Origin of the sequence: Aurantimonas sp. NFXS3, assembly GCF_049132005.1 — a bacterium.
In the GTDB taxonomy this organism is placed as follows: domain Bacteria; phylum Pseudomonadota; class Alphaproteobacteria; order Rhizobiales; family Rhizobiaceae; genus Aurantimonas; species Aurantimonas coralicida.
Map to the genome: position 1 here is coordinate 1 of NZ_JAGDDZ010000008.1, position 55,593 is coordinate 55,593.

Here is a 55,593-nt window from a genome sequence, read left to right on the forward strand (position 1 = left end):
GCAGTCCACGGATCTCCTGCAACAGGCGCAGACGCTCGGCGGGGGAGCGGCCGCGCCCGACCGCAAAGTCGAGTTCGAGCGGCCGGTAGGCCGAGCCCATCGTTCCGTCCGGCAGATGGGGCGACGCATCACCCAGGCCGAGCAGGCGTTCGATATCCTCGCGTGCAGGATCGGCGATCTCGACCAGAGCATCCGAGATGGCGCGCAGCATCTCTGGCGGTTCATGGTCAGGCGGAAAGAGGCAGAGGCAGGGTGACGCCTCGGCCAGCATCTCGGGCAGACGCTGAAGCTCGAACGGATAGCCATGATCGAGCCGGCTCTCGGACGTTGCCGTCAAAACGGTGATCGGCAGGTATTGATCGGGCCATGCGGCGCGGATCGACGCCTTCACCGCTTGCCGTGCCGTGTCGAGCCACTTAGGTGAGAACACCCTGACGGTGATGAGGAGCGTCCGCTCGCCTCGCGAGCGTGTGGCGGCCGCCACGTTGCCGTCGATGGCATCGAACAACAGGCGCGCGGACGGGCTCAGCGCCGCGACGATCCGATCCCTGTGCGAACCCGAATCCGCGATGTCGTCCAGTTCGCCTTGCATGACGTATTGTTCCCTTCGCGCGCGCTCGCGCAGCTGTTCGAAGTCTGTTCGCAGATCTGTCGGCATCGGAGCCTTCCTCGCGTCTTCCGGCCGGTCCGGTCGGCACGGCGTGCCGACCGGTTGGTTGCATCGTCGGCGAAGGAGAGCGCCGATGGCAGCGCCCTCCCCTTTGCCGTACCAAGCCGTTGCCCGGCGCAGACCGATGGCCTGGCAAACTGGTGATGCCGGACGTTGGCGTCGTGGTTACGAGACCGATCCACTGCGCATGCGCAGCAGCGGCTCGAGATGATCGGCAAGGACAGCGGCCGTTGGATCATCGACCTGGCGAAGTCGACCGATCAGCGACGCGATCTCGCCGCGCGCCGCGCCGGCGCGGCTGCGGCGGATGGTGTAGGCCACCAGGGTGGACGCCGGCATGGCGCAGATCCGCGCCGAGACCGCAGCCGGATCGCGCCCCCGCCTCTCGCGCGAACCCTGCCGGTCACATTGGGCAAACGGCACCACGGTCACGTCCGGCCCCGTTTCCGGGAGCGGCCGCTGCTTCCAGACACCAGTGCCAGCCGACGGCGCTCATGCGGACCGATCAGGCGCTGCGGCAGACGGGGAGCGCAACCGACCGACCTGACGGACCTGGGTGACCTGGGTGACCTGACCGTGAGCTCCCTCGATGCCTGGCCATCGCTCTCGGTCCATTCGTCCGAGCCGCCTTGTGTCACATCCGGCGTGTCGAACACTCGGCCGACCAACCGCTGCATCTCGGCCGAGTAACCCGTTGCGATCGTCTGGTTGAACAGCTCGATCAGCGGCGTGATCGGAACATCGAAGAACGTGTCGATCTTGGCGCCGGACACGCAGCGGTCCTCGGCAAAACCGGCAGCCCCGCCAAGGTCGATGATCCCCCATGACGCCGTGGCGATCGAGACGTTGATCCGGCGAAGGGCGGCAGGCGCGGTGAGCGCGCAGGCAGCCATCGCGGTGCACAGGTCGAGGCGTGCCCGCGAGGAGTAGAGCGCACTGCCGCGCTTGACGTCGAGCAACGTTGCATGGCCGGTCGTCCGATCGATGACGATGAGATCGACCGCAAGGTTCCTGACGGTGCGGTCATCATCGCCAAGGACGACATCCCTGGCCGTGTCCTGGTCGCCGATGGAGAGTGCGGTTGCTGTGATGGGCAGGCGCGTTTCCTGCAGCACCTTCAGCCGCGGATCGGCTTCGAGGCCGATGGCGATGACGCCCGGCAGCGCCTGCCCCGTGCGGGTCGTGACCGAAAGCCCGAAGGCCTGCAGCGGCGTCCATGCACCGAAGCACGGATCTTCGGGGGTCGGGCTTGCAGCGGCGGCGGCCGCCTTGGCGACGATTTCGAGCGCGAGCTTTTGCACGCGCGCTTCCGGTGTCGACCCGGTGCGGGGTTCATCCTTGGCCTGCCGGGAGCGGCGGCCGTCTGGTTTGCTGGTTCCAAGTTTGCTGGTTCTGGGCATAGCGGTTCCTCCGCGTCCGCGATGACGATCGGCGGACGACGTATCTGGAATGATGAGATGAGCGAGAGCAGCGCCGACCGACACGCAACACGTGACGATCGCGCGTCGGCCACCCCGCATGGCGGGATGGTCAGCGTCGGCTGTCTAGGCGGAGGTGACGATGATGCCGAAGGGGCCAGCGTCGACCCTGCAGATCACGCGGATCCGCGCGAGCCTGGTCAGCAGACCGTCGTCGATCACGCAGCCGGGGGCATTGATCCCCTCGGGCGGGACCAGAAACAGCTGCTCGTCGCGCAGCGTCTTCAGCAGCCACCGCGTCGCGGTGATCTCGTTGGCAGAGAACACCGGGCCGAACGGCGTGGGGACGGTCGCGGTCGCTCGTGCGTCGGGGACGCGCTCATCAGGGACAGAACACGGTGCGGCCGCCGGCGGGCGTTCCAGCTCGCAGGGAGCGTTGGCCGGGATTGCCCTGCCCTGCGCGACGCTGGGCACCGCCGCGCCGGCAAATGCTGCCGGGACAACAGGCGGCTCATCGCACGGGTCGAAGCGATTGTGCTGGGCGGAGGCTATGCCGGCACGCAACGCGGCATGGCGCGCGACGTCAGGCCATGGCGCCAGGCTTGCCTGATGCTGACGGGGCGGACGGATGGACGTGATAGGGGTATTGCAAGACGCACGGGTGCGCGGCATCACAGTGTGAGCCATTCTGATCTCCTACTCGAGTCAGTGATGGTCAGGCTGCTGGGTGGAGTTCCCGCTCCCCCGGTAGCCGCACTGGCAAGCTACCTGCATTCCGACCGATGTTCCGACCGCGTGATTGCGGGCGTATCAGCGATATTGGCGCGGAATCGTGGATGACAAGTAAACGCCGGAAGTATTTTTGACCCACTCCGGCAAATGTCACGCAGTTGAATAAAACTCGATCGAAATATCGATCCAGGCGTATAGCGTCCAGTCGCGTAGTGATTGTCACCTCTGCCAGTTGTGGACGCCACTTAAGCGCCAGCCCAACAGCATGCCAGCCCGCACACAATGTGCTATCGCCCCATGAAGCCTCCGCCCGGCATGCGGGAATCTCTCTTGTGCTAAAACCACCACAAGTCACCTTCGCAACAGACTGCTCTTCCTTGAAAACGGACAAAGGCATCGCGTTCAACGGGAACCACGGAATTGCGAAACTTAGGTCAACAGCCCACGCGTATAAATGTTGTATTGTCGTCTATCGTTCTCGATACACCCCCACTAACCGTTGCCCAATTTATCCCGACGCAGGGCGCGGGCGAGCCGGCGGATCCGGATGGCGCGGTTGAGCTCGCCGCCGAAGATCAGCACCAGGGCGGCCAGGTACAAGAAGTACAGCGCCGCGATGATCCCGGCGAGGCCGGCATAGTAGCTGGCGTAATTGGCGAACTGGCCGATATAGACCGAGAAGGCCGCCACGAGCGCCGACCAGGCGCAGAGCGTGAACAGGATGCCCGGCCACATGTTGCTGAAGCGCGAGCGCCGCGCCGGCAGGAAGACATGGGCGACGAACAGAGCCGTCGTCAGGATCGCCGCGGTCGCGGGATAGCGCACCAAGCTGGGCGTCACTGAAGAGGGCTGGAAGCCCGGCATCAGCTGGTGCAGGAACGATCCGGCGCGCGGCGCCAGGACCAGGAGATAGCCGACGACGACGAGCACCAGCCCGGTCAGGACGACGGTCAGCACCTGCAGGAGATAGAGGACGATGGTCGAGCGGGTCTCGCGAATGTCATAGGCGCGGTTCAGGCCGACACGGACGCCGTCGACGCCGCCGATAGCAAACCAGATCGTCAGGAGAACGCCGACGCTGAGCACCCCGCCCCGCCGTATGGTGACGATGTTCATCACCTCCGACACCAGCGGCTCGGCCAGGGCCGGTGGAACGATAGCGATCAGGAAGGTGACAAGGCCGTCGGCCATTTCGCGATTGCCGATGAAGGCCGTGAGCGAACTGGCGAAGATCAGGAACGGAAAGATGGCGAGAACGGCGCGGAAGGCGATGTTGCCGGCCAGCCCCATGGCGTCGTCGTTCCACAGGCGCAGGATGGCTTCCCGCAGCACCGCCCAGACCGCCCGCCAGCCCGAGCCAAAGAGGAGATCCTCGGGATGCTCGCTCAGGACTCCGTTTGGCCGGCGCTTGTCGCGCGCGGTTTCGTTTTCGGCCTTTGCGTCCATTCAGCCGCTCTCGCACAGGCTTGCGTCCGCCGCAATCTCTCCTGCGGGGTCGGGCGGCACAACGCGGGACGCTGCCTCTGGCTCCGCGACCGCAGACCGGTCAAAGCCCGGTGGGCGGATCAGCGCGACCAGCGGGGCAGATGGCGCTTCCAGCGTTCGCCGGCGCGCAGGCCACCGGTCCGCTGGCGACGGCGGCCCGCCGGGCGTGCCTCGGTCGCGGCCGTCTCGATCTCGGCGAGGCTGGTTTCAGCCGTCTGCAGATCCGCCACCGGCGCCGGAGCGACCGGTGCTGCGTCGACGGCCGGGGTGCGGCTCCAGTCACGCTCGATTTGCGGTTGCGACTGGCTCTCGGCCTCGACTGCGACCGGACGCTGCTGTGTCTCGGCGACCACCTTGCGCGGCCGGCCGCGACGGCGCACCGGACGCTCGACCGGCTCCAGGTCGGCTTCCGGCTCGGCCATGACGGGTTCGCTCGGCCGGCTCTGGAGAATGCGCGGCTGGCGGGTCGGTGCCGCGTCGCTCTTGCCCGCTGACGGCTCGGCCTTTGCCGGCGCCTTGGTGGCGGCAGCGGCGGGTGCCTCGTCCTCGTCACGGGCAAGGTCGCTCTCGGCCGCGGCGATCAGATGCGAAACATCCGACCAGACGGACTTCTTCTTGCCCTCTGGCGAAAGCTTGCGCCGTTTCACGGCGACGGTGAACGGTTTCGACTGTGGTTTCATCGTGCTCATAGCTGTATGCATGGGGACCGGCCTCAGCCGGCGGTATATGCAAGGGATCAGGTGAATCACGGCCGCAACGACCGTCCGCCTTATAGATATGTGCTGACAGGCGACTTGCCAATAAGGTTTGCCAGAATAAGCGCGGGAAAACTGTTGCGGCGGAGACAATTGCGTAACTTTCCTTGCCGCCATCATGCGGTGTCTTGTCCTGAGCGCGCCAACAGACAGATCGGAATGCGTGATGGCAAGTGACGGCAAGTTTCCGCAATGAAACGCCAAATGGCAGGCGCCGCGAGATCGGCAGGACGCGCGGCGCGCCTGCCCTAGAATGGCAGGGATGGAACGGATCGCCGACGCAGGATCACCGGACATCGACGCAACGCATCGGCGCGCGCTCATCCGCGCCTGGCCGGCGGCGCTCGGCATCGCCATTCTGGCGGGCCTGTGGCTCAGTCCGCTGGTCGAGATGAGCCGGCGGGCCTTTTCCGCCCACATGATCCTGCATCTGGGCATCGTCACCCTGGCCGCGCCGATGATCGTCATCGGGCTGCGGCGGATCGGCATCGGCCTGCACGTCATCCGCCCGGGCATCGGCTCGGCGATCGCCGCCTCCGCCTTCGACATGTTCGTCATCTGGGGCTGGCACACGCCGGTGCTGCACGAGGCCGCGGCGCGGGACGGCGGCGTCTTCGTGGTGCAGCAGGTCAGCTTTCTCGCCGCAGGCCTCCTCGTCTGGGCGGTCAGCTTCGCCGGCCGTCATTCCGGCGACGCGGCCATCGGCGCCTTCGCCATGCTGGCGACCTTCATTCACATGACCATGCTGGGCGTCCTCCTCGCGCTGGCGCCGGTCCTCGTCTACGCACCCGATGTCTGCGTCGGCGCCTTCGGCTTCGAACGCCTCGACGACCAGCGTCTCGGCGGCATCCTGATGGCGGTGTTCGGCGGCCTTCCCTGCCTTGTCGGGGGCCTTGTGCTGGTGCAGCGGCTGCTCGGGTCCGACACCGCCGCGGCGGGCAGGACGGACGGTCCCGGCCTGCGCTGACCGCGACATGATGTCAGGGTGCCGTGCCGCACTGTTTACGGCGGTTTGATAGCCGGCGACCTTTTACGCCGCGGCCGTGGCCCTATCCTGCTGACCCTCGCTGCCTGCAACGCCTGCGGTCGCGGCCAGGGAACAGGATCGAGGAGCAGGGTTTGCATCGCAGTATTGCCGACTACGCCATGATCGGGGACTGCGAAAGCGCAGCCCTCGTCTCCAAAGACGGCTCGATCGACTGGCTCTGCCTGCCGCGCTTCGATTCCCGCGCCTGCTTCGCCTCGCTGATCGGCACGCCGGAGAACGGCCGCTGGCGCATCGCGCCGAGCGATCTAGAGTTCGCCTCCTCGCGGCGCTACCGCGACGGCACGCTGATCCTCGAGACAACGTTCAGGACGGCGACCGGCAGCGCCATGCTCATCGACTTCATGCCGCCCCGCGACGGCATCGCCAACGTCATGCGCATCGTTGTCGGCCTCGAAGGCAGCGTCGATCTCGATTTCGACCTCGTCATGCGTTTCGACTACGGCCGGACGGTGCCCTGGGTGACGCGCATCGACCGCGACACGATGACGGCCGTCGCGGGACCGGAGATGCTGGTGATGCGCGCGCCGGTCAATCTGCATGGCGAGGACATGCACACCAAGGGCCGCTTCACCGTCTCGGCGGGCGAGCGGCTGGCTTTCACCCTCCTGCACCAGCCGTCCAACCAGGAGCCGCTGGCGGGCACCGACCCCGAGGCGGCCCTCGCCGACACCGAAGCGTTCTGGACCGCCTTCTCCTCCCGCTGCCCCGAGGTCGGCAACTGGACCGAGGAGGTGCGCCGCTCGCTGATCACCCTGAAGGCGCTGACCTTCCGGCCGACCGGTGGCATCGTCGCGGCCGCGACGACGTCGCTGCCCGAGGAGATCGGCGGTAGCCGCAACTGGGACTACCGTTATTGCTGGCTTCGCGACGCCACGCTGACGCTGATGGCCTTCATGGATCTCGGCTATTACGAGGAAGCTGAAGCCTGGCGCGAATGGCTGATGCGGTCGGTCGCGGGCGATCCGGCGCAGATGCAGATCATGTACGGCGTCGCCGGCGAGCGGCATCTCCTGGAATGGGAGGTGCCGTGGCTCGAAGGCTTCCGCGAGTCGCAGCCGGTGCGGGTCGGCAATGCAGCCTCCGAACAGTTCCAGCTCGACATCTATGGCGAGGTCGCCGACCTCCTGGCCCAGGCGCGCACGGGCGGCCTCGCCCCACATCCGCGCTCGGCCGCCCTCGCCCATTCGGTCATGCCCTTCTTGGAAAAAGCCTGGCGCCGGCCTGACGACGGCATCTGGGAAATCCGCGGCGAACACCGGCATTTCGTCCACTCCAAGGTCATGGCCTGGGTGGCCTTCGACCGCGCGTCGAAGATGGCCGCCGACATCGAGGGCGGCGAGAACTACGCCAAGCACTGGCGGCGGGTGGCCGACGACATCCATGAGGACGTCTGCAGGAACGGCTATGACGCGGAGCTCGGCTCCTTCGTTCAGGCCTATGGCTCGACGGCGCTGGACGCCAGCCTGCTCCATATCCCGCTGACCGGCTTCCTGCCGGCCGACGATCCGCGGGTGAAGGGCACGGTCGCGGCGATCGAGCAGCGCCTTTTGCGCGACGGTCTGGTGATCCGCTACGACAATGGCGAGACCAGCGATGGCCTCGAGGGCGAGGAAGGCGCGTTCCTGGCCTGCTCGTTCTGGCTGGCCGACGTCTACGCCCTCCTCGGACGGTTCGACGACGCAGTGGCCCTCTACGAGCGTCTCTGTAGCCTGAAGAACGATGTCGGCCTGCTGGCGGAGGAATACGATCCGGTGGGCGACGAGATGCTCGGCAATTTTCCCCAGGCCTTCAGCCATGTCGGAGTGATCATCACGGCGCTGAATCTGGCAAGGGCCAAGGGTCCGGCCAAGGAACGCACCGACACGAATGGCCAGCCCGTCGCCTGACCGGCCCGCCGCGGGGTCGCTTGATTCCTGCGCGGATCAGGGCGGCGCGGGCGCTCGCCAAGGTATCGGCGACGGCCGTTCATCAACCATTGCGTGATCGGCCTGATCGTTCAGGAGCCATTCAGCTTCCCGGACGTTGAATGGAACAGGATGGAATCTGTCGCCCGGAGGTCGGTATGAAATTGTTCAAGTCGTTTGCGGTCAGGTCTATGGCCGTTGCTCTCGCGCTGGCGGTGGCGCCGGCGACCCTGCCGGCGGGGGCCCCGCTCGGCATCGCCCAGGCCCAGGCCGAGCCCTTTGTCGGCGCCGGCGTTCACCTCGTGGGCGGGCGCCATTACGGCCGTCGCCATTATCGCGGCGGACGGCACTATCGCGGCGGGCGCCGCCATTATCGCCGCCATCGCGGCATCGATTCCGGTGGCGCGGCCGTTCTCGGCGGCATCATCGGCCTCGGCATCGGCGCGGCCATTGCCAGCCAGCCCCGCTATTACGATGCGCCGCGGCCGCTTTACCGCGTGGCGCCGCGCGGCTACGCGCCGGCATATGGCACCGGCGAATGGTATCGCTACTGCGCCGACAAGTACCGGTCGTTCGACCCGCGCAGCGGCACCTACCAGCCCTATCACGGCCCGCGTCGCGTCTGCCGCTGATCGGCCGCAACGACCCGGCCATCCCCGCGCGTCCCGCGGGCAAGGCCTGCAACCGGAAGACCCGCCGCAATCCCTGCGGCGGGTCTTTTTGCGTCGGTGCCTACGTCAGGCGACGGCGGGCGGTCCGACCGGACGCGTCGCCGCGTCCAGCCACTCGCGGTCGGTGGCGTCGAGCCGCTCGCCGAGCGCCGCGCGCACCCGCCGGTGATAATCATCCAGCCAGGCGATCTCGTCGGCCGTCATCAGCTCCGGCGCAACCAGCCGCGTGTCGATCGGGGCGAGCGTCAGCGTCTCAAAGCCATGCATGGCGATGTCGCCGCCGGTGATCTCCGCCGCCGGTTCGGTCAGTATGAGGTTCTCGATGCGGATGCCGAAGGCGCCCTCGCGGTAATAGCCCGGCTCGTTCGACAGGATCATGCCGGCTTCGATCACCGCCATGCCGCGGCGCGAGATCGACTGCGGCCCCTCATGGACAGCGAGATAGGAGCCGATGCCGTGGCCGGTGCCATGGGCGAAGTCGCAGCCCGCCTTCCACAAAGCGATACGGGCCAGCGGATCGAGGTCGACGCCGCGCGTGCCCTTGGGAAACCGCGCCGTCGCAATGGCGATCATGCCCTTGAGCACCAGCGTGAACTTGCGGCGCATCTCGCTGGTCGGCTCGCCCACCGGCAGGGTGCGGGTGATGTCCGTGGTGCCGTCCTGGTACTGGGCGCCCGAATCCAAGAGGAACAGTTCGCCCTCGCGCAGCAGCCGGTCGGAATCGCGGTTCACCCGGTAATGGACGATCGCGCCGTTCGGGCCGGAGCCGGCGATGGTGTCGAAGGAGATGTCCTTCAGCGGAAAACCGTCCTCCTGCGCATGCTCGGCGCGTATAGCTTCCAGCTTTTCGGCGGCGGCGATCTCGGTGACCGTGCCGGGCTCCTGCCGGTCAAACCAGGCGAGGAAACGCGTTATCGCGACGCCGTCGCGCAGATGCGCGGCGCGCGCGCCGGCGATCTCGCCGCCATTCTTGATCGCCCGCGGCAGTCGCGCCGGGTCCGGCATTTCGGCCACCGTGCCGCCGGCGGCCTCGACGATGGTCGACAGGCGCGCCGCGGCAAGCTGCGGATCGAGACCGATGGTGCGCCCGGAGGCCTCGCACCGGACCGCCGGCTCGAAGGCCTCCGGCGTATCGATATCGGCCAGCGCCGCAAGGTGGTCCTGCACCGCGTCGTCCAGCTTGGCCGGATCGACGAAGAGCGTCGGGCGCCCCGTGGCCCGCAGGATGGCGAAGCCCAGCATCAGCGGCGTGTGCGCCACGTCCGAGCCGCGGATGTTGAAGGCCCAGGCGATCGACGACGGGTCGGTCAGGATCGTCGCATCGGCCTTCGCATCGGCAATCATACTTGCCAGCTCGGCGAGCTTGTCGCCCGCCGTCTTGCCGGCGAAGCTCTCCGGATGGATGACGGCGCGGCCGGCCGGCGGCGCCGGACGGTCGTTCCAGATCCGGTCGATCGGATTGGCGGCCAAAGCGACGAGTTCGCCGCCGACCGATTCCAGCGCCGTGCGCAGGCGTTTCGCCTCGCCCGCCGTGTGCAGCCAGGGATCGAAGCCGATGCGCTTGCCGGCGGCTTCCTTCTTCAGGAAATCGGCCAGCGAGGTTTCGGCCGAGGCGACCGGTTCGAAGGCATCGAGATCGACCTGCTGGCGCACCTGCAGCGTATAGCGGCCGTCGACGAGGATCGCCGCGCTGCCCGCGAGCACCACCGCGACGCCGGCCGAGCCGGAAAAGCCGGTCAGCCATTCCAGCCGCGCCGCCGAGGGCGGGATGTATTCGCCCTGATGCTCATCGGCGCGCGGCACGATGAAGCCGTCGACGCCGTCGGCGCGCAGGCCGTCCCGCAGGCGGGCGACCCGGGCCGCGCTCTGGGAGAAGTCGGCGATCTCGTCGAAGCTCTGAAACATCGGATGGCTCTTGAAAAAGGAGGAGGCCGCGCTGCGGCGCGCGGCGGATTGTCTGCGGGGCCGGAACATATGCATTTGGCAAGGAAGCGCAAAGGTTACCGGATTATGACGGGACCGCCGATGTTGCACTGCAAAAACGGGACGGACCTATGCAGTGCGGACTCTACCTGACGGTGACGCGGCAACGCATATTGGGGTCACCGGGAGGCCACGAGCCGAACAGGAGACTTTCCATGGCGACTTCCACCTATACCGACGTATCCCTGCGCAATTCCGCCCGCTCCAGGGGCTTCATGCGCAACATGCTCGACCGGGTGATCGAGGCCCGCGAGCGCGAGGCCCGTCGCTATGTCGACAACCACTTCACGATGATGGGCCGCGAGGAATTCGGCTCCAACGCACGCGAGTCGCTCTTCGAGGGCCGCGCGCCCGAGCGGGGCTGAATAGCCCGGCCGCTTCACCGCAGCCATTCCCGACCGAAACAGACGCCGGCCGCAGCCCCCTGCGCGCCGGCGTTTTCGTGTCCGGTCCGCTTGCTGTAGGCTCGGCCCTGTCCTCTTCGCCGCGTGAGGCCGCCATGTGCCTGCAGTGCCTGAAGCCCGATGTGGTGTTCGTCGTGCCGGACGCCGTCTGGCGCGACTACGACGCCCTGCGCGCACGCTGCGATCCGATGACCCTCCGGTTTCACCACGCATGCGAGCGCGAGGTGCGGGCGGCCGTCCGGCAACGCGATCTGAGAACCGCCCTGCACTGGCGCGCCGTCGATCGGCTTGCCCTGGAATACGGCCGGTCGCCGGTCAGCGCGCTGGAGGTCGGCGGAATACGGTTTCGCGAGACAGAGAAGCAATCCTTCCTGCGCTATCCCGACGATGCCGATTTGCGGCCGGTTCCGATCGGTGTCGCGCCAGCCGCCAGCCGCCTGACGCCTAGCGCAGATGCAGGGTGACCCATTCGCCGCGCACCAGCGTGGCGACATGGTAGAGCCCCTGGTTGCGGAAGGCGGCGAGAACCGCGTTGCGCTGGGTGGTCAGGATGCCCGACAGGACGATGTCGCCGCCATGGGCGAGATGCCGGTGGAACTCAGGCGCGAGCTTCATCAGCGGCCCGGCCAGGATGTTGGCGACGATCAGGTCGTAGGGCGCGCGCTCGCGGATCGCCTCGGCGCCGAAGCCGATGGCCGTGGCGCAATCGACGAAATTCGCCACGCCATTGGCCTCGACATTCGCCCGCGCCACGCGGACGGCCACCGGGTCGATGTCGGTTGCCAGCACCGGCACCCGCGCGAGCTTGGCCAGCCCGATGGCCAGGACCGCGCTGCCGGTGCCCAGGTCCAGCGCGTTGCGCGGCTTGCGGCGGGTCGCCAGCCGGGCGATCGTCTCCAGGCAGCCGGCCGTCGTGCCGTGATGTCCTGTGCCGAAAGCCTGTCCGGCCTCGATCTCGATCGCCAGGTCGTTGGTCTTCACCTTGTCGCGGTCGTGGGCGCCATGCACCAGGAAGCGTCCGGCGCGCACCGGCTTCAGCGCCGCCAGGACATCGGCCATCCAGTCCTTGTCGGGCAGGTCCTCGCGGCAGATCTCGCCGCCACCGGCCTCGGCGATGGCGCCGGCGAACAGGCGTTCGGCCTCCTCGCCATCGGGCGCGTCGACATAGGCCGAGACCTCGAAAATCGCCCTCGCCTCGTCGATCTCGGCCAGCGACACCGGCGTGCCGAGATCCTCGAAGGCGGTCTCGACGGCGGCGTAGCAGGCGTCGGCCGCGGCCTTGTCCGCGGTGACGTAGAAACGGATCTGCGGCATTCCTGCTAGCCCTCTTTCGGCTTCACGGCTTCGCTGGTCATGCGGGCCTTCTCGGCCCGCGCCTCGCGCTCGGTGGTCGTCGCCTTGACGATCTTTTCCTGGTCGCGCTGGGGCGGCTTGGGCCCGAAGGAGATGATCGTGTCCCCTTCGCCCGGCTCGCCGGAGCCCTCGTTCGACGCAAAGAGCAGATTGCCGGAGGGCCGGATCCACAGGATCACGTGGGTGCCTTCCGGGCGCGTCGCCGAAAAGCGCTCATAGTCGAACTCCTCGGTCAGCCGGGTCGCCTGGAAGTTCCAGCCGTCGACCACCAGATCGCGCAGTTCGGTAAAGGTCTTGGGCGGCTGGAACAGCGGCTGGCCGCCGATGGTGAAGTTCATCGAGCGCCGGTCGGAGCCCTCGATCTTGCCGATCTGGAAGACCTCGGAGCGGCCGATCTCAGGACCGAAATCGGTACAGACCAGCGCATTGTAGGCGTCGTTGTCGGTGGCGGCGACCATGTGGTCGAAGCGCGACAGGTTGAGATTGTGGTGGGCCGCCTCGGAGAGGATCTCGCCGTACCACACCTCGAGTTCGGCCAGCCGCGCCTCGGAAATGCGCGACCAGTTGGCGTCGGCGATGAGCACCGGCACGTCCTGGGCCTTCAGCCGGCGCGCAAAGGCGATGGTGAAGCGCGAGGCGCCGACGAACAGGATGCCTGGCCGGTCGGCCGACCGCAGGTCCAGCGCCCGGGCAAGCGGTCCCAGCGTGAAGCCGTGCAGGAGGATGGTCACCGCCACCAAAGCGAAGGTGTAGGCGATCATGCGGTCTGCATCGGCAACCCCAAGGCCGCTGAGGGTCGCGCCGAACAGGCCGGCGACCGCCACGGCGACGATGCCGCGCGGCGCGATCCAGCCGACCAGCAGGCGCTCCCGCCAGGTCAGGCCGGCGCCGAGCGTGCTGACGAACACGGCCACCGGCCGCACCACGAAGAGCACCGCCGCGAGGAAGCCGATGACGCGCCATTCGAGGCTCGCCAGCACCTCGCGCTGCAGCGAGGCGGTGAGGATGATGAACAGGCCCGAGACGAGCAGCAGCGTGATCGTCTCCTTGAACCGCCGCAGGTCACTCAGGCTGGCGATCCGCGTGTTCGCCATGGTGATGCCCATGACGGTCACAGTCAGCAGGCCGCCCTCCTCCAGCACCAGATTGGTCAGCGAATTCATGCCGACCACGGCCACCAGCAGGATCGGCGCCTTCAGATATTCGGGCGCCTCGCCGCGGGCGAAGACCCAGCTCAGGAAGCGCCCGACCAGGAAGCCGCCGGGAATGGCGATGATGATCGCCAGGATGACGTTGAGGATCAGATTCTCGGCCTCATGGCCGGCGTTCAGGACCAGATACGTCTCGAAGGCGATCACCGCGAAGAGCGCGCCGATCGGATCGTTGACGATCGCTTCCCAGCGCAGGATCGAGGCCGGCCGGTTCTTCAGCTTGGCGTGGCGCAGCAGCGGCGTGATCACCGTTGGGCCGGTGACCACCAGGATCGCGCCGAGGATGATCGCGGTCGGCCAGCTCAGATTGCCGATGTAATGGCCGGCGAGTGCCGTCATCACCCAGACCAGCGGCCCGCCGATGATGACCATGCGGCGCACGGCGGTCGAGGTCTCGCGGATGTCGCGGAAATTCAGCGTCATCCCGCCCTCAAACAGGATGATCGCGACGGCGGTCGAGACCAGCGGCGTATAGAGGTCGCCGAAATCCTCGCGCGGATTCATGAAGCCGGTGATCGGCCCAAACAACAGCCCGACGCCGAGCAGGAGGATGATGGCCGGCACCTGGACGCGCCACGCCAGCCACTGGGCCGCGATGCCGGCAACGCCAATGAGAGCGAGCTGAAGGGCAAGATCATGCATGAAGGAGATTCCCGGGGCCGGGCGACACGGCCAATGCGGCCTTCACGACCGCGCCCGTTCCGACCAATGTTCTGCGATGAGCCGAAACTAGTCCAGCGTGCCGGATCGGAAACCCCTGCACGCCGGTATTCGCACGGGTTGCGTCAGACGCCGACGAGGCGCTCCAGCTTGGCCAGCGCGGTATCGGGGTTCTCGCCATAGGCCAGCGTGCCAGCGAGTTCCCCGGTCTCGTCGATCAGGAAGGTCGTGGCGGTGTGGTCCATGTTGTAGTCGTCGCCCTCGCCGATCTTGGCGGAGTAGACGCCCCAGCCCTTCAGCATCGCGGCGATCTTCTCCGGCGAGCCGCTCAGCGCGGTGATGTCCGGGGAGACCGCCTCGACATAGTTCTTCATCACCTCGGGCGTGTCGCGCTCGGGATCGACGGTGACGAAGACCACCTGCAGATCACCGCCTTTTTCCGCAAGTTGCTTCTGGTAGCCGGCCAGCTCGTAGAGCGTCGTCGGGCAGACCTCGGGGCAATGGGTGAAGCCGAAGAACACCGCCGTCGGCTTTGCCCGCAGATCGGCCTGGGTGAAGGGCTGGCCGGTCTCGTCGATCAGCGAGAAGTCCGAGCCGTAGGGCTCGCCGCTGCGGCCGGGGCCGCCCTGGGCGTAGATCAGCGCCAGGGCCACCGCCGCGCCGGCAATCAGCGCCACGATCGTCCAGAGCGCGGCCCGGAACATCTTCACTCCACTCATATCGTCCAGCGGGCGCCGCATGCGGCCTCGCCCGTCCCCTGCTCGTGCATCGGTCGGTCTGTGTTGCAGTGCCGATAGCATGGCGGCACACCGCTGCGCGACAGGAACGGTGCTGATCGCCGTTCACGAAGGCGCCAATCGTCGCAGCGCCCGTGCCGACCCGCGTCGTTTCAGAAGCAGGCAGCCCAGCCGGCCTCCAGGAGATGCAGGAAGATCGCCTCGCCATGCTGCGCCCAGCCGGCAACGGCCCCGCCCGACAGAAGCGCCAGCGCGACGACCGCCAGCGCGATCAGCACCGCAGTCCGGCGGCCATGCGTGGCGGCGCCCTGCCGTGGTTCCTCGATCGTCGGGACATCCTGCGTCATCGGCCCGTCCTGCGCCTTCGCTCCGGCCATCATAGCGCCGAGCGGCCCGCCACGCACCTGGCGCCCGGCAACGCTCGACGAACCGGTGCCGCGTGCGCCGCTTAGGCTGTAGCGCCCGCCCCCTCAACGCGATCGGCGGCAAGGTAGTAGAGGAGCGCCGCGCCCGGCATGGCGATGCCGATGACGCAGATGCCGGTCCAGCCGAAGGTCTCCAGCACCGGGCTGGTCAGGGCCGAGCCCAGCGCGCCGCCGAGGAAGAAGGTCGTCATGTAGACGGCGTTCAGCCGGTTCCGGATGCTGGCATCGAGCTGGTAGATCTCGCGCTGGCCGAAGACGAGATTGGCCTGGACGCCAAGATCGATGAGGATGCCGGCCGCAACCAGCGCGACCAGCGAGGTCTCGCCGAACAGCGCCGCGACGAAGGCAATGACGACGGTCGCGATAGCCGCGATAGTGCCGATGCGGGTGTAGCCGCGATCGGCCAGCCGCCCGGCGACCGGCGCGGCGAAGACGCCGAGAACGCCGGCCAGCGCGAACAGCGCGACGCCGCTCGGCGAAAAGCCGTAGGGCTCGCGCAGCAGGATGATCGGCGCCGCCGTCCAGAACAGCGAGAACGCCCCGAACATCGCCGCATGGTAGAGGCCGCGCCGGCGCAGCACTTTCTGGTGCGCGAAGAGCTTGCCGAGGGAGGCGATCAGCGCGCCATAGCCGCGCGTGCCCTCCGGGCGCCGCTGCGGCAGCAGCACCAACCCAGCGACCATCAGCACCGCCACCAGCACACCCGACAGGCCGAAGACGCCGCGCCAGCCGACATAATCGGCCAGGAAGCTTGCCGCCGGCCGGGCGAGAAGGATGCCGGCCAGAAGCCCGCTCATGACATTGCCGACGACGGCGCCGCGCTCGTCCGGCGGGGCCAGATTGGCCGCGAGCGGCACCAGCATCTGCGCGGCGGTCGACGAGACGCCGACGAACAGCATCGCCGCGAACAGCGCCGACAGGCCAGGGGCCAGCGCCAGGCCGGCCAGCGCCACGAGATTGGCCGCCATGGTGACAAGGATCAGCCGGCGGTTCTCGACGACGTCGCCAAGCGGCACGAGCAGCACGAGGCCGATGGCGTAGCCGATCTGCGCCACGGTGACGATGGCGCTTTCGGCGGCCACCGACAGGCCGGTATCGGCGCCGATCAGCGCGACGAGGGGCTGGGCATAATAGAGATTGGCCGCCAGCGCGCCGCAGGCAAAGGCGAAAAAGACGGTCAGCACCGGGCCGAGGCCGGCCGGCCGCGCGTCTCTCTCCACCATATCCTCGGGCGCGCCTGCAATGGCGGAAGCCTGTGTCATCGTCTGATCCTGTCGGTGGGGGCCGCGGCGGGGTCGGCGGCATGACGGAGACCGCCGGCGTTTCGCAGTTGCGAGATAGGGCGGCCCCGGGCGGCGATCAGCCCCGTTTGACGGTGCGTTCGGCAAAGACGTCTGCTGCGGCTTGCAAGTGCTCCGCCGGCCCTTATGGTTCCCGCGATTGCGAAGACGACGAACAGGATGACGCGCATGCGCTTTACCGGGACCGACGCCTATGTGGCCGGCAAGGACCTCACCATCGCGGTCAACGCGGCGATCACACTGGAGCGGCCGCTGCTGGTGAAGGGCGAGCCCGGCACCGGCAAGACCGAACTCGCCTTCCAGATCGCCGAGGCGCTGGGGCTGCGGTTGATCCAGTGGACGGTGAAGTCGACGACGCGCGCGGCGCAGGGCCTTTACGAATACGACGCCGTCTCACGGCTGCGCGACAGCCAGCTCGGCGACGAGAAGGTCAACGACATCCGCAATTACATCCGCCGCGGCAAGCTCTGGGAGGCCTTCGCTTCGGAAGAGCGCGTGGTGCTTCTGATCGACGAGATCGACAAGGCCGACATCGAGTTTCCCAACGATTTGTTGCAGGAACTCGACCGGATGGAGTTCGACGTCTACGAGACCGACGAGACGATCCGCGCGAAGCACCGGCCGATCGTCATCATCACCTCCAACAACGAGAAGGAACTGCCGGACGCCTTCCTGCGCCGCTGCTTCTTCCACTACATCCAGTTCCCCGACCCGGAGACGCTGGCGCGGATCGTCGACGTCCACCATCCCCATATCAAGCAGGATCTGGTGCGCGCGGCGCTGACCCAGTTCTACGAGATCCGCGAACAGCCCGGCATCAAGAAGAAGCCGTCGACCTCCGAGGCGCTCGACTGGATCCGGCTCTTGGTCGCCGAGGACATCGAGGCCAAGGATCTGCGCGAAAGCCCGACCAAGGCCCTGCCCAAGCTCGCCGGCGCGCTCCTGAAGAACGAGCAGGACGTCCACCTCTTCGAGCGGCTGGCGTTCCTTGCGCGGAGGCAGGGGTGACGGACGGCGGCGCCCGTCGAACGGAACGGACAGGAGCCAGCATGAACGACGCGGTGCGGATTCGCCCGATCGGGCCGGGCGACGAGGCCGAATGGCGCCGGCTGTGGACCGACTATCTGACCTTCTACGAGGCGAGCGTGTCGGAGGAGGTCTATGCCACGACCTTCGCGCGGCTTTCGTCCGGCGACGACAACGAGTTCCGCGGCCTGATCGCGGAAGCAGGCGGCAAGCCCGTCGGCCTCGTGCATTTCCTGTTCCACCGCCATTGCTGGCGGGTCGAGGATGTCTGCTATCTGCAGGACCTCTATGCCGACCCGGAGGTGCGCGGCACCGGTGTCGGGCGCAGGCTGATCGAGGCGGTCTATGCGGCGGCAGACGCGGCGGGCTCACCGACCGTCTACTGGATGACGCAGGACTTCAACACCACTGCGCGCAAGCTCTACGACCGCATTGCGGCGGTGACGCCCTTCATCAAGTACCAGCGAAAGCTCCCGTAATGACCACCCTGCCGATCTACCAGGTCGATGCCTTCACCGACCGGCTGTTCGCCGGCAATCCGGCGGCCGTCGTGCCGCTCGAAGCCTGGCTGCCGGACGCCGACATGCTGGCGATCGCGGCCGAGAACAATCTGGCCGAGACGGCCTTCTTCCTGCCGGCCGGCCCGGCGCGCTGGGAATTGCGCTGGTTCACCCCGGCGATCGAGGTGCCGCTCTGCGGCCACGCGACTTTGGCCACCGCCTTTGTCCTCACCGAATGCCTCGGCGAGAGCGCGGCGACGCTGACCTTCGTGACGCGGGAGTCCGGCGAGCTCACCGTCACCCGCGGCGAGGACGGCTGGTTCGTCATGCGCTTCCCGCGCCGGCACGAGGCCGGCACCGTGGATGCCGCCGAGATCGAGCAGCTGGCCGAGGCTCTGGGCGCGCAGCCCAAGGCCGTGATCTCCTATGCGGTGCCGAACGACACGTCCTGGCTGGCGGTGATGGACAGCGCCGCCGAGGTGGAGGCGCTCGCTCCCGACATCCGGGCAATCGCCGCTTTGCCGCCACGCAACGTCATCGCCACGGCACAGGGCGCGCCGGGCTCCGGCCTCGACTTCGTTTCGCGCATGTTCGCGCCCAAGGCCGGCATCGACGAGGACCCGGTCACCGGTTCGGCCCATTGCTCGCTGGTGCCCTATTGGGCCGGCGAGCTTGGCGGAAGCGCGTTCACCGCGCGGCAGGTGTCGGAGCGCGGCGGCGATCTGCGCTGCCGGCTGGAGGGCGAAACCGTCGTCGTGGCCGGCCAGGCGGTGCTCTATCTGACCGGCGAGATCGCCGTTCCCGGCTGATTGGGCATCAAGCGGTCAGGCCGAAGCGCCCTATTCCGCCGCCTCGACGGTCTGGGCGGCGTCGATGGCTTCCATCACCAGTTCCGGCCGCCGGGCCAGCACGTTGAGCAGCACCCGGGCCGGGCCAGTCGGATAGCGCCGCCCCTGCTCCCAATTGCGCAACGTCGCGATCGGCACGCCGATCTTCAGCGCGAAATCCGCCTGGGTCAGCTTCAGCTTGCGCCGCAGCCGGGCAACGTCCGGCACCTCGATCTTGTAGCGATGGACGGTGACCTGCGAATCGTCGCCTTGAAACCATTTCAGCGCCTGCTCCAGCGATTCGAGCATATGGGCGTCGGCTTCTTCCTGAGTCTTTCTTGCCTTCATCACGCGCTCACAATCCGAATAGTCGCTTGATTGCATTGATCCGGTCTATCACTGCGAACACCTGCTCCAGAGGCTGCCGCTGCCGAACCGACTGGGGCCGCAGCTCGAGAAGCACCAGCTTTGAAAAATCGCCGCTGATCGCATAGATCAGATCGAACTCGCCGAAACTCCACTGCCAAAGCGCCGCGTTTTCCACATGGGGGCGCCCGATCGCCGGGTCGTTCCCCAGAATATCCAGCGCGCGTTCCTTAGCCGCGCCGCCGAACTGGTAAAGCGCGCAGTCGAGTTCGAAACGCCGCGTCTCGGCGATCTGGATTTCCAGGCTCGAAGCCAATTGCCCCTCATATATACGCCGCTGGCGTAGCGCGATCAACTGCGGCAATGATAGGTTGCGGTTGGCGTCCAGACAATGACTTCCCGCCCCCGCTGCCCTATTCTCGCAGCCATGTTCCTGACCTTCTTCCTCAAGCTCAAGGCCGCCGGCGTGCCGGTCACGCTGCGCGAGCATCTCGCCCTGCTCGACGCCATGCGGGCCGATCTCGTCACCTACGATGTCGAGGGCTTCTACTATCTGGCCCGTGCGACGCTGGTGAAGGACGAGCGCTTCATCGACCGCTTCGACCGGGTCTTCGGCGACGTCTTCAAAGGCGTCGAGGCGGTGTCCGGCGAGGCCGGCGACGGCGTCGGCGCGCGCGAACTGCCGGAGGAATGGCTGCGGCGGCTGGCCGAGAAGCACCTCACCGACGAGGAGAAGAAGCTGGTCGAATCCCTTGGCGGCTTTGACAAACTCATGGAGACGCTCAAACAACGGCTGGAGGAGCAGAAGGAGCGCCACCAGGGCGGCTCGAAATGGATCGGCACCGGCGGCACCTCCCCCTTCGGCGCCTATGGCTACAATCCGGAAGGCGTGCGCATCGGCCAGAAGGAAAGCCGCCACCGGCGGGCCGTGAAGGTCTGGGACCGGCGCGAGTTCCGCGATCTCGACGACAGCATCGAGCTGGGCACCCGCAACATCAAGGTGGCGCTGAAGCGGCTGCGCCGCTGGGTGCGCGACGGCGCCGAGCAGGAATTCGACCTCACCGGCACGATCCGCGCCACGGCCGAGCACGGCTATCTCGACGTCAAGACCCGGCCCGAGCGGCGTAACGCGGTCAAGGTGCTGCTCTTCCTCGATATCGGCGGCTCGATGGACGATCATGTGCGCGAGGTCGAGGAGCTGTTCTCCGCCGCCCGGTCGGAGCTCAAGCACCTCGAATTCTTCTATTTCCACAACTGCCCCTATGAGCGGCTGTGGCAGAGCAATCACCGCCGCCATGCCGAGACGATCCCGACCATGGACGTCCTCAACCGCTTCGGGCCGGACTACCGCGCCGTCTTCGTGGGCGACGCCTCGATGAGCCCCTACGAGATCGGCATGCCCGGCGGCTCGGTGGAACACTGGAACGCCGAGCCCGGCGCCGTCTGGCTCGACCGCTTCACCCGGCAATGGCCGAAATCGGTCTGGCTCAACCCGGTCCCGCGCCAGCACTGGGACTGGACCCAGTCCATCGCCATGATCCGCGAGGCCATGGAGGACCGCATGTTCCCGATGACCCTGAAGGGCATCGAGGCGGCCACGAAGACGCTGTCGCGCTGAATCCGTGGCGGAATGCCCGGTTTGCGGCCGTTCTGCATGCATAATTTTCAGGCAGCCATAGCGCTGCGATCCGGCATTCCCCATATTGGGCGGGACGCAACCAGACGGGAACCGACATGGCCAACCGCCTTCGCCTCGGCTCGCTTTTCGCGAGCCTTCTCTTTGTCTTCTCCTTCGTCGCGGTCGACTATGCCGACGCGCGGCGTGGCGGCAGCTTCGGCAGCCGGGGCTTTCGCACCTATCAGAGCGCACCGGCGACCAGGACGGCCCCGAGCGCCGCGCCCGTGCAGCGTTCGATGACGCCCGGCCAGGCGACGCAGCCCGGCGGCAGCGCGGCGCAGAGCGCCGCCGGCGCCCGGCGTCCGGGCCTCTTCGGCGGCATCGGCGGCGGCCTTCTCGGCGGCCTGATGCTGGGCGGCCTGTTCGGCATGCTGATGGGCACCGGCTTCGGCGGCATGGGCGGCTTCCTCGCCCTTCTGGTCCAGGGCCTGCTCATCGGTCTTGGCGCGATGCTGCTGATCCGCTTCTTCCGCAGCCGCAATCCGAGCCCGGTCCGTGCCAACGGTTCCAGCCCCACCGAGCGCCGCGCCTATGAGGAACCGGTGCAGCCGGCCGGCAATGGCAGCTTCCGCATTCCCTCGATCGGCTCGGGCGCAGGTCTCGGCGGCGGCGCCGCGGCGGGCGCGGCGACTGCGGCGGCCGAACCGTCCGACGAGATCGGCATCACCGACGCCGACCTCGACACCTTCGAGCAGAAGCTGCACGAGGTTCAGGCGGCGTTCTCGCGCGAGGATTACGCTGCGCTGCGGACGATCACCACGCCGGAGATCATGTCCTATCTCGCCGAGGAACTGTCGGAGAACGCCACGTCCGGCCGCAAGAACGACGTTCTCGACATCAAGCTCGAGCAGGGCGACATCGCCGAGGCATGGCGCGAGGGCCACACCGAGTATGCCAGCCTCGCCATGCGCTATTCGTCGATCGACGTGATGCGCGACCGGACCACCGGCGAGGTCGTCGAGGGCGATCCCGACACCCCGACCGAGACGACGGAATTGTGGACCTTCGTGCGCGACAAGGGCGGCGAGTGGAAACTCTCCGCCATCCAGGAAACCTGATCTCTCACGGGCCGGCTCTGCCGGCCCGTTTTCTTGTGAGGCTCAGAAACCGGCGGCGCGGGCGAAGGCGACCATCGCCGTGCCGATCGCCACGGTGACGATCAGCGGCAGCCGCAGCGCCAGGACGATGCAGACCAGGATGGCGATGCGCTCGGGCCAGCCACCGGAGACCAGCGCCGGAGTGACGATGGTCGTCAGCACTGCCGCCGGCACGGCATTCAGCGCCGCATCGAGACGCGGCGGAATGCTGCCGATGCGGGCGAGCAGCAGATGCCCGCCGGCGCGCGTCAGATAGGTCAGGCCGCCGGCCAGCAGGATGATCCACCAGATCTCATCCATGACGGTCATCCCCTTGCGCGGGTGCGGCCGCCGGCTTCGGCGGCATGAGGGCGGCGACCGCGATACCGGCCAGGCCACCCAGTGTCACATGCCAGGGCGGCCCGAGGGTCAGATAGACCACGATGGACGCCGCCGCGCTGGTCAGGGCCACCGGATAGAAGCCGCTGCGGGCGCGAAACGTCATCAGCAGCGTCAGGAAATAGACTGGCAGGATGAAATCCAGCCCGTAACGCGCCGGATCGTCGATCAGTGACCCGAACACCGCACCGAGCGCCGACGAGGCGAGCCAGCCGACATAGAGCACGCAGCCATAGGCGAAGTAGAAGGTCTTGGTCAGCGGCTGGACGCTCGCCCGCGCCTCGGCCGCGCCGAACACCGGATCGACCAGGAAGAAGAAGGCCATCGCCTTCTGCAGGCCGGAGAAGCGATGCAGGTGCCGCCCGACCGAGGCCGAATAGAGCACGTGCCGGAAGTTCAGCGCCACCACGGCCAAAAGCACCGACCAGACCGGCGCGCCCAGCCCGATGAGCTGCAGCGCCGCGAGCTGCGAGGCCCCGGCATAGACCGTCGCCGAAAAGCCCATGGTCTGGGCAAAGCTCAGCCCTTCCGCCGTCGCGATCGTGCCGTAGACCATGCCGAAGGGCACGACGGCGAGAAGCACGGGCAGAAGCTCGCGCAACGCCGCGCGGATCTCCGATCGGGTGGTCTCGGTCACTGGACACTCGGGGTTTGTGGATGGGCGCGCGCCGATTACTCAGCCCGGCTTATGCTTCTTCGATGCGCCGCACACAAGCCGTGCCCGGATGAACGGCGCGTTGCGCCGCCCTCGGCTCAGAGCGACGGGTCGAGAATCTGCGCCTCGAACTCGGCCAGCGCGATGGTCCAGCGGTCGAAGGCGTCGTTCAGCTGCGTACGGGTGACCCCGCCGCGCAGCGACAGGTTCAGCTCGACCACCGGGTACTGGTCCTCGGTCTGATACGCCTTGTGAAACGGATGCGTGCGGTTCCAGGCGTTCAGCGCGTCGAGCGCCACGTCGGGCCGGTCCCATATGGCGTAGAAATTGGCGACCTCGCAGTCCGTCCCGTCGGTGCAGTCGAGGAAGAACAGCTGGTAGGCGACGCCGTTGATGATGCCGGTGATCACCGGATCGCCCGTCTCGGTCGTCACGAGCTCGGCCTCGCCATAGCCTTGCGCCATGTCGAGGACGGTGTCGGTGTCGTCGGCGCGCAGGATGTCGGCGGTCATTTCGGCCGCCTCGGTGCCCGATTTCGCCGCCAGCGACCGCGACAGCAGGCCCGGCTCCTCGTCGACGGCCGGCGGCGTCGAAACGGCGGTGGCCGAGACGGCTCCCGCGGAGATGGTGATCAGGGCGACGGCAAGACCGGTGCGCAAGAGGCGCGGCGGGCAGAGGAGCATAAGGATTCCTTGTTCGGACGCCGCCAATCTCTGCCTTGTATCAAGGACCTGCAAGCCGCGATCGGCTCCGCCCTGCGGTTCTGGCGGCGACCGTGGCGGGGATACATCGTGCCCGCCCGGCGGCCCCGACGTCAGGTGCTCCGCGCAGAAGCAGACGGTGACGGTCCGCCGACGCCGGCCCGGCCATCACGCCGGCGCCCGAGCCCGAACCGGAGATTGTCGCGGCGAATCGCCGTCAGGCGTCGCGGCCGATCCGCACGAACCAGGCATCCTCGTCGATCACCTCGACGCCGAGCTCGGCGGCCTTCTTCAGCTTCGAGCCGGCGCCCGGCCCGGCAACGACGATATCTGTCTTCTTCGACACCGAGCCGGCGACCTTCGCCCCCAGCCCCTCGGCCATCGCCTTGGCCTCGTCCCGCGTCATCTTCTCCAGCGAACCGGTGAAGACGATGGTCTGGCCCGAGACGGGGGACGTTGCCGCCGGCTGTTCGGCCGGCTGCACGTCGAGCTCGGCGACGAGGTCCTCGACCAGCTTCAGATTGTGGTCCTCGGAGAAGAACCGCGCCGTCGCGGTGATAACGGCGCCGCCGATGTCGTCGAGCGCGTCCATCTCGCCGCTCGCTTCCTCGTCGCCGGCCGCCACCTTCAGGGCGGCCTCGTGGAAGGCCTCGAAGGTGCCGTAGGCCCGCGCCAGCGTCTTTGCCGTCGTCTCGCCGACATGGCGAATGCCGAGGGAGAAGATCAGCCGGTCGAGCGGGATGGTCCGCCGCGCTTCGATCGCCGCGAAGAGGTTCTTCGCCGAGACCTCGCCGAACCCCTCCTTGTCCTTCAGCTTCTTCAGCCCCTCCTGATTGCGGCCGTGCATGCGGAAGATGTCGGCCGGCGTGCGGACCTGGAAATCGGGATCGTCGTAGAACAGGTCGATCTGCTTGTCGCCGAGCCCCTCGATATCGAAGGCCTTGCGCGAGACGAAGAGCTTCAGATGCTCGCGGCGCTGGAAGGGGCAGGCGAACTCGCCGGTGCAGCGGCGCACGACGCTCTGGGCGCCCGAGGCGGTTTCCTCGCGCACCACGTCGGTCTTCAGCTCGCAGGGACAGGTCGTGGGAAAGGCGAAGGGCTCGGCATCCTGCGGGCGCTTGTCCGCGACGATGCCGAGCACCTGCGGGATGACGTCGCCGGCCCGCTGGATCTGCACCGTGTCGCCGACGCGCACATCCAGCCGCTCGATCTCCTCGGCATTGTGCAGCGTCGCGTTGGCGACCATGACGCCGCCGACATTGACCGGGTCGAGCTTGGCCACCGGGGTCAGGGCACCCGTGCGGCCGACCTGGATCTCGATTGCCCGCAGCACCGTCGTCGCCTGCTCGGCCGGGAACTTGTGGGCGATCGCCCAGCGCGGCGAGCGCGAGACGAAGCCAAGGCGCTTCTGCAGCGCCAGGTCGTCGACCTTGTAGACGACGCCGTCGATGTCGTAGCCGAGCCCGGCCCGGTTCTCCTCGATCGCGTGGTAGTGCGCGATCAGCCCCTCGATGGTCTCGAAGCGCTTCATCCGCGCGTTCACCGGAAAGCCGAAGTCTTCGATCGCCGCGACGACCTCGGTCTGGGTCTCGCCCGGCACCTCGCTCGCCTCGCCCCAGGCATAGGCGAAGAACTGCAGCTTGCGGGCGCGGGTGATCCCAGCATCGAGCTGGCGCAGCGAGCCGGCGGCAGCATTGCGCGGATTGGCGTAGACCGGCTTGCCCTCCTCGGCCTGGCGGGCATTGAGGTCGGTGAAGGCGGCGTGGCTCATATAGACCTCGCCGCGTACCTCGAAGACCTCCGGCGCCCTGCCCTTCAGCCGGTTCGGGATGTCGTCGATGGTCCGGGCGTTGCGGGTCACATCCTCGCCGGTGGCGCCGTCGCCGCGGGTGGCGGCCGAGACCAGTTCGCCCTTCTCGTAGCGCAGCGACAGCGACAGGCCGTCGATCTTCGGCTCGGCGGTAATGGCCAGTGGCGCGTCGTCGTCGAGCTTCAGGAAGCGGCGCACGCGTTTGGCGAAGTCGGCGACGTCCTCGTCGGAAAACGCATTGTCGAGCGACAGCATCGGCACGGCATGGCGGATCTTTCCGAATTTCTCCGAGACCTCGGTCCCCACCCGCGCGGACGGGGAATCCTCGCGGATCAGCTCGGGAAAGCGCGCCTCGATGGCGGCGTTGCGCCGGCGCAGCGCGTCGTATTCGGCGTCGGTGACGGTCGGCGCGTCCTCGCGGTAATACGCCCGGTCATGTTCGGCGATCTCGCCGGCCAGCCGTTCCAGTTCGGCCGCCGCCTCGTCCCTGTCCAGCGTCTCGACCGCCTTGTCGCTCATCGCCCGTCCGAATCCCTGCTGTTTGTCCGGCCCGTCATAGCCATTCGGGCTGCGGCAGGTCGAGGCCGAGAATGCGGTCCGCGATCCGCCCGCGCAGCCATGGGGTCCACGCCGCCAGCGGCATCAGATAGCGCATCGCCAGGAGCGCGGCCGGCGGCGGCGCCGCGATGAAGTCGGTGCCCCTGCGAGTCGCATCCATGACGGAGCGCACGGAGGGCAGCCGGCGCATCTCGTATTCGGTTTCGCGCGCCTCGCTGGCCAAGAAGGCCAGGGTCGCCGCGTCCCAGATGCCGAGATTCATGCCGCGCCCGCCGACCGGCGAATGGACATGGGCGGCATCGCCGGCGAGGAACACCCGGCCCTTGGCCATGCGCTCGGCATGGCGGAAGCTGACACGGAAGCGCGAGGCCCAGGTCACGGATTCGATGCCGGGCACATTGCCGATCAGCGCTTCGGTCGACGGCGCGATGCCGACATAGCGGCCGCGCCGGGCGCCCAGCGGCAGCATGGCGACGGCGCCGCCGGGATCGGCCGATCCGCTGCGCAGGTCGATGCGCCCGACAGCGGGATCGACCGGCTTGTCGAAGACCACGTCGGCCAGCGCGAACTCCGCCGGATAGCCCGCGCCGCTCCACGGAATGCCGACATCCTCGCGCACCGCCGAATGGGCGCCGTCGGCGCCGACGACGATGTCCGCCGGGACAATCTCACCGGTAGAGAGGGTGACACGCGGCGCGTGGGTGTCGGCGACCGTGTGGAAGGCGACGCCCCATTCAACATCGACGTCATGGGCGGCCAGCCATGCGATCATCAGCCGCTCGGTGCGCCCCTGCGGCAGGGTCAGGATGAAGGGATGCGCCGTATGCGCCGGCGCCGTGGTCATCTCGAACAGCCGCTTGCCATTGTCGGCGACGGCCATGCGCGAGATCCGGTTGCCCTCGGCCAAGAGGCGTTCGGTGATGCCCGAGGCCGCGAGGATGTCGAGCGTGCGCGGCAAGACGCCGAGCGCCCGCGACTGGTCCTCCGGCGTCGGCCCCTCGCCGGCATCGACAATGCGCGGGGAAAAGCCCCGGCGGCGAAACTCGACCGCGGCGGCCAGTCCGACCGGCCCGGCGCCTGCGATCAGGACGCGGCGGGCCGTCACGCTCACGCCCCCGCGCCGATGAGCCGGGCGGCGGCGGCGCGGGCCTCGTCGGTCACGGTCTCGCCGGCCAGCATGCGGGCGATCTCCTCGCGCCTTCCGTCCTCGCCGATCGGCGCGACGCGGGTGGCCACGCGGTCCTCGCCGGAGGCGGCGCTGCCCTTGGAAATCAGGAGATGGGTCGTGGCGCGCGCGGCAACCTGCGGGGCATGGGTGACGGCGAGCACCTGCACGTTGCGCCCCAGCCGGCCGAGACGGCGGCCGATGGCGTCGGCCACGGCGCCGCCAACGCCGGTGTCGATCTCGTCGAAGACCAGTGTCGGCGCCGAGCCGCGATCGGCCAGCGCCACCTTGAGCGCCAGGAGGAAGCGCGACAGCTCGCCGCCCGAGGCGACCTTCATCATCGAGCCGGCGCGAGTGCCGGGGTTGGTCTGGACGTAGAATTCGATCTGGTCGATGCCGGCGGCGGACGGGCTTTCGGGGTCGCTCGTCTGTTCGACGAGGAAGGTCGCGCGGTCGAGCTTCAGATCCGGCAGTTCGGCCATCACCGCGCCTTCCAGGAGCCGCGCGGTGGTACGGCGCTTCTCCGACAGTTCGGCGGCGGCGCGGTCGAAACGCTGACGCTTTTCGGCCAGTTCGGCCTCCAGCTTGCCCATCCGCTCCTCGCCGGCATCGAGATCCGCCAGGTCGCCGATCATCCGGGCGGTCAGTTCCGGCAGATCGTCGACCGGCACCGAATATTTGCGGCCAGCCGCGCGCAGCGCGAACAGCCGTTCCTCGGTCTCTTCCAAAGCCCGCGGATCGAACTCCAGCGAGCGCAGCGCCGTCTGCAGCGCCATCTGCGCGTCGGACAGCGCGTCGAGCGCCGTGTCCAGCCGGTCGATCGGCTCGTCCAGAAGGCCGGGCAGCTCGTCGCGCTTGCGGTCGAGCCGCTTCAGGAGGCCGGCGAGCTGCGGGATCGGCGAGGACGAACCGGACAGCTCCTCATGGGCGTCGTTGACGTCGGTGGCGATCTTCTCGGACCGCATCATCACCTGCCGGCGCTCGGCCAGTTCCTCCTCCTCGCCGGCGATCGGTGCCAGGTCGGAGAGTTCGTCGACCGAAGAGCGCAGATAGTCCGCCTCGCGGGCCGCCGCCTCGACGCGGGCGCGATGGGTGCGCAGCTCGTGCTCGGTGGCGCGCCAGTCGGCATGGGCGCGGGCGACGAAGGCCGCCTCCTGCTGCAGCCCGCCATACTGGTCGAGCAGCGTGCGGTGGGCCTGCGGGTCGATCAGCGCGCGGTCGTCGTGCTGGCCGTGGATCTCGACCAGCGCCTGGCCGACGCTGCGCATCAGGGAGACGCTGGCGGGACGATCGTTGATGAAGCCGCGGGTGCGGCCGTCGGCGGTCTGGATGCGGCGCAGGATCAGGTCGCCTTCGCTGAGATCCTGCTCGTCGAAACCGTTGTCGAGGAGGATCGCCCGCACGCCGGCGCCGGACGGCAGGTCGAAGGCCGCCGTCACCTCGCCCTGCTTGGCGCCATGGCGCACCAGGCCGCCATCGCCGCGCCCGCCGAGGGCGAGCGACAGCGAGTCGAGCAGGATCGACTTGCCCGCGCCGGTCTCGCCCGTGAGCACGGAGAGACCCTCGTCGAGGGCAACGTCGAGCCGTTCGATGAGAACGATGTCGCGGATCGAAAGATGAACGAGCATGACCGGGATCGTCGGTACTGAACCGCCACCGAAATGGCAATGGCTCGTCAAGATAGTGCGGATCGGAGCCAAGCGCACCGGCAATCGGCGAAAACCGCCGGAGCCGTCACCGCGTCCGTGCGCGCGGCCTGCCGCGCCTACCCGGCGGCCTGATGACGCAGGCCCCGCAGCCCGACGTGACGCATGCCCGCCTCAAGCGTCGTCAGGAATGCGGACCGGGGACGGACCCCGGCCCGGTCTGTCTCAGGCGCCGGTGATCTTGCGCGCCGCCACGCCGAACCACGACGTCGCACTGCCTTCACGCGGCGACAGGCCGTTGGTCTGCAGGAGCTGGTAGGAATCGCGGTACCACTGCGAATCCGGGAAGTTCTGGCCGAGCACCGATGCCGCCGCCTGCGCCTCGCGGGTCAGCCCCATGGCGTAATAGGCTTCGGTCAGGCGGGCCAGCGCCTCTTCCACGTGCCGGCTGTCGGAATAGACGTCGACGACGTTCTTGAAGCGGTTGATCGCCGCGACGTATTCGCGCCGCTCCAGGTAGTACCGGCCGACCTGCATCTCCTTGCCGGCGAGCTGGTCGCGGGCAATGCGCAGCTTGGCGCGCGCGTCATCGGCATATTCGGAATCGGGGTATTTCTCGAACACCTCGCGCATGGCCGCAGCCGCGCGGGCCGCTTCCTTCTGGTCGCGGGTGACGTCCGGGATCTGGCGGTAATAGGCCAGGCCCATGATGTACTGGGCGTAGGCCGCCTCCTCGCTGCCGGGATACAGCGACAGGTAACGCTTGGAGGAGTTGATCGCCGTGTCGTAGTCGCCGCTGCGATAGCTGGCGAAGGCGCTCATCACCAGCGCCTTGCGGGCCCATTCCGAATAGGGATGCTGGCGGTCGATGGCCTCGAACTTCTTGGACGCCTCGCTGAGACGGCCGCCTTCTAGATTGGCGAGCCCCTGATTGTACAGGACGTCCGGCGGATCGGTCTGGGCGGCGAGCGCAAGCGCCTCGACGTCGCTGGTGTCCGAACTCATGCAGCCCGACAGGCCGGCGGATGCGAGACCCAGCGCCAGAGCGCCGGTGAGTTTCGCCACCCGCAGTCGGCGCAAGGCCGGATGGTCGTGCGGATTGCTCATTCGTGCTGATCCCCCTGCTTTCAAAAGCCCGGCTGTCTTACGCCGCGCCTTCGTCGTCAGCAACGCTCAAGCCGGTTCAACCCGTCTTTTTTGTGACGCAGCGTCCCGATCAAGCGCACGTCATCGTGTGCGACACCGGTTTTGTCGACCGGACGCGGCGGTTGCGCAATGTCGATGTCAGAGAGTCTGCGGACCGTAGGCGGGCGCCGCGACGGCGACCAGCGGCGCATGACGGACCGGATCGACCCGGCGCGACGGTGCCTCGACGATCTCGTAGGCCCGGCGGTCGGCAAGAAGCGCCTGCAGCGCGAGACCGTTGAGCTTGTGGCCGCCGCGATAGGAGCGGTAGCAGCCGAGCACGCGGGCACCGGCCAGCGCTTGGTCACCCACCGCGTCCAGCGCCTTGTGGCGGACGAATTCGTCGTCGTAGCGCAGGCCGTCCGGATTGATCACCCGGCCGTCGTCGCCGATGACCACGGAATTGTCGAGCGAGGAGCCCAGCGCAGAGCCGGCGGCCCACAGGCGCTCGACATCCTTCATGAAGCCGAAGGTGCGGGCGCGGGACAGATCGCGGGCGAAGCGCTCGGCGGTGAGATCCGCCTTGTAGACCTGCCGGCCGATGGCCGGGGTGGCGAAGTCGATCTCGATCTCGAAGCGGGTGCCGTTGTGCGGCAGATATTCGGCGCGGGCGCCGTTCATCTCGACCGAGACGGGCTTCAGGACGCGCACATAGCGGGCCCGGGCCGACTGGCCGACGACGTCGGCCTCGCGGATGCCCTTGATGAAGGCGGCGGCACAGCCGTCCATGATCGGCGTCTCATGCGCATCGAGCTGCACGACGACATTGTCGACGCCCATGGCGTAGAGCGCGGCCATCAGATGTTCGATCGTCGCGACATGGGCGCCGCGCGGATCGCCAACGACGGTCGCCAGATCCATCGGCGCGGCATTGCCGGTCACGGCCTTGATCTCGTGCAGGTAGCCCTGCTTGTCGCACAGGTGGAAGACGATGCCGGTGTTGACCTCGGCCGGAAGCAGGGTGAGCTGGACCGGGAGACCGCTATGGACGCCAATGCCCTCGAAATAGACCCTGGATCCAATTGTCTGCTGGAACATTCGCACTATCGGCAACCTTTCCCGCCAGCATCGGCGCGGTGCTCCGCGTCTCAGATACCGGCATCCCCGCTCGGGAGCTTCGTCGTCAGTGCTGGCCCGCCCCCTCTCCCCCTTCGGAGGAATCGGGCCATCCCGCACTCTGCAATTCGTGACAAATTCCCTAGAACGAACAGGCCCTTCGACAAAATCACGGTTCGTTACCCGTTGTTACCGCCGGAACGGGGCCGAAAACACGAATGCCAGTGATTTCATACGCTTGTCGTGAAAAAGGCCCGCCGAACGTGCCGGCGGGCCTTGTGTCAAACCTGCAACGTTGACGGTCAGTTCGCCTGACGACGCAGGAAGGCAGGGATTTCGAGCTGGTCTTCCTCGCTGACGGCGCGCGGCTGCGGGGCCGGACGGGCCGCCGATTCCGCGGCCTGACGGCGCGGGGCGTAGGGGTTCGGCTCGACCACGGCACGACGCGGCTGCTCGGCCGGCGCATGACGTGCCTCGTGCGGTGCGGCTTCGTCCTCCTCGCGGCGCGACAGGCCAGTCGTCAGGCGACGCAGCAGGCCCATCGGGCCCCGCTCGTCATGGGCGTCGGCCGCCGCACGGCTCTCGATCTCGGCCCGCACGTTCGGCGGGAAGTCCTCGACCTGGGGCATGCGCGGCGCCGCTGCACGCGGAGCCGGCTCGGCGGCCGGGCTGACCTGGGCGATCTCGGCCTCGAGGGCGGCGGTGAAGTCGTCCTCCATCTCGGCCTGGGGCGCCGGGGCTTCGGCATGGACCGAAGCTTCCTGGACGGGTGCTGCGGCCGGGGCCGGCTGCTGGGCCGCCGGACGCACGGCCGCGGCCTGCGTTTCGGGCAGCGCACGCGGTGCCGGGGCCGCCGTCGGACGGATCTGGTAGGCGGCGGTGTGCTCGGCCGCTTCCATCTCGGCCTTGTCGATGCCGGTGGCCACGACCGACACGCGGATGACGCCTTCCAGGTTCTCATCAAAGGTCGCGCCGAGAATGATGTTGGCGTCGTGGTCGACTTCCTCGCGGATGCGGGTCGCCGCCTCGTCCACCTCAAACAGGGTCAGGTCACGCCCGCCAGTGATCGAGATCAAAAGGCCGCGGGCGCCCTTCATCGAGGTCTCGTCGAGCAGCGGGTTGGCGATCGCGGCCTCGGCGGCGGCCATGGCGCGGCCCTCGCCCGACGCTTCGCCGGTGCCCATCATCGCCTTGCCCATCTCGCGCATCACCGAACGCACGTCGGCGAAGTCGAGGTTGATCAGCCCTTCCTTGACCATCAGGTCAGTGATGCAGGCAACGCCCGAATACAGAACCTGGTCGGCCATGCCGAAGGCGTCGGCGAAGGTGGTCTTGTCGTTGGCGATCCGGAACAGATTCTGGTTCGGAATGACGATCAGCGTGTCGACGTTCTTCTGCAGTTCCTCGATGCCCTGGTCGGCAATGCGCAGACGGCGCTGGCCCTCGAAGTGGAACGGCTTGGTGACCACGCCGACCGTGAGGATGCCCTTTTCGCGCGCCGCACGGGCAACGACGGGAGCCGCACCGGTGCCGGTGCCGCCGCCCATGCCGGCGGTGACGAAGCACATGTGCGAGCCCAAGAGGTGATCGCAGATCTCGTCGATGGATTCCTCGGCGGCGGCGCTGCCGACTTCCGGCTGCGAGCCGGCGCCCAGACCCTCGGTGACGGCGACGCCCATCTGGATGATGCGTTCGGCGCGCGAGGAGCGCAGGGCCTGCGCGTCGGTGTTCGCGATGACGAACTCGACGCCTTCCAGCCCGGCATTGATCATGTTGTTGACCGCGTTGCAGCCACCGCCGCCGACGCCGAAGACGGTGATGCGGGGCTTCAGCTCGGTGATGTCGGGCTTCTTCAGGGTAACGCTCATGGTTCGATCCTCTTTCACGCAGTTCTGGCCGGTTCGCCGCGCGGCCGTTCGTTGGTGACTCTTCAGCGGCGCGCGGCGCGCACCGATCTCGTTGTTCGCCCGGCCGTCCGCGCGGCCGGGGGCGTTGTCAAAGGCTGCGTCTCAGCCAGGATCCGATCCGGCCGGCGCGGGTGTTCTCGTTGAAGGCGACCGTCGCGATCGACGGCGCCGAGACGTTCTCGCGGTGGGCGACCTGCGGGTAGATCAGCAGGCCGACGGCCGTCGCGAAGGCCGGGCCCTTGCTCGACGGATTCAGTCCCGACACGCCCATCGGCCGGCCGAGCCGGACATTGCGCTGCAGGATGGCGCGGGCCGTGTCGCCGAGACCGGCCAGCTGGCTGGCTCCGCCGGTCAGGACGATGCGCTTGCCAATGACGTGGCCGAGACCGGACGAAGCCAGCCGGTCACGGACCAGTTCCAGCGTCTCCTCGACGCGCGGCCGGATGATCCGCGCGACCAGCGAGCGGGCCACGGTGACCGGCGCGTCGTGACCGTCCTCGCCGAGGGCGGCGACCTGCACGGTCTCGCCATCCTGCATCAGCTCGGTCAGCGTGCAGCCATGCATGACCTTCAGCCGTTCGGCGTCGGCCAACGGGATGGACAGGCCGCGGGCCAGATCCATGGTGATGTGCCGGCCGCCCATGGCGACTTGGTCGGCATAAACGAAGCGACCGTTCTGGAAGATCGCGATGGTGGTCGCACCGCCGCCCATGTCGATGCAGGCCGAGCCCATGGCGGCCTCGTCCTCGACGAGGGTCGACAGCGCGCTGGCATAAGGCGTGGCGACAAAGGCCTCGACCATCAGCTGGGCGCGGTTGACCACCGCCTCGAGATTGCGCAGCGGCGTTTCCTCGGCCGACAGCACATGCATCGAGGCGCCGAGCCGCGAGCCGGTCATGCCGACTGGATTGTCGAGGCCGCCTTCGCCGTCCAGCGCCAAATCATAGGCCATGGAATGCAGCGCCACGCGGCGCTCGTCGAGCGGCACGCGGGCGGCCATGCCGAGGACGCGCTCGACGTCCATTTTGTCGATCTCGCCGGACGTCGCGATCTCGGCCGAGCCGCTGTGGCTCTTCAGCCGCCCGGCGGTGACCGAGACGATCAGGGATTCGATGGTCAGGCCGGCCATCCGCTCGGCGGCATCGACGCACAAGCGGATCGACTGCTCGGCCGCGTCGAGGTCGACGACCACGCCGGACTTGATGCCGTGCGAACGCTGGTGACCGACGCCGATGACCTCGATCGTGTGGGTGCGGCCGGGCAACATCTCACTGGCCAGGCGCGGCTTCAGGCGCGCGATCAGGCAGGAGATCTTTTCCGAGCCAACGTCGAGCACCGAGATGATCCGGGCGCGGCGCTTCGGCAATGCCTTGATGCGGGGCAATTCGTCCCCACCGCGATTGAACAGACTCATACCGGCTTGTCCTTCCGGCTACGCTTGATGAGCTTCTCGCGCTCTTCGAGGGCCGCGTTCCGGCGCACCAGGGCGTCGGGGGTGAGCTTGACGACCATGCGATCGGACAGCCGCACGTCGACGGAGACGATGTCCCGCGACAGAAGTCCGTTCTCCCGATCCATTCTCGCTACCTCGGCCAATGCTTCTACCGGCTGGTCTTCGGGCAACAGGACGGACAGGCCGTTCTCCAGTCGCAGATCCCACCGGCGGTCTCCGACGCGAACATACGCCTTGACCCTTGCGCGAAGCTCGGGAAGCACTTCCATTTCATCGATCAAGGCGGCGGCATGGGTTGCCGCGCCGGCGCCGACGACGATGGGCAGCGCGGCGAAACGGCCGGGCACGAAGGGGACGATTTCCTGTCCCTCGCGATTGACCACGACGAATTCCCGGCCCTTCTGCCAGACCGCATAGGGGCGGTGCTCGGAGATGCCGATCTTGACGCGGCCGGGGAAGATCTTGGCGACCGAGGCGCGGTCGATCCAGGGCATCGCCTCCAGCGTCTCGCGGGCCGCGGATGGGTCGAGCGAGATCAGGCTCTGGGAGCCGGTCTGCCACAGCGCCTGCAGAACGTCGATTTCCGAGGTCTCGGCATTGCCGACGACGTCGATGTCCTCGATCGCGAAGCCCAGCGGCTGGGCGACGGAATCGACCACGGTCACCGTGTGGCCGCCTTGGGCGACGCCGTAGACGACCGATGCGCCGACGACGACGGCCGCCAGGCTGCCGAAGCGTGGCAGCGGCAGCTGCGCCACCTCGCCGGCCAGCGCAGAGATCCGGCGACCGAAGCGCGCGGTGCGCAGCATCAGCCGGCCGACGGCACCCGGCCGGGGGTCGTCGTGGTGATCATGATAGGCCCCGTAGGGGCGCTGGGCGGTCATCGGCGACATGAGGCATCCTCCACCATCCAGCTGAGAAGTTCGGGGAAGCTGTGACCGGACGCGGCGGCGATGTCGGGTACCAGCGAGGTCTCGGTCATGCCGGGCTGGGTGTTGACCTCCAGCCAGACCACCTCGCCGCCTGGACCGAAGCGGTCGTCATAGCGAAAGTCCGAGCGCGACACGCCGCGGCAGCCGAGCGCCGCATGGGCGGCCAGCGACCAGCCCTGGATCTTGCGCGCGACATCCTTGGGCAGGTCGGCCGGGACGATATGGCTCGAACCACCGGGCACATATTTGGAATCGTAGTCGTAGAAGGCGTGGCCCTCGGTGACGATCTCGCAGACCTCCAGCGCCACGTCGCCCATCACCGCGCAGGTGAGCTCGCGACCGGCGATGAAGCGCTCGATCATCACGATGTCGCCATAGGGCCAGTCGTCGCCATAAAGCTGCTGCGGCGGATGCGGCTGGTCCTCGCGGACGATTAGCACGCCGAAGCTCGAGCCCTCGGCCACCGGCTTGATGACGTAGGGCGTCGGCAGGACATGGCTTTCGGCCGCATCGAGGCGGTGGCGGAGCTTGGCTTCGGCCACCGGCACCCCGGCCGCCTTGGCGACGATCTTGGCCCGTTCCTTGTGCATGGCCAGCGCCGAGGCCAGCACGCCGGAATGGGTGTAGGGAATTTCCAGATATTCGAGAATGCCCTGGATGGTGCCGTCCTCGCCGAAGGGCCCATGCAGCGCATTGAAGGCGACGTCCGGGCGCAGGTGGGCCAGGGTCTCCGCAACGTTCCGGTCGACATCCACTGTCGTGACGGTGTAGCCGGCGGTCTCGAGCGCAGCCGCGCAGGCCTTGCCGGAGGCAAGGCTCACAGGCCGCTCCGACGAAAACCCTCCCATCAAGACTGCTACATGCTTGCCCATAGAACCCGATCCATCCTCAAAACGAGGGTATCGGCCATTCATCGCAGCCAGATGGTTAAGCGCGGGTTAAGGCACTCGCGCTAAATCAAGAAAATCGTAACGTTGCCACAATGGGGGTGGCAGATATCGGGTCTGGGGTTCTTTTCAATTTGCGTTCGCAGACAGCCGGTCCGTTAACGAATTGTCGATCATCTCCATGGTCGTGACCGTCAGGAGACATGCGATGTCGAACGATCTGCATGATGCCGTCGAGGAAGTCGTGATCCGCGCCAAGCAGGAGCGGACGGTGCTGACGCTGGCCGATGCCGCAAGGCAGATCGCCATCGCCAGAGGCGCCACCGACCGTCGCGGGGACAGCGATCTGATGCTGGCCCTGATGAAGGAATCGGCCCGCCGGGGCGTGGCCATGCGCTTCAACTGAGGCGCTGCGAAAGATCAAGCGCGCGGTGAACGCCCGCGCGGCGCGTTAAGATGGCGCGCCGACCTCAGTTGCCGAGAAATGGCTCCACCGCGGCGCCGTCGCGGAACCGGCCGAGCCGTTTGATCTCCCATTCGAGCCGGATACCTGATGTTTCCAGCACCCGGGCGCGCACCGTCTCCCCGAGGCACTCCAGGTCGTAGGCGGTTGCCGACGCGTCGTTGATCATGAAATTGCAGTGCAACTCGGACATGTGCGCACCGCCGACGCGAAGCCCGCGGCAGCCGGCCTTGTCGACTTCCTTCCAGGCCGAACTGCCGGCCGGGTTCTTGAAGGTCGAGCCGCCGGTCTTCTCGCGGATCGGCTGCACCGTCTCGCGGTGATGCTGGACCTCGTCCATCTTCGCGCGGATCTCGGCCTCCCCGGCCGGATAGCCCTCGAAGACCGCCGAGGTGAAGATCAACTCGCGCGACGCCGCCGAATGGCGATAGGCGTAGCCCATCTCTTCATTGGTCAGGACATGCACGGCGCCCCTGCGATCCAGCGCCCGCACCTCGACGACCCGTTCGCAGGTCTCGACGCCGTTGGCCCCGGCATTCATGCGCAGGGCGCCGCCGATGGCGCCGGGAATGCCGTGGTAGAAATGAAAGCCGCCAAGCCCCGCCTCGAGCGCCGCCGCGGCCAGCCGCTTGTCGGGCAGCGCGGTGCCGGCGCGCAGGGTGCGCTCGCCGATGTGCTCGACCTGGCCGAAGCCCTTGGCGGACAGCCGGATCACCACGCCCGGCACGCCGCCGTCGCGCACCAGGAGGTTCGAGCCGATCCCGACGACCAGCACCGGGATCTCCTCGGGCAGCGCCGCCAGGAAGGTCGCCAGATCCGCCTCGTCGGCCGGCTGGAACAACAATTCGGCCGGACCGCCGGCGCGGAACCAGGTGATCTTGTCCATGCCGGCATCCGGCGTCAGCCGTCCCCTGACACCCTCCAGCCTCTCGCCGAGAGAGGCCAGCAGATTCGTACCCGCCATCAGGCCGAGGCCCGGCCGTTGCCGGCGGTCAGCGCTTCCAGATCCTTCGGCAGCGCATAGGCCCATTGCGAGATCGAGCCGGCGCCGAGGCAGACCACCATGTCGCCGGGCTCGGCCAGATTATGGATCAGCGGGGCGAGTTCTTCCGGCCCGTCGATGAGGCGCGCGTCGCGATGGCCGCCGAGCTTCAGCCGTTCGACCAGGATCTCGGAGCTGACGAAGTCGATCGGCTCCTCGCCGGCCGCATAGACCGGCGCGATGATCACCGTGTCGGCGTCGTTGAAGCAGGCGGCGAAGTCGGCGAACAACGCCTGCAGACGGCTGTAGCGGTGCGGCTGGACCACCGCGATGACCCGGCCGCTGGCCGACGAGCGCGCCGCCGACAGCGCGGCCCGGATCTCCACCGGATGGTGGCCGTAGTCGTCGTAGATCGCGACCTCGCCGACGACGCCGGTCAGGGTGAAGCGCCGCTTGACGCCGCCGAAGCCAGCGAGGCCCTTGCGAATGGAGTCGCCCGAGATGTTCAGGCGGTGCGCCACGGCAATCGCGGCGGTCGCGTTGGAGACGTTGTGGCGGCCCGGCATCGGCAGGACGAGGCCGTCGATGCGCTCGGTCGTGCCCTTCACCCGGTCGCGGATCGAGATGTCGAAATGCGACTTGCCGGCGGTAAAGCTGACATTCTCGAAGCGCACGTCGGCCTGCAGGTTCTCGCCATAGGTGATGATGCGGCGATCCTCGATGCGCGAGACCAGCGCCTGCACTTCCGGATGGTCGAGGCACATCACGCCGAAGCCGTAGAAGGGCACGTTCTCGACGAAGGCGCAGAACGCCTCGCGCACCTTGTCGAAGGTGCCGTAATGGTCGAGATGCTCGGGATCGATATTGGTCACGACGGCGATATCGGCAGGCAACTTCAGGAATGTGCCGTCGGATTCGTCGGCCTCGACCACCATCCACTCGCCCTCGCCCATGCGGGCGTTGGTGCCATAGGCGTTGATGATGCCGCCATTGACCACGGTCGGGTCGAGATCGCCGGCATCCAGGAGGGTCGCGACCATCGAGGTGGTCGTCGTCTTGCCATGGGTGCCGCCGATGGCGATGGCATGGCGGAAGCGCATCAGTTCGGCCAGCATCTCGGCGCGGCGCACGATCGGCAGCAGTCGCTCGCGGGCGGCGGCGAGCTCCGGATTGCTGCGCTTGATCGCCGTGGAGACGACCACGACTTCGGCCTGGCCGAGATTCTCGGCGGAATGGCCGACGAAGATCTTCACGCCCAGTTCGCGCAGGCGCTGGACATTGGCGTTCTCGCCCTGGTCGGAGCCCTGGACGTTATAGCCGAGATTGACCAGCACCTCGGCGATGCCGCTCATCCCGATGCCGCCGATCCCGATGAAATGGACCGGTCCGATGTTCGGCGGCATCTTCATGACCGCATCCCCCTGATTTCATGTGTGTTCAGCTTGGTTTCACGGCCTGCGGCATAGACTCAACGAGGTCGGCAAGCAACTCCGCCGCGTCCGGTATCCCCGCCGCACGCGCCGCCGCGGCCATCGCCGCGGCCTTTGCCGGTTCGTCGGCGATGCCGGCGATCAGCCCGGCGAGGCGTTCTGGCGTCAGCTGCGCCTGCGGCTCGACCAGCGCCCCGCCCTCGGCCTCCAGCCGCGCCGCATTGGCGGCCTGGTCGTGGTCGAGCGCATAGGGATAGGGCACGAGGATTGCCGGCCGGCCGACCACCGCGATCTCCGACACCGTCGAGGCGCCGGAGCGGCTGATCACCAGATGCGCCGCGCCGATCCGCTCGGCCATGTCGGAGAAGAACGGCGCGACCGTCGCGGGAATGCCCTCGGCTTCGTAGAAGCGGCGCACGGTCTCCTCGTCCTCGGCCCGCGCCTGCTGGGTGACGACCAGCCGCCGGCGCAGCGCCTCGGGCAGATGCGCGATCGCCTCGGGCATGACCTGCGAGAAGAACTGGGCGCCTTGGCTGCCGCCGAAGACGACGAGGTTGAACGGCGCGTCGGCCGCGGCCGGCCTGTAGGCCTGGCGCGCCGCGAGGATCACCGCCGGGCGCACCGGATTGCCGGTGACGGTGATCTTGCTGACGATGGCCGGATCGGCCTTGCCCTGCGGGATGCCGGCGGCGATGCGGTCGACCCGCGGCGCCAGGAACTTGTTCGCCCGGCCCATCACGGCGTTCTGCTCGTGGATCATGGTGGGGCGTCCGGCGCGCTGCGCCGCCATCAGCGGCGGCACGGTCGGATAGCCACCGAAGCCGACGACCACCGCCGGGCGGATTTCGCGGATCAGCGCGCCGGCCTCGCGGAAGCCACGCCACAGGGTCCACAGCGCCGAGAACACCTTGACCGGGTTCTTCGAGGCGAAGGTCGCCGAGCGGACGCGGTGGATTTCCTTGACCGGAAACCGGTCGGCGAAGCGGCCGGCGCGGTCGTCGGTGACGAGATGGACGTCGTGGCCGCGCGCGACGAGTTCGTGCGCCAGCGCCTCGGCCGGAAACAGATGGCCGCCCGTGCCGCCGGCGGAAAGCAGGATCGTGGTCATGGTCAGGCGATATCCATGCGGGCCGCCGGACGCAAGCGTGCGCCGCGACGGGCTGTCATGCTCCGACGGCCTCTCAGGGCACGGCGGCGTTTGTATGGCCGAAGCTGTGTCAGGCGGGGCTGTGCATCTGCCAGGTCCGCTCCAGAAGCCGGTCGGTATGCGAGCGGTTCTCGGGGCGCCGGCGGGTCAGCGCCAGGATGAAGCCGGCGGAGACCGCCACGGCCAGCATCGACGAGCCACCGTAGGAGATGAAGGGCAGCGTCATGCCCTTGGCCGGCATCAGCTGCAGGTTCACCGCCATGTTGATGATCGACTGCAGGCCGAACAGCAGGACGAGCCCGGCGATCGCCAGCCGGTTGAAGACGTCGCGCTGGACCAGCGCCACCTGCAGGCCGCGGATCACGATGAAGGCGAAGATCGCCGCCAGCAGCGCGCAGGTGACGATGCCGAATTCCTCGGCCAGCACGGAGAAGGCAAAGTCGGTGTGGCTGTCGGGCAGCATCCGCTTGACGGTGCCCTCGCCCGGTCCCTGCCCAAGCCAGCCGCCGCGCATGATCGCCTCGCGGGCGGTGTCGGTCTGGAAGGTGTCGCCCTCGCCGGTGAGGAAGCGATCGATGCGGCTCGCGACATGCGGGAAGGCGAGATAGGCCAGGAGCGCGCCGCCGGCGCCGATGCCGCCGAGAACGGCGATCCACAGCCAGGACAGGCCGGCCATGAAGAACAGCCCGCCCCAGGCGCCGGCGACCAGGATGGTCTGGCCGAGATCGGGCTGGGCGACGAGCAGCGCCACCGCCACCAGCAGCAGGATCAGCGCGAAGAGATTGCCGGGGATCTCGGCGCGGCGCTGGTTCTCGGCGAACAGCCAGGCGCAGATCACCACGAAGGCCGGCTTCATGAATTCCGACGGCTGCAGGTTGAGCGGGCCGAGGTCGATCCAGCGGCGGGCGCCCTTGATCTCGGTGCCGAAGAACAGCGCCATCACCATCAGCGCCATGGAGACGGCGAGCATGATAAGCGCGGTGCGGCGCACGCCCCGCGGGCTGAGTAGCGAACAGGCGAACATCACCAGCGCCGAGGGGATCAGGAAGACCGCGTGCCGCTTGACGAAGTGGAAGGGCTCGAGCCCGATGCGCTCGGCGACGGGCGGGCTGGCCGCGAAGGACAGGACCAGGCCGCCGACCAGCAGCGTCAGGAACGCCGCCAGGAACCAGCGATCGACGCCCCACCACCAGTCACTGATCACACCACGCTTGATCCGGCTCGTCATCGTCATCCCTTCCGGATCATCGCCATGTCCGGCAGCTTGCGTACCGCGTCGCGGAAGGCGTCGCCCCGAACCTCGAAATTGCGGAACTGGTCGAAGCTGGCACAGGCCGGCGACAGGAGGACGACCGCCTCCGCCCCCTCGCCCTGCGCTGCCGCGTCCGCCGCAGCATCGGCCGCCGCGCGTTCCACCGCGACCTCCAGCGTACCGGAAATTTCGTAAGGAATTCGTTTACCAAGCGTGGCGGCAAAGGACGGCGCCGCCTCGCCGATCAGATAGGCCTTGGCGATCCGCGGGAAGAACGGCGACAGCGAACCGATGCCGCCCTCTTTGGGCAGGCCGCCGGCGATCCAGTGGATTCGCGGAAAGGCCGCCAGAGCCGGCGCCGCGGCCTCGGCATTGGTCGCCTTGGAATCGTTGACGAACAGCACGGGGCCGGCCCGGCCGACCTCTTCCATGCGGTGCGCCAGCCCGGGGAAGCTCTCGAGGCCTGCGGCGATCTCCTCATCGGACAGGCCCAGCGCGGTGAAGACGGCGACCGCCGCAGCGGCGTTCTGGCCGTTGTGGCGACCGCGCAACGACCCGATTTCGGACAGGTCGAAGCTCGCCTCGGGGCGGCCCTCCATGCGCCGGTGCAGCACCCGGCCGTCGAAGCCGACCCCGGCATCGAGCCCGTCGGTCTGCGAGATCCGCACGACGGTGTGGCCTTCCGATTCCAGTTCATCGGCGATCTGGCGGCAATGGGGGTCGTCGACGCCGACAATGGCAAGCTGCGAGCCCGCCACCAGCCGTGCCTTGACCGCCGCGTAGCTGCTCATCGAGCCGTGGCGGTCGAGATGGTCCGGGGTCAGGTTGAGCAGCAGCCCGATCGACGGCTCGATCGTCGGCGCGAGGTCGATCTGATAGGACGAGCACTCAACGACGTAGTGGCGCTCGGGCGCCGGCGGCGCGAGGGTCATAACCGCGACGCCGATATTGCCGCCGAGCTGCACGTCGCGCCCGGCATGAGCGAGGCAATGGGCGATCAGCGCCGTCGTCGTCGACTTGCCGTTAGTGCCGGTGATGGCGACGAAGGGCGCCGTCGGCGCCAGCGACCGGCGCTCGCGGCAGAACAGCTCGATGTCGCCGATCACCTCGACGTCGGCCGCATAGGCCAGAGCGACAGTCCAGTGCGGCCGCGGATGGGTCAGCGGCACGCCCGGCGACAGCACCAGCGCGGCAAAGTGCGACCAATCCACCGAGGCCAGATCGACGGTCGGGATGCCCTCGGCGATCGCCGCCTCGACGCTGGCCGGGTTGTCGTCCCATGCCGCAACCTCGGCGCCGCCCTCCTGCAAGGCGCGTGCGGTCGCCCGGCCCGAGCCCCCCAGCCCGAACAGCGCCACCGACTTGCCAGAGAATGCGCGCGCCGCGATCATCACTTACCTCAGCTTCAGGGTCGACAGGCCGACGAAGGCTAGCATGAAGGCGATGATCCAGAAGCGGATCACGACCTGGCTCTCGGTCCAGCCGAGCTTTTCGAAATGGTGGTGGATGGGCGCCATCAGGAAGACCCGCCGCCCGGTCAGCTTGAACCAACCGACCTGGATGATCACCGACAGCGCCTCGATGACGAACAGGCCGCCGATGATGGCGAGGACGATCTCGTGCTTGGTGGCGACGGCAACCGTGCCGGTCATGCCGCCCAGCGCCAGCGAGCCGGTGTCGCCCATGAAGATGGCAGCCGGCGGAGCATTAAACCACAGGAAGCCGAGTCCCGCGCCGATCACCGCGCCGCAGATCGGCGCCAGCTCGCCGGTGCCGGCGACATAGTGGATCTGCAGGTAGTTGGCGAAGTTCACATTGCCGGCGACATAGGCGATCAGGCCGAAGGCGCCGGCGGCGATCATGATCGGCACGATCGCCAGGCCGTCGAGACCGTCGGTCAGGTTCACGGCATTGGCCGCGCCGACGACGACGAAGGCGGCGAAGCCGACATAGAACCAGCCGAGATTGAGGAGGATTTCCTTGACGAAAGGAAACGCCAGCGAGGTCGCGAAATCGCCCGTGCCGGCATAGATGATCAGCACCGCCGCGACGCCGGCGATCAGGAACTCCAGCGCCAACCGCATCTTACCGGAAAAGCCCTTGTCGCTCTGCTTGGTTACCTTGAGATAGTCGTCGTAGAAGCCGATCGAGCCGAAGCCGAGCGTCACCAGCAGCACCGTCCAGACATAGAGATTTCGCAGGTCCGCCCACAGCAGCGTCGCCGTCAAGAAGCCGGTCAGCATCATCAGGCCGCCCATGGTCGGCGTGCCGGCCTTCTTGAAATGTGTCTGCGGTCCGTCGGCGCGGATCGGCTGGCCGCGGCCTTGGCGCACGCGCAGATTGGCGATCACGACGGGGCCGAACAGAAAGACGACGAGGAAGCCGGTAATCATCGCCGCCCCGGTGCGGAAGGTGATGTACCGGAAGACGTTGAACAGCGGAAAATCGGCACCGAACTGGCCGAGATAGGCAATCATTAAGCGGCTCCCGCTGGGTCTGTATCGTCCGCCGGCGGTTCGGCCGGGGACATGGCGTCGCGGGAGGAGGTCTCCGGCGCGTCGGTGGCTGCCGCCTTGGGCGGATAGAGGGCGAGGAGCCTGTCGACCAGCGGCGAGAAGCCGATGCTCTTGGACGCCTTGACCATGACGACGTCGCCGGTGCGCATGGTCTTCAGGAGGCTGTCCAGCAATTCGCCGGCATTCTCGTGCCATTCGCGGCGCACGCGCGATCCCAGCACGTCGTCGAGCGCCTTCATCTCGTCGCCGGCCAGGAAGACAAGGTCGACGCCGGCCGCCTCGATGGGTTCGACCAGGCCGGCATGCAGGCTTGGGGCCTTGTCGCCGAGTTCCAGCATGTCGCCGAGGACGGCGATGCGGCGACCGCCCTCGCCCGGCTGCGCGGCGCTTAGCACGTCGAGCGCGGCGCGCATTGAGGCTGGGTTGGCGTTGTAGCTCTCGTCGATCAGCTCGACCTGGCCGCCGGCCGGCATCGGCAGGAGGTCGCGCCCGCCGCGTCCCTTGACGGCGCGCCAGTCCTTCAGCGCGTCGGCGACCCGGTGAAGGTCGGCATGGGCCAGCGACGCCGCGCCGAGGACGGCGAGGACGTTCTGCGCCATGTGGCGGCCGCGGGAGGTCAGTTCGACGTGCACCGTGTCGCCGCCGATATCGGCCTCCATCACCGAATGCTCGCCGGTCGGCGCGAAGCACAGGAGCCGGAAATCGGCGCCGGCACTTTCGCCGAAGGTGCGGATCTCGGTGACGCCGGCCTTGCGGGCCATGGTCGCCAGCGGGCCGCATTGCGGATCGTCGGCGTTGAGGATGGCGGTGCCGTCGCTGACCAGCCCCTCGAATATCTCGGCCTTTGCCTCGGCGATCTCGTCGAGGTCGCGGAAATGGCCTAGATGGGCCGGCGCGATCAGGGTGATGATCGCCAGATTCGGCCGCACCAGCTTGACCAGCGGCCGGATCTCGCCGGGATGGTTCATGCCGATCTCGAAGATGGCGAAGCGGGCGTCGCGCGGCAGGCGGGCGAGGCTCAGGGGCACGCCCCAGTGATTGTTGAAGGAGGCGACGCTCGCATGGACCTTGCCCTCGGCGGCGAGACCATGGCGCAGGGCCTCCTTGGTGGTGGTTTTGCCGACGCTGCCGGTCACCGCCACGATGGTCGCCTTGGAGCGCGCCCGCGCGGCTTCCGCCAGGCGCGACATCGCCTTCAGGACGTCGTCGACGATCAGCAGCGGCGATTGCACCCGGCCGAGCGCCGGCAGCTTCTGCTCGGAGACGACATGCAGCGCCGCCCCCGCCTTGGTCGCGGCGGTCAGGAAATCATGGCCGTCGAAGCGGTCGCCCTGGATGGCGAAGAAGGCGTCGCCCGCCTCCAGCGTCCGCGTATCGATGGAGATGCCTGAGATCGTCGCCGGCAGATCGCCGAGCGGACGGGCATGCATCGCCGCCGCCATGGCGTCGACGTCCCACAGTGCTGCGTTCATCGGGCCGCCTCCGTGAGTGCTGCGCGGACCTCTTCATGGTCGCTGAAATGATGGGTGATGCCGGCGACCGTCTGGCCGACCTCGTGGCCCTTGCCGGCGATCACCACGGTGTCGCCGGTGCGCGCGCTCGCCACGGCCTCGCGGATCGCGGCGCGCCGGTCGCCGATCTCGCGGGCGCCGTCGGCGGCGGCCATGATCTCGGCGCGGATCGCCGCGGGCTCCTCGGAGCGGGGATTGTCGTCGGTGACGATGACGATGTCGGCGAGGCGCGCGGCGATCTCGCCCATCATCGGCCGCTTGGCCCGGTCGCGGTCCCCGCCACAGCCGATCACCACGAGGACGCGGCCCGTCGTGAACGGCCGCACGGCCGCCAGCACGTTCTCCAGCGCCTCGGGCTTGTGCGCGTAGTCGACGAAGACCGGCGCGCCGTCCGCCGTGGTGCCGGCAAGGTCGAGCCGTCCGGCGGCGCCCTTCAGATGCTCCAGCGCCGCCAGCGCATCGGCGGTCGCAACCCCGGTCGAAATGGCGAGACCGGCGGCGACGAGGGCATTGGCCATCTGGAACTCGCCGGCCAGCGGCAGCACCACCCGGTGGATGCGGCCCTCGGCCTCGATCTCGGCGATCTGGCGCTGGCGCTCCAGTTCGAGCCGCTTCAGCGTCAGGTAATTGCCGCCGCGACCGACGGTCATCACCTTCGCGCCGACGCTCGTCGCCACCTCGATGGCGCGGCCCGACCAGCGGTCGTCGGCGAAGATCACCGCCGGGGCGCCCTTCGGCAGCAGCGTCGTGAACAGCCGCATCTTGGCGGCAAAATAGGATTCGATGTCCGGATGATAGTCGAGATGGTCGTGGCCGAGATTGCTGAAGGCCGCCGCGGCCAGCCGCACGCCGTCGAGTCGGCGCTGGTCGATGCCGTGGCTCGACGCCTCCATGGCCGCATGGGTCACGCCCTCGCCGGCCAGTTCCGCCATCAGCCGCATCAGGGCGATGGGGTCGGGGGTCGTCAGCGAGCCGTATTCGTCGCGGCTTGGCGAGACGACACCGGTGGTGCCGACCGAGGCGGCGGCGAGGCCGCAGCGCGCCCAGATCTGGCGGGTGAAGGTGGCGATGGAGGTCTTGCCGGCCGTCCCAGTGATGGCGACGACGTGGTCCGGCTGGGCGCCATGGAAGCGCGCGGCCATCGCGGCGATCGCCCGGCGCGGATCGGCGGCGCGCAGGACCGGTAGCGTGGTGTCGATCGCGGCCCCCTCGCCGGCCAGAATCGCGGCGGCGCCGCGCGCCTCGGCGTCGGCAACGAAGCGCGCCCCGTCGGCGCGGCTTCCGGCCAAAGCGGCGAACAGGAAGCCGGCACCGGTCTCGCGCGAGTCGACGCACAGGCCGGCGATGTCCGGATCGGACGTCGTCTGCCCCGTGGCAAGATCCTCAGCGAGTTGGGAAAGCTTCATTAACCATGTTCCGAGCTGGACCGAAAAGCCGGCGCATAGCCCGCCGGCCCGTCGGTCTTCTATAGGCAAGCGCCCGTCCGGTGAAGCGCACATCTCGCTGCGGCCCGACGCTTCGGTCCGGCTGTGGCTTTCCTGCGGCAGCGGTCCCGGCCGCCGCAGGCGATCCCCGGTCTAGTAGGAGACCAGCAGCGACTTGCCCTCTTCGCCGAACTCGGGCCGCACGCCCAGGAGGGTCGCCGAACGCCGGATGATGTTGCCGACGGTCGGCGCGGCGTTCATGCCGGCGGTGGCGTAATACTGGCCATCCTCCGGCTGGGGCTCGTCGATGACGACGAGGACGACATAGCGCGGATTGTCCATCGGGAAGGCCGACAGGAAGGCGTTGAACTTCTTGGTATCGGAGTAGCGCCCGTTGACCACCTTGTTGGCCGTGCCGGTCTTGCCGCCGACGCGGTAGCCGGTGACGTCGGCCTTGTTGCCCGAGCCGCGCTGGTCGGCGACATTCAGCCGGAAGAGATAGCGCATCTCGTCGCTTGTCTTCTCGCTGAGGACCCGCGTGGCGACGGCCTCGGCCTCGGCGCGGCTGCGCGGCAGGAAGGTCGGCGGGATCAGCTTGCCGCCGTTCATCAGCGCGGCGGCGGCGACCGCGGTGTTCAGCGGCGTCGTCGACACACCGTGACCGAAGGAGATCGTCACCGAATTGATCTGCTTCCAGACCTTCGGCTGGGTCGGCGTGGCGACTTCGGGCAGTTCGGTCGTCATGCGCGACAACAGGCCGACGCGGGTCAGGAATTCCCGGTGGCCCTCGATACCGACGGCCTCGGCTTCCTTGGCGCTGCCGATGTTCGAGGAATAGATGAAGACCTCGGGCACGCTGAGCACCCGGCGCTTGCCGTGGAAGTCGGAAATGGTGAAGCCGCCCATGCGGATCGGCCGCGTCGCGTCGAAGCTGTCGGTGATCTTCACCTTGCCGGAATCCAGCGCCATCGCCGTGGTGAAGGCCTTGAAGGTCGAGCCCATCTCGAACAGGCCCGCTGACATGCGGTTCATGCGGTCCTTGTCCAGCGCCTGGCTCGGCTGGTTCGGATCGTAATCCGGCAGCGAAGTCATGGCGACGACCTCGCCGGTGTGGACGTCGAGCACGACGCCGCCGGCGGCGATCGCCTTGTAGCGGGCCATGGCGGCGGCCAGTTCGTCACGCACGATGTGCTGGACGCGCAGGTCGAGCGACAGCTTCACCGGCTCCAGGTCGGTGCCGACGGCAAGGCCCGCATCCTGCAGAGCGCGGTAGCCCTGGTCGTCGATGTATTTCTCCATGCCGGCAGTGCCCTGATTGTCGACATTGGTATGTCCGACAATGAAGCCCGCGGTGGTGCCGCCCGGATAGAAGCGCCGCTTCTCGGTGCGGAAGCCGATGCCCGGGATGCCGAGGTCGAGCACGGCCTGCTGCTGGCCCGGCGTCAGCTCGCGGCGCAGCCAGACGAAGCCTGCATTGCTGGCAAGACGGCGATAGAGCCATTTCGGGTCGAGATCCGGCATGACGCCGAGCAGCAGTTCGCTCGCCTCGTCGGGATCGATGATGCGGCGCGGCTCGGCGAAGAGCGAGGCGGTCTTGATGTCGGTGGCCAGCACCTCGCCGTTGCGGTCGAGGAGGTCCGGGCGGTCCGACATGATCTTGTCGGCGGCGCCATAGGCGGCGGCGCTTTCCGTCGGCGCGACGCCCCACATGACGAGGCGGCCGCCGATGACGCCGTAGATGCCGACGAACAAGCCCATGGCGATGACGAAGCGGCTGCGGTTCTTCGGTCCGCCGCGATGGCGGCGCGGCCGGCCGAAATGGTCGCAGTCCGGCAGCATGGTGCCGGCGGCAGCGGGCTTGTTGCGCTTGAATGGATTGGGGAGTCGCATCACCGCACCACCGTGTCGGAGCTGTCGGCATAGCCGCCGAGATTGCCGCCGGTTTCGGGCACGAGGTTCACCGGACGCCGGGGCAGCTCGTCGGGCCGCACGATCTGGTCGGGACGCATGGGCTGCAGCTGCAGCTCGTCCTGGAAGACATTGGCGATGCGCTGCAGCCGGTTCGGTTGGTCCAGCAGGCTCCAGTCGGCTTCCAGAAGCGAGATCGTCTCGCGCTCCAGCGCGATGCGGCGCTCGACCTTGGCGACCTCGGTCTCCAGTGTCTCGGCCTCGTGCTTGATCTTGTAGGTCCAGGCTGCCGCAGAAATCATGACTGCAATCAGGACGATATCGAGAGTTTTCAACATGGTACTCAAACTCCGGTATCTGGGAGATCGGCGAGCGACGGCAGACCGGCAAAGCCGAGCTCGTCGGCGTCCTGACGGGCCGGCTCGGCGGTGCGGATGCCGGCGCGCAGCTTGGCCGAGCGGGCGCGGGGATTGCGCTCCGCCTCGGTATCGGTCGCGCCGACGGCGCGGTTGCGCGCCTCGAAGGTCCGGGTGGCCGGCGCCACGTCCGGCAGATGGCGCGAGCCCGACGGCGGCGAGGACCGGTCGCGCAGGAAGCGCTTGACGATGCGGTCTTCCAGCGAGTGGAAGCTGACGATCACCAGCCGGCCGCCGGGCTTCAGCACCCGCTCGGCCGCCACCAGCGCGCGGGCGAGTTCGCCGAGCTCGTCATTGACGAAGATGCGCAGCCCCTGGAAGCTGCGCGTCGCCGGATCGATCTTGTCCTTGGGGCCACGCCCGACGACCTTGCCGATGACGCCGGCGAGATCGAGGGTCCGCGTGAAGGGGTGCTCGAGACGGCGCGCCTCGATGGCCCGGGCGACCCGGCCCGCCTGCTTTTCCTCGCCGAGAATGCCGATGACCCGCAGAAGGTCGCCGACCTTCAGGCGGTTGACGACATCGGCGGCGCTCGGGCCGGCGCCGCTCATGCGCATGTCGAGCGGACCGTCCTTCTGGAAGGAAAAGCCGCGCTCGGCCTCGTCGAGCTGCATGGAGGAGACGCCGACATCGAGGACGATGCCGTCGACGCGACCACCGGCGGCCTCGGCCTGGGTCTCGACGATGCGCTGCAGGTCGCCGAAGCGCCCCTCGACCGGCGTCAGCCGACCGTCACAGCCCTTGGCCAGCTCACGCGCCGTCGCGATGGCCGCGGGGTCGCGATCAATGGCGATGACATCGGCGCCGGCCTCGAGGATAACGCGAGTATAGCCGCCGGCCCCGAAGGTGCCGTCGACGATGATCTCGCCCGGCTTCGGTGCGAGCGCCTCGAGCACTTCTGCGAGAAGCACCGGGATGTGGCGAGCCGGTCCGCCAACCACGGGATCGTCGATCCCGTCGTGACCCGCCGTCATTCCGGTGCTCCCGCAGAAGCCTTGCCGCCCGGCGATGTCGCCAGGAGCCGTGCCCGTGCCTCGCTGCGTGCCGCCTCGAACCGCGCCGGCTCCCAGAGCTGGAAGTATTTGCGCGTTCCCACGAAGGCGACCTTGTCCGTGATGCCGGTATGCGAGCGGATGAAGTCCGTCACCACGATCCGCCCCTCCGCATCGAATTTCAGATACGCGCCGTCGCCGTAGGCGAACAGCGCAAGGTCCTGATAGGCCTCGCTGAACGGATCCTGGGTATCCATCTGGCGCTCGAAGCGCTCCAGCAGATCCGGCCCGCCCACTTCCATCACCGGCAGCGAGAGGCTGCGCATGGCGAACAGGTCGCGAATTCCACGCGCGGCGATCACCTGCCGGAACGAGGCCGGCACGGACACCCGACCCTTGGAGTCGATGTTGTTGACGTAGTTGGAGAGGAACCAGTCCATCAGCCGCAGCGCTGCCCGTCGCGACAGATTCCCATCTCATCAAGGCCCCCGCCTGCCTGCCGTGCGACTGGCGCACCATCCCCATGGCGCTGCCCGACTTGCGGCAACTCTTGCCCGCCCCGGACAGCCCGAAGCGCATCGTTTTCTGCCTGAAACGGAGCCCCGACCGGCCCCTGAATGATGGCTTATGGAATATCATGGGCACTCTTGGTCGTCAATGGGATGGCCCCACACGAAGGCGGCGCACGGCCTTCCAAGACGGTCTAGCACCCAGCCGTTAACGGCCTATTAACATTGACGTTTTCCAAACATTCCAAGGTTTCTTGGCAGCCAGGAGTTCAGGCGCAGCAAGACCTCCGACTGCCGGCTGACGGAACGGAAATTCCATAGGAATTCGGGGCGCTTGCGGCGCGAGGGGACGCCAGCCCATGGCCGAACAGAAATATCTGCCGGGACGCCTTCGACTGACAGCCGACTGGGACGATCGGCCGATCGCGGCGACGCGCCCGAAGTGGGAAATGAAAGTGCCAGCCGGCCTGTAAGCCGGGTTCTGTCAGCGGCATGACCGCCGGACGGCCATTCCTCTGGGACGCCCCTTGCGGGCCGCCTCTAGCAACCTACCCGAACGACCGGCCCGGAGAGGGCTGGCGATCCGTCTTGCGACGGACCGACCACGTCGTTCCTATTCGGTCTTGCTCCCGGTGGGGTTTGCCGTGCCGTCGCTGTTGCCAGAGACGCGGTGGGCTCTTACCCCACCGTTTCACCCTTACCCCGCCAGCACTGCGGCTCCGTCGCGCTTCGTCGCGCAAGCCGCACTGCAGGCGGGGCGGTCTGTTTTCTGTGGCACTTTCCCTGGGATCACTCCCGCCGGACGTTATCCGGCACCGTTTCTCCGTGGAGCCCGGACTTTCCTCCCCCGCCGTCTTTCGACATGTGACGGGAGCGGCCGTCCAGCCGGCTGGCGCCCGCTACGTGTTCCGCACGGCCGGCGAAGTCAACGCCTAATCGTCATCGGCCGCGCGAAGCCTGCTCATTCCGGTGCCGTCGCGGCCAGCTTCGCCTCGGCCTTGGACGGCAGCGCGAACAGCGCCACAAAGCGCTCGGCAATGGCCCGGTCGCCGGTGAGGGTTAGCGCGCCGTCGGCCTCCAGCGCCGCCAGCGGCACCTTGCCGTAGACCGCGCCTGCGATGACCGGCGGCTCGGCGGCCAGGACCACGTCCGCCGTATCCGGCGTTTCGGCGGCGATCTCGATCCGGCCGTCCGCGACATGGGCGAGGAAGCTCTGGTCGCCGACGACGAAGCCGAGCCGCGCGGCAAAGCCGTCGGCCTTTTCGGGATCGAACATGGTGCGCAGCGACAGCATAAGCGAAGACGCGCTGAACGGCATCGCCGGATCGTGCGCCGGCGAGCGCACCGCCCAGCGCCCCAGCGCTTGGAAGATCGGCTCGCACTCATAGCCCCATTCGGTGAGCTCGTAGACCTGCGAGGCCGCCGGCGGCGGCAGCTTTCGCCGCAACAGCACGCCCGCCGCCTCCAGCCCTTCCAGTCGCTGGGTGAGGACATTGGCGCTGAGCCCCGGCAGGGCGGACCGCAGATCGGAGAAGCGGCGCGGCCCCCACATCAGCTCGCGCACAACGAGCAGCGCCCAGCGCTCGCCGAGCAGGTCCATGGCGTGGGCCGCGGCACAGGCATCTTCATAACGACGGCGCTGGCGGGTGTCAGGATTCTTGGTTATTTTTTCTAACTTCATTGTTGTCTTTTATAACGTGATGGGTCATCAATCGCAAATACGAGATCGCGAGAGGTGTTCATGTCCCGCCTGATATTCGTCAATCTGCCCGTGGCCGACCTGCCCCGCGCCATTGCCTTCTACGAGGCCGTCGGCGCCGTGCGAAATCCGCAATACTCCAACGAGACGGCCGCCTGCATGGTGTTTTCGGAGACCATCCACGTGATGATCCTGACCCATGCGCGCTTCGCCGACTTCACCCACAAGCCGATCGCCGACGCGCATGCCACCACCGAGGTGCTGCTCTGCACGACGGTGGACAGCCGCGAGACGGTGGATGCGGTGGTCGGATGGGCGGGCGCGGCCGGCGGTGTCGCCGACCCGACGCCCAGCCAGGATCACGGCTTCATGTACATGCGCAGTTTCGAGGATCCCGACGGTCACATCTGGGAAATCTCCTGGATGGATCCGGCCGCGGTTCCGGCCGACAGCGAGATGGCGACGGCCTGACACGCCGCCGGGCGGATCGCCGGCTCGGCCCGGCGCGCTGCCCCTCGCCCGCCGCGGCATCGGCGCGAACCGGACACCGTCGCGGCCATCCGGCCCCCGGCACGGCGACCCTCGCCCTGCCGCAACGCAGACAGCCCGCAACGAAGGAGGAACGCATGGAATATGTCGATGGATTCGTGGTGCCGGTCTCCGCCGCCAACAAGGACGCCTATCGCGAGATGGCGGTGAAGTTCGCGCCTTTGTTCAAGGAGTTCGGCGCCCTGCGCATGGTCGAATGCTGGGGCGACGACGTGCCCGACGGCAAGGTCACCGACTTTCGCCGCGCGGTGCAGGCCGAGGAGGGCGAGGTCGTCGTCTTCTCCTGGATCACCTGGCCGGACAAGGCGACCCGCGACGCCGGCATGAAACGGGTGATGGAGGATCCGCGCATGCAGCCGGGCGGCGACATGCCCTTCGACGGCAAGCGGATGATCTTCGGCGGCTTCCAGGTCATTCTGGACAGCTGAGCCCATGTCGAAGATTTCCCCCTGCCTCTGGTTCGACACCGAGGCCGAGGCGGCGGCGCGCTTCTACGTCGAGACGTTCCGCGCCTGCGGCCAGACCGCCTCGCTCGGCGACACGCTGCTCTATGGCGAAGCCTTCCCCGACCGGGAGGGCAGCGTCCTGACCATCGGCTTCACGCTGGCCGGACAGGACTTCATCGCGCTGAACGGCGGATCGAGCTTCAAGATCACGCCGGCGGTGTCGCTGTTCGTGTCCTGCGCCGACCAGGCCAAGATCGACGCCTTCTGGGAGCGCTTCCTCGACGGCGGCACGGTGCAGCAATGCGGCTGGGATCACCGACCGGTTCGGCCTGTCCTGGCAGATCGTGCCGGCCGCCCTCAAGCGGATGACCCACGATCCGGACAAGGCGCGGGCCGCCCGCGTCATGCAGGCGATGATGGGCATGGTGAAACTGGACCTGGCGTCCCTCGAAGCCGCATATCGAGGCGAGGCCTGACGGGAGCGCGGGCGGGCATTGTCACCCCTCTGCCCGCCGCGATCCCGATGGAAGCGGCCGCAACCCCCTCGCGGCCGCTTCCATCGCATGGGAAGGCCGATCAGGCCTGGGCGAGCTCGCGCTTGACCTTCGAGCAATAGCGCTGGGAGATCGGGTTCATCCGCTTGGCGTAGTGACCGGCATTGTACTTCAGGATCGTGCCGCAGGTGGTGCCGCCGCCGCGCTGCACGGCACCGGCCAGGTAGCGCATGCCCCATTTGATGTTGGTCGCCGGGTCGTAGAGCGCCTTGGTGCTGCCGCGATAGCCCATGCCGCGCGCCGTCGCCGGCTTGATCTGCATCAGCCCGACTTCGCCGGCCGCGCCGGTGACCGAGGAGCGGTAGCTGCTCTCGATGTTGATGACCGCGTGCGCCAGGTTCAGCGGCACGCCATGGGCGGCGGCTTCCTTGGCAATGATCGTCGCGAACGGCCGGTCGGCAAAGCGCTCGAGCGCTGCGACCTGCGTGGCGGACGTGATCTCGGATGTCGTGTCGTTGGCGAAAGCAGTCGTCATATGGCCGAATGCAAGCGTCGCGGCGAGAGCCACGGCAGTCAGTCTGTACATAAAAACCCCAAGTGATCGATGCCGGCCATCCCCTTGCAGGGCCGGCGCTATTTCCCTCGAAAGCGGCGCACCGCAGTTGCGAAGGACCGCTGTGTGCGGCGCAAAACCATCGGGATTGTGACGGGCCGATCACGCAACATTTCAGGCTGCAACAAACACCGTGAATCAGACGCTTGTGGTTGCGCTTTCATCGAGGTCGAAGGGCGACCGCGGCAGGCTGGTCAGAAGCCGGTGCAGGGTTTCGATCGTCGAGGCGTCGGCGACACCGTCGACCCGCTCCTGGCGGAAATGCCGCTGGAAGGCGACGGTCGCCTGACGCGTTGCATCGTCGAAGGTTCCGTCGCACGGCACGCTGTAGCCATAGGCCGCCAGCAGCGACTGATAGGCGGCGACGGGCTCGCCCCGATCGCCGAGGCCGAAGTAGCGTCCGCCCCTCAGCGGCGCCGGATTCACTGCGTGGCCGATGCCGGCGGAAAAAAGTTGAAGCCAGGGGAACTTTTCGCCGGGATCGGACTTTCGCGCGGGAGCAACGTCTGAGTGCGCCAGCACGAATTCGGGCCGGATCGCCCACCGCGCGACACAATCGGCACACAATCGCGTCACCGCATCGATCTGCGCGGCCGGGAAATCGGGATAGCCGTTGCCGTGCCCGACATTGACGATCTCGATGCCGATGGAGCGCGAA

General features: G+C 67.9%; 54 protein-coding genes, 1 other RNA gene and 1 pseudogene (1 of these 56 only partly in view). 14 read left to right on the forward strand and 42 right to left on the reverse strand.

Annotated elements, in window-relative coordinates:
* The 6 genes and pseudogenes from J3367_RS18990 to J3367_RS19015 form a co-directional block, all read right to left on the reverse strand.
* A pseudogene (locus tag J3367_RS18990) lies at positions 1-658 on the reverse strand (hypothetical protein); the annotation flags it as partial.
* Between the two features lie 177 nt (positions 659-835).
* Positions 836-1,009 (reverse strand): hypothetical protein, encoded by a 174-nt coding sequence (locus J3367_RS18995; RefSeq protein ID WP_421462152.1) that lies wholly within the window; start codon positions 1,007-1,009, stop codon positions 836-838.
* An 89-nt stretch (positions 1,010-1,098) separates the two neighbouring features.
* On the reverse strand, positions 1,099-2,070 hold the full coding sequence (locus tag J3367_RS19000; protein WP_421462154.1) for a hypothetical protein: 972 nt from the start codon (positions 2,068-2,070) through the stop codon (positions 1,099-1,101).
* 144 nt (positions 2,071-2,214) lie between these two features.
* On the reverse strand, positions 2,215-2,775 hold the full coding sequence (locus tag J3367_RS19005; protein ID WP_421462155.1) for a hypothetical protein: 561 nt from the start codon (positions 2,773-2,775) through the stop codon (positions 2,215-2,217).
* A 537-nt stretch (positions 2,776-3,312) separates the two neighbouring features.
* Entirely contained in the window at positions 3,313-4,266 is a 954-nt protein-coding gene (locus tag J3367_RS19010; RefSeq protein ID WP_009210127.1) for a YihY/virulence factor BrkB family protein, read from the reverse strand.
* A gap of 119 nt (positions 4,267-4,385) precedes the next feature.
* On the reverse strand, positions 4,386-4,994 hold the full coding sequence (locus tag J3367_RS19015; RefSeq protein ID WP_421462157.1) for a hypothetical protein: 609 nt from the start codon (positions 4,992-4,994) through the stop codon (positions 4,386-4,388).
* A gap of 328 nt (positions 4,995-5,322) precedes the next feature.
* Between J3367_RS19015 and J3367_RS19020 the strand changes: the two genes are divergently transcribed.
* From J3367_RS19020 to J3367_RS19030, 3 genes are all read left to right on the forward strand, one after another.
* A complete protein-coding gene (locus J3367_RS19020) occupies positions 5,323-6,027 on the forward strand; it encodes a cytochrome c oxidase assembly protein (RefSeq protein WP_228239857.1) in 705 nt (234 codons plus the stop codon).
* 152 nt (positions 6,028-6,179) lie between these two features.
* Positions 6,180-7,994: a glycoside hydrolase family 15 protein gene (locus J3367_RS19025; RefSeq protein WP_421462159.1), complete on the forward strand. Its 1,815-nt coding sequence runs from the start codon at positions 6,180-6,182 to the stop codon at positions 7,992-7,994.
* Between the two features lie 209 nt (positions 7,995-8,203).
* Positions 8,204-8,644 carry a BA14K family protein gene (locus J3367_RS19030; RefSeq protein ID WP_040325767.1) on the forward strand — a complete coding sequence of 147 codons (441 nt, stop codon included), beginning with the start codon at positions 8,204-8,206 and terminating at the stop codon, positions 8,642-8,644.
* 105 nt (positions 8,645-8,749) lie between these two features.
* Here the strand turns inward: J3367_RS19030 and J3367_RS19035 are convergent, their stop codons facing one another.
* Positions 8,750-10,588 carry an aminopeptidase P family protein gene (locus J3367_RS19035; RefSeq protein ID WP_421462161.1) on the reverse strand — a complete coding sequence of 613 codons (1,839 nt, stop codon included), beginning with the start codon at positions 10,586-10,588 and terminating at the stop codon, positions 8,750-8,752.
* 233 nt (positions 10,589-10,821) lie between these two features.
* Here J3367_RS19035 and J3367_RS19040 point away from each other — a divergent pair, with 233 nt between their 5' ends.
* Positions 10,822-11,031 carry a hypothetical protein gene (locus J3367_RS19040; RefSeq protein WP_024351970.1) on the forward strand — a complete coding sequence of 70 codons (210 nt, stop codon included), beginning with the start codon at positions 10,822-10,824 and terminating at the stop codon, positions 11,029-11,031.
* 161 nt (positions 11,032-11,192) lie between these two features.
* The gene (locus J3367_RS19045; RefSeq protein ID WP_228239854.1) at positions 11,193-11,534 is read left to right on the forward strand and encodes a hypothetical protein; all 342 of its coding nucleotides are present in this window, start codon (positions 11,193-11,195) and stop codon (positions 11,532-11,534) included.
* On the opposite strand, the gene J3367_RS19050 is transcribed toward J3367_RS19045, so the two are convergent.
* The 5 genes from J3367_RS19050 to J3367_RS19070 form a co-directional block, all read right to left on the reverse strand.
* Positions 11,515-12,384 carry a 50S ribosomal protein L11 methyltransferase gene (locus J3367_RS19050; protein ID WP_228239853.1) on the reverse strand — a complete coding sequence of 290 codons (870 nt, stop codon included), beginning with the start codon at positions 12,382-12,384 and terminating at the stop codon, positions 11,515-11,517. The genes J3367_RS19045 and J3367_RS19050 overlap by 20 nt on opposite strands.
* Positions 12,385-12,389: 5 nt before the next feature.
* Positions 12,390-14,276, reverse strand: coding sequence for a cation:proton antiporter (locus J3367_RS19055; protein WP_421462164.1), 1,887 nt, complete (start codon positions 14,274-14,276; stop codon positions 12,390-12,392).
* A gap of 143 nt (positions 14,277-14,419) precedes the next feature.
* Positions 14,420-15,013: an SCO family protein gene (locus J3367_RS19060; protein WP_009210135.1), complete on the reverse strand. Its 594-nt coding sequence runs from the start codon at positions 15,011-15,013 to the stop codon at positions 14,420-14,422.
* A gap of 170 nt (positions 15,014-15,183) precedes the next feature.
* Positions 15,184-15,378, reverse strand: coding sequence for a hypothetical protein (locus tag J3367_RS19065; protein WP_277025290.1), 195 nt, complete (start codon positions 15,376-15,378; stop codon positions 15,184-15,186).
* A gap of 101 nt (positions 15,379-15,479) precedes the next feature.
* On the reverse strand, positions 15,480-16,718 hold the full coding sequence (locus tag J3367_RS19070) for an MFS transporter (RefSeq protein ID WP_421462167.1): 1,239 nt from the start codon (positions 16,716-16,718) through the stop codon (positions 15,480-15,482).
* 207 nt (positions 16,719-16,925) lie between these two features.
* Here J3367_RS19070 and J3367_RS19075 point away from each other — a divergent pair, with 207 nt between their 5' ends.
* From J3367_RS19075 to J3367_RS19085, 3 genes are read left to right on the forward strand one after another with little or no spacing between them, the layout of a single operon-like run.
* Positions 16,926-17,765 (forward strand): AAA family ATPase, encoded by an 840-nt coding sequence (locus tag J3367_RS19075; protein WP_024351977.1) that lies wholly within the window; start codon positions 16,926-16,928, stop codon positions 17,763-17,765.
* 41 nt (positions 17,766-17,806) lie between these two features.
* Positions 17,807-18,262, forward strand: a complete 456-nt coding sequence (locus J3367_RS19080; RefSeq protein ID WP_421462169.1) for a GNAT family N-acetyltransferase — start codon at positions 17,807-17,809, stop codon at positions 18,260-18,262.
* Complete coding sequence (locus J3367_RS19085; protein WP_187390566.1) at positions 18,262-19,092, forward strand: PhzF family phenazine biosynthesis protein; 831 nt, start codon at positions 18,262-18,264, stop codon at positions 19,090-19,092. Before J3367_RS19080 ends, J3367_RS19085 begins: the two co-directional genes overlap by 1 nt.
* Positions 19,093-19,122: 30 nt before the next feature.
* Here J3367_RS19085 and J3367_RS19090 read toward each other — a convergent pair whose 3' ends face one another.
* Both J3367_RS19090 and J3367_RS19095 read right to left on the reverse strand, forming a co-directional pair.
* Positions 19,123-19,458 carry a helix-turn-helix domain-containing protein gene (locus J3367_RS19090; protein WP_024351980.1) on the reverse strand — a complete coding sequence of 112 codons (336 nt, stop codon included), beginning with the start codon at positions 19,456-19,458 and terminating at the stop codon, positions 19,123-19,125.
* A gap of 7 nt (positions 19,459-19,465) precedes the next feature.
* Positions 19,466-19,792, reverse strand: coding sequence for a hypothetical protein (locus J3367_RS19095; RefSeq protein WP_155898559.1), 327 nt, complete (start codon positions 19,790-19,792; stop codon positions 19,466-19,468).
* Between the two features lie 111 nt (positions 19,793-19,903).
* Between J3367_RS19095 and J3367_RS19100 the strand changes: the two genes are divergently transcribed.
* Both J3367_RS19100 and J3367_RS19105 read left to right on the forward strand, forming a co-directional pair.
* On the forward strand, positions 19,904-21,094 hold the full coding sequence (locus J3367_RS19100) for a vWA domain-containing protein (RefSeq protein WP_421462244.1): 1,191 nt from the start codon (positions 19,904-19,906) through the stop codon (positions 21,092-21,094).
* A gap of 116 nt (positions 21,095-21,210) precedes the next feature.
* On the forward strand, positions 21,211-22,212 hold the full coding sequence (locus tag J3367_RS19105) for a Tim44 domain-containing protein (RefSeq protein WP_421462171.1): 1,002 nt from the start codon (positions 21,211-21,213) through the stop codon (positions 22,210-22,212).
* A 42-nt stretch (positions 22,213-22,254) separates the two neighbouring features.
* Here J3367_RS19105 and J3367_RS19110 read toward each other — a convergent pair whose 3' ends face one another.
* The 12 genes from J3367_RS19110 to J3367_RS19165 all read right to left on the reverse strand — a co-directional run bounded on the left by J3367_RS19110 (position 22,255) and on the right by J3367_RS19165 (position 36,569).
* Positions 22,255-22,551 carry an AzlD family protein gene (locus J3367_RS19110; protein WP_421462172.1) on the reverse strand — a complete coding sequence of 99 codons (297 nt, stop codon included), beginning with the start codon at positions 22,549-22,551 and terminating at the stop codon, positions 22,255-22,257.
* A complete protein-coding gene (locus J3367_RS19115) occupies positions 22,544-23,266 on the reverse strand; it encodes an AzlC family ABC transporter permease (protein ID WP_421462174.1) in 723 nt (240 codons plus the stop codon). The genes J3367_RS19110 and J3367_RS19115 overlap by 8 nt, the downstream gene beginning before the upstream one ends.
* Positions 23,267-23,382: 116 nt before the next feature.
* Positions 23,383-23,967, reverse strand: coding sequence for a YbjN domain-containing protein (locus tag J3367_RS19120; RefSeq protein ID WP_421462176.1), 585 nt, complete (start codon positions 23,965-23,967; stop codon positions 23,383-23,385).
* 235 nt (positions 23,968-24,202) lie between these two features.
* Entirely contained in the window at positions 24,203-26,314 is a 2,112-nt protein-coding gene (gene ligA, locus J3367_RS19125; protein WP_230784525.1) for an NAD-dependent DNA ligase LigA, read from the reverse strand.
* A 34-nt stretch (positions 26,315-26,348) separates the two neighbouring features.
* Positions 26,349-27,464: an FAD-dependent oxidoreductase gene (locus J3367_RS19130; protein ID WP_421462178.1), complete on the reverse strand. Its 1,116-nt coding sequence runs from the start codon at positions 27,462-27,464 to the stop codon at positions 26,349-26,351.
* Complete coding sequence (recN, locus tag J3367_RS19135; RefSeq protein WP_421462180.1) at positions 27,461-29,146, reverse strand: DNA repair protein RecN; 1,686 nt, start codon at positions 29,144-29,146, stop codon at positions 27,461-27,463. The genes J3367_RS19130 and recN overlap by 4 nt, the downstream gene beginning before the upstream one ends.
* Positions 29,147-29,389: 243 nt before the next feature.
* Complete coding sequence (locus J3367_RS19140; RefSeq protein ID WP_024351990.1) at positions 29,390-30,271, reverse strand: outer membrane protein assembly factor BamD; 882 nt, start codon at positions 30,269-30,271, stop codon at positions 29,390-29,392.
* Between the two features lie 177 nt (positions 30,272-30,448).
* Complete coding sequence (lpxC, locus tag J3367_RS19145; RefSeq protein WP_188076297.1) at positions 30,449-31,387, reverse strand: UDP-3-O-acyl-N-acetylglucosamine deacetylase; 939 nt, start codon at positions 31,385-31,387, stop codon at positions 30,449-30,451.
* Between the two features lie 320 nt (positions 31,388-31,707).
* Positions 31,708-33,273 (reverse strand): cell division protein FtsZ, encoded by a 1,566-nt coding sequence (ftsZ, locus tag J3367_RS19150; protein ID WP_421462182.1) that lies wholly within the window; start codon positions 33,271-33,273, stop codon positions 31,708-31,710.
* Positions 33,274-33,400: 127 nt separating this feature from the next.
* On the reverse strand, positions 33,401-34,726 hold the full coding sequence (gene ftsA, locus J3367_RS19155) for a cell division protein FtsA (protein WP_421462184.1): 1,326 nt from the start codon (positions 34,724-34,726) through the stop codon (positions 33,401-33,403).
* Complete coding sequence (locus J3367_RS19160; protein WP_421462186.1) at positions 34,723-35,658, reverse strand: cell division protein FtsQ/DivIB; 936 nt, start codon at positions 35,656-35,658, stop codon at positions 34,723-34,725. The genes ftsA and J3367_RS19160 overlap by 4 nt, the downstream gene beginning before the upstream one ends.
* Positions 35,646-36,569 carry a D-alanine--D-alanine ligase gene (locus tag J3367_RS19165; RefSeq protein WP_024351995.1) on the reverse strand — a complete coding sequence of 308 codons (924 nt, stop codon included), beginning with the start codon at positions 36,567-36,569 and terminating at the stop codon, positions 35,646-35,648. Before J3367_RS19165 ends, J3367_RS19160 begins: the two co-directional genes overlap by 13 nt.
* A gap of 223 nt (positions 36,570-36,792) precedes the next feature.
* Here J3367_RS19165 and J3367_RS19170 point away from each other — a divergent pair, with 223 nt between their 5' ends.
* Positions 36,793-36,990, forward strand: coding sequence for a hypothetical protein (locus J3367_RS19170; RefSeq protein ID WP_277024007.1), 198 nt, complete (start codon positions 36,793-36,795; stop codon positions 36,988-36,990).
* Positions 36,991-37,054: 64 nt separating this feature from the next.
* Here the strand turns inward: J3367_RS19170 and murB are convergent, their stop codons facing one another.
* The 14 genes from murB to J3367_RS19240 form a co-directional block, all read right to left on the reverse strand.
* Positions 37,055-38,011: a UDP-N-acetylmuramate dehydrogenase gene (gene murB, locus J3367_RS19175; protein WP_228239839.1), complete on the reverse strand. Its 957-nt coding sequence runs from the start codon at positions 38,009-38,011 to the stop codon at positions 37,055-37,057.
* Complete coding sequence (gene murC / locus J3367_RS19180) at positions 38,011-39,438, reverse strand: UDP-N-acetylmuramate--L-alanine ligase (protein ID WP_228239838.1); 1,428 nt, start codon at positions 39,436-39,438, stop codon at positions 38,011-38,013. The genes murB and murC overlap by 1 nt, the downstream gene beginning before the upstream one ends.
* A gap of 28 nt (positions 39,439-39,466) precedes the next feature.
* The gene (gene murG / locus J3367_RS19185; RefSeq protein WP_187390672.1) at positions 39,467-40,573 is read right to left on the reverse strand and encodes an undecaprenyldiphospho-muramoylpentapeptide beta-N-acetylglucosaminyltransferase; all 1,107 of its coding nucleotides are present in this window, start codon (positions 40,571-40,573) and stop codon (positions 39,467-39,469) included.
* 103 nt (positions 40,574-40,676) lie between these two features.
* The gene (gene ftsW / locus J3367_RS19190) at positions 40,677-41,834 is read right to left on the reverse strand and encodes a putative lipid II flippase FtsW (RefSeq protein WP_024352000.1); all 1,158 of its coding nucleotides are present in this window, start codon (positions 41,832-41,834) and stop codon (positions 40,677-40,679) included.
* A gap of 2 nt (positions 41,835-41,836) precedes the next feature.
* The gene (murD, locus tag J3367_RS19195) at positions 41,837-43,249 is read right to left on the reverse strand and encodes a UDP-N-acetylmuramoyl-L-alanine--D-glutamate ligase (protein WP_421462187.1); all 1,413 of its coding nucleotides are present in this window, start codon (positions 43,247-43,249) and stop codon (positions 41,837-41,839) included.
* 3 nt (positions 43,250-43,252) lie between these two features.
* Positions 43,253-44,335 (reverse strand): phospho-N-acetylmuramoyl-pentapeptide-transferase, encoded by a 1,083-nt coding sequence (gene mraY, locus J3367_RS19200; protein ID WP_024352002.1) that lies wholly within the window; start codon positions 44,333-44,335, stop codon positions 43,253-43,255.
* Positions 44,335-45,846, reverse strand: coding sequence for a UDP-N-acetylmuramoylalanyl-D-glutamyl-2,6-diaminopimelate--D-alanyl-D-alanine ligase (locus J3367_RS19205; RefSeq protein ID WP_421462189.1), 1,512 nt, complete (start codon positions 45,844-45,846; stop codon positions 44,335-44,337). The genes mraY and J3367_RS19205 overlap by 1 nt, the downstream gene beginning before the upstream one ends.
* The gene (locus tag J3367_RS19210; RefSeq protein WP_187390548.1) at positions 45,843-47,291 is read right to left on the reverse strand and encodes a UDP-N-acetylmuramoyl-L-alanyl-D-glutamate--2,6-diaminopimelate ligase; all 1,449 of its coding nucleotides are present in this window, start codon (positions 47,289-47,291) and stop codon (positions 45,843-45,845) included. The genes J3367_RS19205 and J3367_RS19210 overlap by 4 nt, the downstream gene beginning before the upstream one ends.
* Positions 47,292-47,462: 171 nt before the next feature.
* Positions 47,463-49,148 (reverse strand): peptidoglycan D,D-transpeptidase FtsI family protein, encoded by a 1,686-nt coding sequence (locus tag J3367_RS19215; RefSeq protein ID WP_228239879.1) that lies wholly within the window; start codon positions 49,146-49,148, stop codon positions 47,463-47,465.
* A gap of 50 nt (positions 49,149-49,198) precedes the next feature.
* Positions 49,199-49,555 (reverse strand): cell division protein FtsL, encoded by a 357-nt coding sequence (ftsL, locus tag J3367_RS19220; RefSeq protein WP_024352006.1) that lies wholly within the window; start codon positions 49,553-49,555, stop codon positions 49,199-49,201.
* 5 nt (positions 49,556-49,560) lie between these two features.
* Positions 49,561-50,607, reverse strand: coding sequence for a 16S rRNA (cytosine(1402)-N(4))-methyltransferase RsmH (gene rsmH, locus J3367_RS19225; protein WP_024352007.1), 1,047 nt, complete (start codon positions 50,605-50,607; stop codon positions 49,561-49,563).
* A complete protein-coding gene (gene mraZ, locus J3367_RS19230; protein ID WP_024352008.1) occupies positions 50,604-51,065 on the reverse strand; it encodes a division/cell wall cluster transcriptional repressor MraZ in 462 nt (153 codons plus the stop codon). The genes rsmH and mraZ overlap by 4 nt, the downstream gene beginning before the upstream one ends.
* 523 nt (positions 51,066-51,588) lie before the next feature.
* Positions 51,589-52,027: RNase P RNA component class A (gene rnpB / locus J3367_RS19235), an RNA gene on the reverse strand.
* A gap of 68 nt (positions 52,028-52,095) precedes the next feature.
* The gene (locus J3367_RS19240; protein WP_024352009.1) at positions 52,096-52,815 is read right to left on the reverse strand and encodes a winged helix-turn-helix transcriptional regulator; all 720 of its coding nucleotides are present in this window, start codon (positions 52,813-52,815) and stop codon (positions 52,096-52,098) included.
* 60 nt (positions 52,816-52,875) lie between these two features.
* Between J3367_RS19240 and J3367_RS19245 the strand changes: the two genes are divergently transcribed.
* From J3367_RS19245 to J3367_RS19255, 3 genes are all read left to right on the forward strand, one after another.
* A complete protein-coding gene (locus J3367_RS19245) occupies positions 52,876-53,304 on the forward strand; it encodes a VOC family protein (protein WP_228239834.1) in 429 nt (142 codons plus the stop codon).
* Between the two features lie 155 nt (positions 53,305-53,459).
* Positions 53,460-53,810, forward strand: a complete 351-nt coding sequence (locus tag J3367_RS19250; protein ID WP_421462193.1) for a DUF1428 domain-containing protein — start codon at positions 53,460-53,462, stop codon at positions 53,808-53,810.
* Positions 53,811-53,814: 4 nt separating this feature from the next.
* Complete coding sequence (locus J3367_RS19255) at positions 53,815-54,444, forward strand: VOC family protein (protein WP_421462195.1); 630 nt, start codon at positions 53,815-53,817, stop codon at positions 54,442-54,444.
* Here the strand turns inward: J3367_RS19255 and J3367_RS19260 are convergent.
* On the reverse strand, positions 54,405-54,857 hold the full coding sequence (locus J3367_RS19260; RefSeq protein ID WP_421462197.1) for a lytic transglycosylase domain-containing protein: 453 nt from the start codon (positions 54,855-54,857) through the stop codon (positions 54,405-54,407). The genes J3367_RS19255 and J3367_RS19260 overlap by 40 nt on opposite strands.
* 216 nt (positions 54,858-55,073) lie before the next feature.
* Positions 55,074-55,593: the 3' portion of an N-acetylmuramoyl-L-alanine amidase gene (locus J3367_RS19265; protein ID WP_421462199.1), read on the reverse strand. It continues 269 nt past the right edge of the window; the window shows 520 of its 789 coding nt (coding positions 270-789); its start codon lies off the right edge, out of view; its stop codon occupies positions 55,074-55,076.

What these genes read in the sequence shown, in the direction of transcription:
- J3367_RS19255 (WP_421462195.1), top strand. Translation starts at nt 53,815, where the DNA reads ATGTCGAAGATTTCCCCCTGCCTCTGGTTCGACACCGAGGCCGAGGCG.
- J3367_RS19170 (WP_277024007.1), top strand. Translation starts at nt 36,793, where the DNA reads ATGTCGAACGATCTGCATGATGCCGTCGAGGAAGTCGTGATCCGCGCC.
- J3367_RS19240 (WP_024352009.1), bottom strand. Translation starts at nt 52,815, where the DNA reads ATGAAGTTAGAAAAAATAACCAAGAATCCTGACACCCGCCAGCGCCGT.
- J3367_RS19050 (WP_228239853.1), bottom strand. Translation starts at nt 12,384, where the DNA reads ATGCCGCAGATCCGTTTCTACGTCACCGCGGACAAGGCCGCGGCCGAC.
- J3367_RS19260 (WP_421462197.1), bottom strand. Translation starts at nt 54,857, where the DNA reads ATGACGACTGCTTTCGCCAACGACACGACATCCGAGATCACGTCCGCC.
- J3367_RS19120 (WP_421462176.1), bottom strand. Translation starts at nt 23,967, where the DNA reads ATGCTCCTCTGCCCGCCGCGCCTCTTGCGCACCGGTCTTGCCGTCGCC.
- J3367_RS19140 (WP_024351990.1), bottom strand. Translation starts at nt 30,271, where the DNA reads ATGAGCAATCCGCACGACCATCCGGCCTTGCGCCGACTGCGGGTGGCG.
- J3367_RS19005 (WP_421462155.1), bottom strand. Translation starts at nt 2,775, where the DNA reads ATGGCTCACACTGTGATGCCGCGCACCCGTGCGTCTTGCAATACCCCT.
- ftsZ (WP_421462182.1), bottom strand. Translation starts at nt 33,273, where the DNA reads ATGAGCGTTACCCTGAAGAAGCCCGACATCACCGAGCTGAAGCCCCGC.
- ftsW (WP_024352000.1), bottom strand. Translation starts at nt 41,834, where the DNA reads ATGACGAGCCGGATCAAGCGTGGTGTGATCAGTGACTGGTGGTGGGGC.
- murB (WP_228239839.1), bottom strand. Translation starts at nt 38,011, where the DNA reads ATGGCGGGTACGAATCTGCTGGCCTCTCTCGGCGAGAGGCTGGAGGGT.
- mraY (WP_024352002.1), bottom strand. Translation starts at nt 44,335, where the DNA reads ATGATTGCCTATCTCGGCCAGTTCGGTGCCGATTTTCCGCTGTTCAAC.
- J3367_RS19040 (WP_024351970.1), top strand. Translation starts at nt 10,822, where the DNA reads ATGGCGACTTCCACCTATACCGACGTATCCCTGCGCAATTCCGCCCGC.
- J3367_RS19110 (WP_421462172.1), bottom strand. Translation starts at nt 22,551, where the DNA reads ATGGATGAGATCTGGTGGATCATCCTGCTGGCCGGCGGCCTGACCTAT.
- J3367_RS19090 (WP_024351980.1), bottom strand. Translation starts at nt 19,458, where the DNA reads ATGAAGGCAAGAAAGACTCAGGAAGAAGCCGACGCCCATATGCTCGAA.
- J3367_RS19165 (WP_024351995.1), bottom strand. Translation starts at nt 36,569, where the DNA reads ATGGGCAAGCATGTAGCAGTCTTGATGGGAGGGTTTTCGTCGGAGCGG.
- J3367_RS19035 (WP_421462161.1), bottom strand. Translation starts at nt 10,588, where the DNA reads ATGTTTCAGAGCTTCGACGAGATCGCCGACTTCTCCCAGAGCGCGGCC.
- J3367_RS19060 (WP_009210135.1), bottom strand. Translation starts at nt 15,013, where the DNA reads ATGAGTGGAGTGAAGATGTTCCGGGCCGCGCTCTGGACGATCGTGGCG.
- ligA (WP_230784525.1), bottom strand. Translation starts at nt 26,314, where the DNA reads ATGAGCGACAAGGCGGTCGAGACGCTGGACAGGGACGAGGCGGCGGCC.
- J3367_RS19010 (WP_009210127.1), bottom strand. Translation starts at nt 4,266, where the DNA reads ATGGACGCAAAGGCCGAAAACGAAACCGCGCGCGACAAGCGCCGGCCA.
- J3367_RS19105 (WP_421462171.1), top strand. Translation starts at nt 21,211, where the DNA reads ATGGCCAACCGCCTTCGCCTCGGCTCGCTTTTCGCGAGCCTTCTCTTT.
- J3367_RS19205 (WP_421462189.1), bottom strand. Translation starts at nt 45,846, where the DNA reads ATGAACGCAGCACTGTGGGACGTCGACGCCATGGCGGCGGCGATGCAT.
- J3367_RS19245 (WP_228239834.1), top strand. Translation starts at nt 52,876, where the DNA reads ATGTCCCGCCTGATATTCGTCAATCTGCCCGTGGCCGACCTGCCCCGC.
- J3367_RS19015 (WP_421462157.1), bottom strand. Translation starts at nt 4,994, where the DNA reads ATGAGCACGATGAAACCACAGTCGAAACCGTTCACCGTCGCCGTGAAA.
- J3367_RS19065 (WP_277025290.1), bottom strand. Translation starts at nt 15,378, where the DNA reads ATGACGCAGGATGTCCCGACGATCGAGGAACCACGGCAGGGCGCCGCC.
- J3367_RS19160 (WP_421462186.1), bottom strand. Translation starts at nt 35,658, where the DNA reads ATGTCGCCGATGACCGCCCAGCGCCCCTACGGGGCCTATCATGATCAC.
- mraZ (WP_024352008.1), bottom strand. Translation starts at nt 51,065, where the DNA reads ATGGACTGGTTCCTCTCCAACTACGTCAACAACATCGACTCCAAGGGT.
- murC (WP_228239838.1), bottom strand. Translation starts at nt 39,438, where the DNA reads ATGAAGATGCCGCCGAACATCGGACCGGTCCATTTCATCGGGATCGGC.
- murD (WP_421462187.1), bottom strand. Translation starts at nt 43,249, where the DNA reads ATGATCGCGGCGCGCGCATTCTCTGGCAAGTCGGTGGCGCTGTTCGGG.
- J3367_RS19250 (WP_421462193.1), top strand. Translation starts at nt 53,460, where the DNA reads ATGGAATATGTCGATGGATTCGTGGTGCCGGTCTCCGCCGCCAACAAG.
- J3367_RS19215 (WP_228239879.1), bottom strand. Translation starts at nt 49,148, where the DNA reads ATGCTGCCGGACTGCGACCATTTCGGCCGGCCGCGCCGCCATCGCGGC.
- lpxC (WP_188076297.1), bottom strand. Translation starts at nt 31,387, where the DNA reads ATGTTCCAGCAGACAATTGGATCCAGGGTCTATTTCGAGGGCATTGGC.
- J3367_RS19030 (WP_040325767.1), top strand. Translation starts at nt 8,204, where the DNA reads ATGGCCGTTGCTCTCGCGCTGGCGGTGGCGCCGGCGACCCTGCCGGCG.
- J3367_RS18995 (WP_421462152.1), bottom strand. Translation starts at nt 1,009, where the DNA reads ATGCCGGCGTCCACCCTGGTGGCCTACACCATCCGCCGCAGCCGCGCC.
- J3367_RS19055 (WP_421462164.1), bottom strand. Translation starts at nt 14,276, where the DNA reads ATGCATGATCTTGCCCTTCAGCTCGCTCTCATTGGCGTTGCCGGCATC.
- J3367_RS19080 (WP_421462169.1), top strand. Translation starts at nt 17,807, where the DNA reads ATGAACGACGCGGTGCGGATTCGCCCGATCGGGCCGGGCGACGAGGCC.
- J3367_RS19075 (WP_024351977.1), top strand. Translation starts at nt 16,926, where the DNA reads ATGCGCTTTACCGGGACCGACGCCTATGTGGCCGGCAAGGACCTCACC.
- ftsA (WP_421462184.1), bottom strand. Translation starts at nt 34,726, where the DNA reads ATGAGTCTGTTCAATCGCGGTGGGGACGAATTGCCCCGCATCAAGGCA.
- J3367_RS19085 (WP_187390566.1), top strand. Translation starts at nt 18,262, where the DNA reads ATGACCACCCTGCCGATCTACCAGGTCGATGCCTTCACCGACCGGCTG.
- J3367_RS19000 (WP_421462154.1), bottom strand. Translation starts at nt 2,070, where the DNA reads ATGCCCAGAACCAGCAAACTTGGAACCAGCAAACCAGACGGCCGCCGC.
- J3367_RS19210 (WP_187390548.1), bottom strand. Translation starts at nt 47,291, where the DNA reads ATGAAGCTTTCCCAACTCGCTGAGGATCTTGCCACGGGGCAGACGACG.
- ftsL (WP_024352006.1), bottom strand. Translation starts at nt 49,555, where the DNA reads ATGTTGAAAACTCTCGATATCGTCCTGATTGCAGTCATGATTTCTGCG.
- J3367_RS19100 (WP_421462244.1), top strand. Translation starts at nt 19,904, where the DNA reads ATGTTCCTGACCTTCTTCCTCAAGCTCAAGGCCGCCGGCGTGCCGGTC.
- J3367_RS19020 (WP_228239857.1), top strand. Translation starts at nt 5,323, where the DNA reads ATGGAACGGATCGCCGACGCAGGATCACCGGACATCGACGCAACGCAT.
- recN (WP_421462180.1), bottom strand. Translation starts at nt 29,146, where the DNA reads ATGCTCGTTCATCTTTCGATCCGCGACATCGTTCTCATCGAACGGCTC.
- rsmH (WP_024352007.1), bottom strand. Translation starts at nt 50,607, where the DNA reads ATGACGGCGGGTCACGACGGGATCGACGATCCCGTGGTTGGCGGACCG.
- J3367_RS19070 (WP_421462167.1), bottom strand. Translation starts at nt 16,718, where the DNA reads ATGACACAGGCTTCCGCCATTGCAGGCGCGCCCGAGGATATGGTGGAG.